Origin of the sequence: Ruegeria sp. HKCCD6604, from assembly GCF_013110635.1 — a bacterium.
In the GTDB taxonomy this organism is placed as follows: domain Bacteria; phylum Pseudomonadota; class Alphaproteobacteria; order Rhodobacterales; family Rhodobacteraceae; genus Ruegeria.
Genome location: NZ_WVQW01000015.1, coordinates 1 through 57671, shown reverse-complemented (window position 1 = coordinate 57671; position 57671 = coordinate 1). Strand labels below are relative to the sequence as shown.

Sequence of the window (57671 nt, the reverse complement as noted above, 5' to 3'; positions counted from 1 at the left end):
GGTTCGATGCGGCGATCTGCTTTGCAGAACAACGCAAGAATCCAGATATGGTCATTAGGCGCATTATGCAGAGTCGAAGGGTACTATGTGCCTCACCTGAATACCTTGAGCGTTGTGGAACACCGTCGAATTTTGCCGAATTGGCTGAGCACAATTGCTTGAGAGTTGCTGGGAGAAGCCAACGGAACGCTTGGAACAGCATCGAACCGAACGCAGGCGAAAAATTTGAAGCAACGGGTAACTTTGAGGGGAACAGTACCGATGTCGTCTTTCGAGCCGCCCTGGCTGGTATCGGGATCGCACGTTTGCCCTGCTATATGGCAAACAGGAAATTTCGCTCCGGCAAACTTGTCCACGTCATGCCGGAGTATGCACCACCCAGCACAGATATTGTCGTAATGTTCGCCGAAAGGCGGAATCTGGCACCAAAAACCCGCGCGTTTGTGGATTATCTCGCGCGGCGGTTTCGGGCTTTCGAAGAAAACCAAATGAACAGCTAGCTAAGAATAAAAACGATCGCAGTAGTCCAAGTTAATCCGATCCCATTCGCTGTGAGTGATTAAAAGTCTAGCTGAAATTTGAAGAGAACTGACGGGGTTCCTAGATCAAAAGTATGGCATTGGTCGGTAAATGCAGCATTGGTCATTTCGGTCTCCGAGCAGCCTTTCTCCGAACACGTTATCAACGGCTGATATCAGCAGCATAAAAGTGATTTTGCGTTTAACCCGCAGACGATCTGAACACTTAACGATGGATCGCTTCAACTAAAATCGCTTCGGCAATATCCTCCCATCGTTTCGACTCTATGAAAACATCCAATAGTAGGGATAGCGGACCAAGACCTTGTCGCAGAACCTCTAACTGCGAAGTTCAAGTTACTGTAGCTTCTAAGGTCTTGGCCAAGATGGGCCGAGGATTTCAACGAAAAGATATCAACGCATGACTGGCTTGGTAGCTTGTACCAATTACTTCAGATAGGTGTTGAACCAATCAATTGTGCGGTCCCAGGCTAGGTTTGCCATTTCCTCATCATAGCGTGGCGTACTGTCGTTATGAAAACCGTGGTTGGCGTTTTCGTATATATATGCCTCGTATACTTTGTCGTTGGCCTGCAGAGCAGCCTCAAAATCCGGCCAGCCTTCGTTGATGCGCTCATCAAGCTCTCCCATTTGTATCAGTAGCGGCGCCTGAATTTTGGCAACATCCTCAGCTGCTGGCTGGCGACCATAGAACGGCACGCCTGCGGCCAGTTCTGGGTAGGCCACGGCAATTGCACTAACTACACCGCCGCCATAGCAGAAACCCACTGCGCCGACCTTTCCGGTGCTGTCATCTCGGTTCAACAGGTATTCAAACCCATTGAAGAAATCGTTCATCAACTCGACACGGTCCACTGTCTTTTGCAACTCGCGCCCATCGGCGTCGTTGCCCGGGTAGCCGCCAACCGATGTCAGACCGTCGGGGGCCAACGCCATAAATCCGGCTTTTGCCAACCTGCGCGCCACATCCTCGATGTAAGGATTCAAACCGCGGTTTTCGTGGATCACCAGCACCCCGGGCAGGGGCTCTTCAACGCCAGCAGGTCGGACAAGGTATCCGCGAACATCACCGGTTCCATTCGGTGAAGCATAGGTGATGTAGTCCGCGTGGATATCGGGATCGTTGAACGACACTTGCTGAGCCATCGCGTAGTTCGGGCTGAGCATGTTCAGCAGCGCGACCGCTGTCACGCCGCCGACCGCGAACTTGCCTGCGCGGTCCAGGAATTGGCGCTTGGTGATCTTGCCGTGCGCGTAGAAGTCATACAGGTCCAGAAGTTCCTGGTCGAAGTCTTTTGCCGTCATGCGAGTCATTGTGGATCTCCTAATGAGTTTGGCAGTCTGAAGGGTGGGTAGTATCCGATCTGAAGGTCTTGATTTGATTGAGCGTCTGGCTGGGCTTCCTAAGATAACGCCGGTGACCGTTCCTTGTTCGCGTACCGTTCGCGCAGCGCGTTCTTTTGAACTTTTCCCATAGTGTTTCGCGGCAACTCCTGGACGAGTTCGTAGTGGCGAGGATGTTTGAATCGCGACAGCTTGTTTCTGATGATCGACTCGATCTGTTCCACCTGAAGCTGTGATCCGGGCTCAGCAACCAGAGTGGCTATGATCGCTTCGCCGAAGTCTCTATCGGGGATTCCGAAAACGGCTGATTCCAAAACGCCATCGATGTCGTTCAGGACGTCTTCAATTTCCTTGGGGTAGACATTGTACCCGCCGGTGATGATCAGATCCTTCGACCGACCCACAATCGACAGGTAGCCATCTTCGCTGTACCGGCCCAGATCTCCGGTGATGAAAAACTCATTCTCTCGAAGCTCCTCGGCGGTTTTTTCGGGCATCTGCCAATATCCTTTAAAAACATTGGGTCCGCGCACTTCGATCATTCCCACCTCGCCCTGGGGCAATGGTTCTCCGGTTTCGGGGTTAGTCACAATCACCTCGGTGCCGGGCAGAGCCATTCCAACGGTTCCCGCGCGGCGTTCGCCATCATAGGGGTTCGAGGTGTTCATGTTCGTTTCGGTCATGCCATAGCGCTCGAGGATGCGGTGGCCTGTGCGCACTTCAAACGCCTGATGGGTTTCTGCCAGCAATGGGGCTGAACCGGAAATGAACAGGCGCATGCCCCGAGTGATCTGTTTGGTGAAACCGTCAACTTCCAGCAATCTGGTGTAGAAAGTTGGGACACCCATTAAAAGGGTCGACTTGGGCATTTCCTCCACGATCGCGCTTACGTCGAACTTTTCCATCAGCCGAACTTTGGCACCGGCGAGCAGCGACGTATTCATCGCTACGAAAAGTCCGTGCGTGTGAAAGATCGGCAGCGCGTGAATCAAGCGGTCGTCGCTTGTGATGCCCCACAAATCCACGAGAGTTTGGGCATTAGACAAAAGGTTCTGATGGCTCAGCATTGCGCCCTTAGAACGACCAGTGGTTCCCGACGTGTAAAGCAGGGCTGCAAGGTCGTCCGGGGCGCGATCCACGGTTTCAAACTCGTGGGGTTGTGCGTCAGCCTCGCGGCTCAGACTCGAAGTGTCGCCGCCGAGGGTTAGCAGCTTTGCGCCAAAGCGGGTCGCCAGTTTTCCGATCTCAGTTTCGTCGGTGCTGTCGCTGACGATCATGGCAGGTTGGGCATCGGCGATGAAATAGTCCAACTCTGCCAACGTGTAGGCGGTATTAAGCGGCAGGTAGACTGCGCCCGCCTGAACCGCAGCAGCGTATAGCGCCAGTGTATCAGCTAGCTTTCGGGCCTGCACAACGATGCGGTCTCCTGGGGAAACTCCGCTGGTCCGCAAAACATGCGCGATCTGTGCGGCGCGTTTCAGAAACGCGTCATATGACACTACCTGTCCGTCATCGAGTTGCAGGAACGGAGCATTGTTTCCCGCGTGGTGGGAAAACAAGCTGTCGTAGAGAGTGTTGGTCACGCTGTATTTTCCTCTGGTCTGGCCGCAAGTGCTGCGGTTGAAGCCGCGCGCACGGAACGCGAGGCTTCGATTGTGGCATGTGCCGCAAATTCTTCGTGGTGGCGCTCTGTCTTTTTCAAATCGTAGAGGTAGTTGACCATTGCGCCGCCAGATTGGGATCGTCCGTTCTGCGACAGGTCGGCCTCGGCATGCAGCTCGTGAAGCTCGGCGCCATTGCCCAAGTGAAAGCGGGCCACGGGATCCAGCGGCATCCCATCTTCGCGCGTGGCGAATAACAGGTATCGGGCGGCCATCGCCCGCACGTCCTGCGCAGAGGCTGTTCCCGCAAGTACGGCTTTGGCGGCATGGCCATGCTCGGGGTGCCCTGTTTCGCCAGCCACCCACCGGTTCATACCCGGTATTGGGGACAAGGTCACAAATGTATCGAGGCCCGGAAGCTCTCGCGAGAGTTCCGTCACAACCTGTTTGATCAACAGGTTTCCAAAGCTGATGCCCGTTAGACCCTTCTGGCAGTTTGAAATGGAGTAGAACGCTGCGACTTTTGCCTGTTCGGGTTCGATCGGTTCTCGGACTTGGGACAAAAGCACATCAATCGCGTTCGGAATTTCAGCCGTCAAAGCAACTTCGACAAAAATCAGCGGCTCATCCGGCATTGAGGGATGAAAAAACGCAAAACAGCGACGGTCGGGCGGGTAAAGCCTGCGCCGCAAATCGTCTAGATCGTTAATCTGATGGACCGCCTCATACGCCACGATCTTGTCCAGAACGCGGGCTGGTGTATCCCAACTGATTTGTTTGAGGACAAGAAAACCCCGGTTGAACCAGCTTCGCAGCAAATGCACGAAATCTATGTCTGTGCGCCTGAGTTCGGGGTTGGATTTGAGAAAACGCAACAGGTTAACGCGCATTGCCACAAGCTCTTGCGTCGCGCCGGAGGGTTGATTCAGCCGGCGCAGCAATTCTTGCCGTCGGGGTTCGGCGGCCTCGCTAAGCCTTTTAAAAAGATCGACGCTTCTATCTTTGGCATAGCGGCGCGCCGTTTCAGAAAGCTGATCCGCGTCCAACTCAAGCTGGTCATTCAAATAGGCGAAGAAGTCCAGTTTTTCCGTGTCGTCCAACGTCTGGTATCGATCCAATATCGTGGATGCGAGCACGAAACCCGATACTTCACCTTCTGCAGACAAGAGTGCTTCACACAGCTCTGATATGGATCGCTTGTCGTCTTTGCCTCGCTTCTTGCCGGGGCGGTCGAACAACTGATCAAGCAGATCGCCCAGAAACCAGTTCCGCTGCATTTCAGGGCTCCATCTGGCTGCTGAGGTATTCGCCCGTCCGACGATAGTGATCGATCAGGTGCCGGGTTGCGCTGTCTGCGTCGTGATTTAATGCGGCGTCCAGGATTTGCTGATGTTCGGCGGCGATGTCTCGCTTTTTGTAGCTCGACCCGCCGGCCGCCAGATAGCGGTAGCGAATGTTCAGGTCGTAAAGCTGCGAGCAATACCGCAGCAGCAACGGCAGTTTCGAATTGTCCAACAAGGCCATATGAAACGCCTTGTGAGCGTCCTCAAAGTCTCGTGCCCCGTTCTGGCTGGCCTTTTTCATATGATGGTGACGCAAGACAAGCCGATCTTCCCAGGCCGCATCCGCATTGGTGATGGAAGCGCGCAACGCGGTTTCTTCAAGGTTGCATCGAAGCAGAAGGATTTCCTCAAAGTTACACTTGCTGACAGGCGCTGCCCGAAATCCGCGCTGATCAATCCGCTCGACCAACATGTCCGAAGTCAAAAGGCTAAGCGCTTCGCGAACCGGACTGGCGCCAGTGTCCAAAAGCCCGCGAAGCTGTTCGATCTTAAGTTTTTGGCCCGGAGGTAATACTCCGGTCAGGATCATTTCGCGCAGCCTTCGATACGCTCCATGAGTGGCTGATGTCTCTTTGCCCTCAGTATCAAGCATGGCGCCCATATCCGACTGTTCCTATTTCGCGGCAAATACTCTTGAGTGCTCTTAACTGAGGGCACTCGTTCCAGTCGATAGACCAACTGAAAGGTTCAGCGAGCCTTCGTTGATCAACCAGCGCCGAAGTACAAAGCTACGTGCCCCACTTTTGTGCATGGGATCGTCTTCGGCCAGCTTCCGGGCGGACTCAAGGCTGTCGGCGCGATAGATGATCAGCCCCATCCCCTGCATATGCTCGCCGGTTTCATCTGACATGGGACCTGCAAAAGCCAGCTGCCCCGAACGTTCAAGTTGCGCCTGATACGCCAAGTGATCTGGCAGAGACGCCTTTACATCTTCGGGCGCTTTGGCTGGCGTGCTCAGCGCGACGTAAAGCTCCAAAGCAAGCGCACCGCGGCTTTTTGCTCCTGATTTGTAGTCTGCCCAAGCAACCATTTGCCGCCTCCAAAAATATCGATATTATTTGACATATGGCAAAATAGTCGGCAAAAATCAAGCGAACTGACATGGATGGTGAAAATGAAATACCTGGTGGGAGAGACTTCGGAAGGCACAGCGGTTTTTGCTGTAAACGGCGAAAACGCAGTGAATCTAACGGCTTTGGACCCTGCTGTCGGTTCGGATTTGATGGGTTTGATAGCCAAGCCTGAACTGGCCGACTCACTTGCCAGCAAAATTGACACGGCAGACAGTGTGCCCGTGTCTTCCATCACTCCGGTATTGCCCGTTACCGCTCCAGGAACGATCATTTGCATGGGGTTGAACTACACGGACCACATCAAGGAAGGCGGGTATGATATTCCAGAGTATCCGACGCTGTTCATGCGCGGGAAGAACTCGATCATGGCGGCGGGGCAACCCATGGTGCGGCCTGCCTGTTCCGAGAAGCTCGACTACGAAGCCGAACTTATGCTGATCGTTGGAAAGCGCGGACGCCATATCTCGGAGCGGGACGCACTGGATTATGTCTTTGGCTACACTGTATTCAACGATGGTTCGCTGCGGGACTATCAGCGCAAAACCGTTCAGTGGACGCCCGGCAAAAACTTTGATGACACGGGCGCGATCGGTCCTTTCACCGTGACTCCGGATGAGTTGCCCGAAGGGGCATCAGGTCTGAAGATCGAAAGCCGTGTGGGTGATGAAATCCTTCAAAGCTCGAATACCGCCAACATGATTTGGGGGGTTCGTCAGGTCATCGCGACGATTTCGGAATATACTACTTTGGAGCCAGGGGATCTGATTGCGCTAGGTACGCCTCCTGGTGTCGGGCACGCCAAAAAGCCCAATCCCCGTTGGTTGAAGCCAGGCGAAACCGTTGAGGTCGAGATTGAAGGCATCGGAATCTGCGCCAGCCCAATCATTGACGAAAAGGATGCCAAGTCCAAGGTGGCTGCAGCATGAGCGCACCAACCGGAGCAGAGCTGGAGGCACTTCGCGCCAAGGCGCAGCAAGATCACCGCGATCTGCGCGAGCGCATTCCACGCTTGTCGGATGACGCGATCGCCTTGATCCTGCGCGAATCCAGATCGCACTACGCGTGGACCAACAAGCCTGTTTCTGACGACCTTCTTGAAGAGATCTACGACATCACGATCAACGGCGCGACCAGCATGAATACGTTGCCCGCGCGCTTCGTTTTCGTGAAAAGTCCCGAAGGGAAAGAGCGGCTTGCAAAGTCTTTAAAGCCGAAGAATGTGCCAAAGATGATGGATGCTCCGGTCACGGCGATCATTGCCTATGACATGGACTTCTGGAAGGAACTGCCCTTTCTTTTCCCGCACGAAGACCGTCGGCCATTGTTCGAAAACAAGCCTGACTACGTGGCAGACACGGCCTTTCGAAATGGCACGCTTCAGGGCGCTTACTTCATGATTGCGGCCCGGGCTGTCGGGTTGGACGTCGGCGCCATGTCAGGTTTTTCGAACAAGATCGTCGATGAGGAGTTCTTCGCGGGCACGACGCTCAAGTCCAATTTTCTTTGCAATCTGGGCTACGCGGATGAAACAGGTTTGTTTCACAAACTTCCGCGATTTCAGTTTGAAAAGGTTTGTTCTTATGCATGAGGAGGCGCTGCCGTGGGTATGAAAGTGAAACCCGTCGTGACTTACCGCACGACAGCTCGGTGCCCGACACACGCGCGCACTGAGCTACCAATACGCGATCTGGATGTGGTTATCGACGAACCTGTCGAGCGGGGCGGGACAAATCTTGGTCCGTCTCCGACTGAAATCGCGATGGCAGCGCTGATCGCCTGTACCAACGTCATCGGGCACAAAAATGCGCACCGTTTGGGAATTGATCTAGGCAAAGTGACAATCGACGCGAAATGCAGGTTGGACCGGCGCGGTGTCCTGATGGAGGAGGAGATTGAAGTTCCGTTTCCGGAAATTGAACTCACCGAGAATTGTGAAACCCCCGCCAGTCAGGAGGAGCTGACACGCGTGGGTGAGGAGACAGCCAAATATTGCGCCATCGCAAAACTGTTTGAAGCGGCAGGCACCGACCTGACCGTCAACTGGGTCAAAGCAAACAAATAAAAAAGACCCGACTTTCTGGGAGGAGAGAAATGAAAAACTGGACCAAACGCAGTCTAATGGGCGCCGCTTTAGCTAGCGTTATGGCGCTGCCCGTTGTCGCAGAAGAAACCATTTCAGCTGTTGTGATTGATGGTTACCCGGACCGGGCATTGTGGGTGAAGGAATTCACAAACTTCTTTATTCCCGAAGTGGACAAGCGGTTGGCCGAGTCCGGCAACTACAAGATGAACTGGCAAGAAAACTATGGCGGTTCGATCGTAAAGCCCAAGGGCGTTCTGGAAGGCGTACAGCTGGGTTTGGGGGATATTGGCATCGTCACAACCATCTTCCATTCATCCAAGCTGCCTAGTCAGGGGATCTCGGGCTCGACACCATTCGTCGCGTCGGATGCCCGTGCAGTGGCCAAGGCGGTTGACGAGATCGCGCGAGAATACCCGGCTATGCAGAATGAGTTTGCTGCGCAAAATCAGGTTTATCTGGCGACGGGCGTTGTGCTCGACACGTATCAGATGTTCTGCTCAGAGCCGGTCGAGAAAGTTGCAGATCTTGAAGGACGCAAGATCGCGGGTGCCGGCCTGAACTTGCGCTACCTCGAGGGTATCAAGGACGCGGCGGGCGTACGCGGAGGCCTCACTGATTTCTACAACATGGTTCAAACCGGCCTTGTCGATTGCGTGATGATTTGGCCGGAAGCTTCCAAGACGTTCAAGATCGTAGAAGTGGCCCCTTACATGTTGAAGGCAGACCTTGGCGCGGTGAATACAAAAACAGTCACAGTCAACGCCGATTACTGGGCAAATCTGCCTGACGAGGTCAAAGACGTACTCCAGGCCGTGGCTATCGACTACCGTGACCACGTGGCAGGTATTGCAATGGATCGAGCCGCTGCGTCACGAGATGCATTTGTAGAAGCTGGCGGATCGATCATTGAAATCTCGGACGAAGACCGCGCTGCGTGGGCAAATGCGATGCCCAATGTTGCGCAGGAATGGGCTGCAACGCTGAATGAGAACGGCGAGCAGGGCACAGATATGCTGGCCGCTTATCTCGGCAAGCTTCAGGATGCCGGTTTCACTGGTGTGCGGGACTGGACGGCCGAATAATCGTTCAGCGACCCGAGAAAGGGGCCAGACATGCTGAAGACCGCAGTTGCCGTCCTGTCGCGGGTCGCCAATTCGCTTGCAATAACCGCCAACGCCTTGGGCACGCTCGTCGTCCTAGCGTTGGTGGTCATTCTGAATGTCGACGTCGTTGCGCGCGGGCTGTTTTCGGCTCCGCTTCGAGGCACTTACGAAATGGTGCAGTTCTCGGTCGTGATGATTGTTTTTCTGCAATTGCCCGACGTGGTCAGGGTGGACCGGCTGACACGTTCGGACGGGTTCCTGAACCTGATACACCACCGCCGCCCCGGCCTGACGGCCAACCTCAGACGCATTATAAACGCCGCCTCGGCGATCTTCATGGCCTTGATCGCTTATGTGACCTTCCCTGAATTTCTTCATATGTGGGAGACGCAGGACTATTTCGGAGTTCCGGGTCTTTTCACACTGCCATGGTGGCCGGTTAAACTGGTCATCGCGTGCGGTACTGCGCTTGCCTGCGTGATTTTCCTGCTCAAGGTCGTCACGGCGCAGGACCGCCCGCAACTTATTCGCACACCTGAACATGACGAGGACGCAGAATGACGCCGATAGAGATTGGCCTGATCTCGGTCGTAGCCATCGTCTTTCTGATTTACGCGGGCGTCTACATTCCGATTGCTTTGGGCGTGGTCTCCTTCGTGTCGATCTGGCTGATGCGGGACAACTTCACGCTTGCGCTCAACCTGCTGAAGGTTGCGGTCGGCGACAGCGCGATGGAATACAGTTTCGCGACAATCCCGCTGTTTACCTTTATGGGCCTCATCGTTTCAAAAGCGGGACTAGGCAGGGACATTTACGAGGTCATGACCATGCGATTTCGCAAGGTCAAAGGCGGTATCGGAATGGCGACCGTCGGAGCAAATGCCGTGTTTGCGGCCGTTACCGGGTCGTCCATTGCGTCCGCATCAGTGTTCACCAAGGTCTCGGTCCCGCAGATGATGGCACAGGCATATAATCCACGTTTTGCGGTTGGGGTTGTGGCCGGGTCGTCGGTTTTGGGGATGATTATTCCACCCTCGGCGATGCTGATCATCTATTCCTTTGTCGCCGAACAGTCCGTAGGGGACATGTTTCTGGCGGGAGTAATACCCGGTATCATGCTGGCAATAGCTTATGTGGGCGCGATCTGGGTCATGGGGCGTTTCACACCTGCATTTGTGGGCGGCCGGGTCGTCGAAGACACCGAATGGATGTCCGGGCGCGAGATCGCATCCAAGACCCTGCCCACATTGTTCATTATCACGGTAGTGCTCGGTGGCATTTACACAGGATGGCTAACCGCTGTCGAGGCGGGTGCAGCTGGGGCACTGGTTGCGCTCGTGATCGCAGTCGTACGCAAGTCCATGACACCAAGAGCGTTCTGGGACGCGTTGCTGGAAACCGGTCACATTACAGCGGCGATCTTGTTCCTGATTACGGCGGCTTCGATCTATAGTCGCATGCTGGGGCTGGCCGGGCTGCCCAATCAGTTGCAGGATTTGCTCGCGGGAAATTCCGCGTCCTTTTGGTCGATCATGCTGCTCTACGTTCTCTTGATGCTTTTTCTGGGAACTTTGCTCGATACGGCGTCCATCATTCTGATCGTCGTCCCGCTGTTCCTGCCCATGGCCGAAGCCTTGGACATGTCGTTGATCTGGTTTGGCATTATCACTGTGGTCGGCGCCGAAATTGGGCTTTTGACCCCGCCTTTGGGGATATCTTGCTTCGTCATCAAATCGACGATCAACGATGACCGAATATCGCTCAAGGATGTGTTTATGGGCGCACTTCCCTTTGCGTTCGTTATGCTGATCGTTCTGTTTATTCTGATCGAGTTCCCGATCCTCAGCCTTGCCCTGATTTAAGGAGGCGCAGATGCGCTCTGTTACCAAAGACAATATCACCGACGTGTTCATGGGATACCTGTCCAAAGACACCGATCCGCGGATGAGAGAAATCATAGGGTCTCTGGTCAAACACCTCCATGACTTCGCGCGGGAAACCAACTTGACACATGACGAATGGCGCGCCGGGATTGCGTTTCTGGAGGGATGCGCTGCCGTGGAATCAGAGGACAGGCATGAGTTCGTGCTCGCCTCGGATGTGCTGGGCCTGTCGTCATTGGTGGACATGTTGCATTCAAGTTCTGATGCAACAAGTTCGTCCGTACTTGGCCCTTTCCATGTCTCTGGCGCGCCCCCTCTGCCATTCGGCGGGGATATGAAGCGCCACTACGGTGGACCTGTGCTGCTTGCTGAAGGCGTGATCCGGGACACCGATGGTAATCCGATTTCCGGTGCAGAGCTGGATATCTGGCAAACCGCGCCGAATGGAATGTATGCAAGCCAAGACGAAGAACAGGACACCTATTCTTTTCACGGCCTGATGACTACTGGTGACGACGGTAAGTATGCATTCACGACCGTCAAGCCAGTTGAATACACGGTACCGTCAGATGGGCCTGTCGGGGATATCCTGCGCGCCTGCGGCCGCCATCCCTGGCGACCTTCGCACCTGCACTATATCGTCAAAGCTCCTGGCTACCGTTCTTTGGTCACTGAGATTTTCCCCGACGACGATCCTTATTTGGATCAGGATACAGTGTTTGGTGTTCGGGATGATCTGGTGATGACCTATGTTGAAAGGCCAGTTTCAGAATTTCCTGATGGCATGGAGCTTTCTGGTAAGATCACTGAACCATTCTTGCACGTGAAGTTCGATGTGAAGCTTGCCAAAGTCTGAACGATATTGAGGAGGCTTGAGGTGCTGAAACAAATCTTCATATTAGGTGCCGCGCTGATTTGCAGTAGTGCTATCGCAGAAGAGCGCCCGATCTTTGACGCGCATATTCATTACAGCCACGATGCCGTCAAACTGGTTCCTCCCGAACAGGTGGCTAATATCCTTCGGGATGCGGGCGTGCGTAAAGCCCTGGTTTCCAGCTCGAATGACAATGGCACTCAGCTTTTGTTAGCCGCGGCACCGGACATCGTCGTTCCAGCACTGCGCCCGTACCGTCGTCGCGGTGAAATCAACACATGGATGCACGATGAAACTGTAATTGACTATTTGGAAGAAAACCTGGCCAAGAACGACTACGAAGCCATCGGCGAGTTTCACGCTTACGGTGACGACATCACAACGCCGGTCATCCAGCGCATGATTGCACTGGCGAAAGAGCGGAACCTCATTCTACACCACCACGGCGATCGAGAGGCAGTGGACCTGATCTTCGAAACCTGGCCTGAAGCTCGGGTATTGTGGGCGCACTCTGGCTTTGATGATCCAGCGAGCGTTGTTGACGCGCTGGACACGTATCCCAGGCTTTGGGCCGACCTGGCGTTTCGTTCAGACATGGCTTCACGAGGCAGAATTGACCCCGATTGGAAGGAGGCTTTCGAAGCCCATCCGGATCGTTTCATGGTTGGTACGGATACATTTGCCCCGGAACGTTGGTATTACGTAGGACCTCATGCCGATTTTTCGCGTGAATGGTTGGATCTGCTGCCGGATCGGATCGCAGACAACATCGCGTATGCCAACGCAGAACGTTTGCTGACATCAAAATGATCCGTTGCGCCGTCTGTTTTATGATTTGGTCCAGCACGGCTTTTGCTTGTGATGTAATTGGGCAACGTATGATTTCGGAAGTTCAAAACGCACCCGAGGTTTATCTTTCCGTCGATGAAATTCCGTTGGCTCAACCGTTTTCCGTACTGGTTTCTATTTGTAGTGAAACTGCCGTGGGCCAAATGCGTGTGGATGCAATCATGCCCGCTCATCGACACGGTATGAACTATACCCCCAAAGTTAGCGCATTGGGCGGCGGAGCGTTCCGTGTTGATGATATGCTGTTTCACATGCCGGGTTTGTGGGAGCTGCAGGTTGGTGTCGACATCAATGGCCAATCAATTTTCTATACGTCAGAAATTACGCTGAAATGAAGCTGTGGTTTACAGCTGCGCTAATAGCCCTGACAGGTGCAGTGCGTGCAGAGGTCTTGTTGTCTGCAGACGAAATTGAACAAGCGCTTTCCTTTGGGCCTTGGCCACCATCCTTCCATTCGGACCCAAGCAATAGAGTTTCGAACAATGCCAGAGCGATCGCGCTTGGAGAGGCCTTATTCAACGATCCGGTGTTGTCCGTCGACGGTGCATTTTCTTGCGCAAGTTGTCATGATCCGGAACAGGCATTTACAACTCCAGAGGAGCGGACGCTCGGCCGTGTATTGTTAGATCGAAACACTCCATCACTGCGGAACCTGGCCGGACTCCGCTGGTATGGGTGGGGTGGCAAAAGCGATAACCTTTGGGCGGCCAGTTTGCATCCAATCATCGAAGCTGAAGAGATGGCGCATACCAACGCAAGCCTAAAGACAGCCATCTCGGAGAGTGCCTACACTGATGACTTTGAAGCAATTTTTGGTGTCATCCAAGATCAAGGCCCAGAGCTTGTTCTGGTGAATACTGCAAAAGCTCTTTCGGCTTACTTGGAGACTTTGGTGACCGACCGGACGCAGTTTGACGATTTTCGCGATGCCTTAGAGCGTCGAGATTTTCCAGCGGCTGCGTACTACCCCGAAGCAGCCCAGCGAGGTCTTCAGCTGTTTTTAGGGCGCGGGAATTGCGTGTTTTGCCACAACGGCCCGAGGTTTTCCAACAATGAGTTTCATGACGCCGGCGTTCCGTATTTTCTGAGCGAAACCGAAGTCGACGAAGGGCGGTTCGGAGGACTGAACTTTTTGCTGTCAAGCCCTTACACACTGGGCGGAAACTGGAACGACGATTCGGAAAAGCAAGGTGCTTGGGTGGTGCGAAAAGTACGCAGGAGCCATTCTGACTTTGGAACCTTTCGGACGCCCAGTCTGCGGGGTGTGGCTGATACTGCCCCTTACATGCATGACGGTAGTTTGATCGACTTGGATGCTGTGATAAGACACTACAGCGAATTAGATAAGGAAAGGCTTCACGCCGATGGTGAGTCGATACTTTCCGAACTGAATTTGACGGAACGGGAGATCGCGGATCTTGTGGCGTTTTTAGAGTCTCTGTCCAGCGTCACGCAGCCTTGAGATGCTCCAACGCAGCCTGCGTGCCGCCTGCGTTATGAGGCACGCCGCTCTTGTCGAGCCCCATTTCTACGCCTGAGAGTGTGGCCATCAACATAAGGTCGTTGAAATCGCCCAAGTGACCTATGCGGAAAACCTTGTCGGCCACTTTGGACAGGCCGTTTCCAAGTGAAATGTCGTAGTGCTTCAGCGCAGTCGCACGGAAGGCGTCGGCGGAATGCCCTTCCGGCACTTTGACAGCGGTCAGGACTCCCGATTCCTGACCTTGGCGAGCACACAGAACCTCGAGACCCCATGCCTGCACGGCAGCCCGTGTCGCGGTTCCGTGGCGCGAATGCCGAGCAAATACGTTGTCCAGCCCTTCTTCATGCAGCATGTCGATGGCCTCAATTAATCCGTAAAGAAGATTGGTTCCGGGGGTGTAAGGGAAAAACCCTTTCTGGTTTGGCCCGACCATATCCTGCCAATCCCAATAGCTGCGTGGTGTTGTCACGGTTTTTGAATTCTCCAACGCACGATCACTTACAGCATTGAAGCTCAAACCGGGTGGTAGCATCAGTCCCTTTTGCGAACCTGAGACGCAAACATCTACGCCCCAGTCATCAAACCTGAAATCGATCGATGCAAGGCCGGAGATTGAGTCGACCATTAGAAGTGCAGGGTGTTTCGCTGCGTCCATAGCCCTGCGCACGTCCTCGATAGGCGAGACAGACCCTGTAGAAGTTTCATTGTGGACGACGCATACCGCCTTGATCTCGTGCTGACTGTCTGCGCGCAAGCGGTCTTCGATCTGATTGGGGTCCGCACCGCCACGCCAGTCCCCTTCAATCAACTCTGGTAGCAACCCAATTTTTCCAGCCAAGTTACTCCACATGAATGCGAAATGTCCTGTTTCGTACATAAGAACTTTTCCGCCCGACGACACTGTGTTCACAAGCGCAGCTTCCCACGCGCCTGTACCGGATGAAGGATAGATAAAGACGTTTTGTTCTGTCTTGAAAATCGTTTTCATCCCAGCGAGGGCCTTGTGGCCTATTTCTGCAAAATCTGGCCCCCGGTGGTCGATGGTCTGCATGCTTATGGCCTTCAGGATGCGTTCCGGCACAGCACTTGGCCCTGGGATTTGCAAAAAATGTCTGCCCGCCTGGCGCATCTGAACTGATCCTTCCGTTGGTGTCATGAAAGTGGCGTGATTACCTATTGGAAAAATGTAATTATGAATTCATTATTCAGTCAACGGAGAAGTGAAGCCTCTAGTTGGCTAGCTGGGAAGGGAGGGCGACTCGATGCTTGAACATGAATCGTTGCACCGCCGACTGCTGTCTGATGTACAGGGTGAGGTGATGGCTGATGCGGCATCGCGTGCACGGTATTCGACCGACGCTTCGATCTATCAGATGGTACCGAAGGCCGTGGTGGTTCCCCGATCCACAGAAGATATTCAGGCTGTGATGACTGTTGCGCGCGACGAAGGAAGCTCTGTTCTTCCGCGCGGCGGCGGTACATCGCAATGTGGGCAAACGGTCAATCAAAGCGTTGTTCTGGACAACACCAGGCACTTTAATCGCATTCTGGACGTGGACGTTGAGAACTGCATCGCCCGCGTTCAACCGGGTGTCGTTCTGGATCAACTGAATCAAGCATTGAAGCCGCATGGTCTGTGGTTTCCTGTTGATCCTTCAACCGCGTCTCGATGCACTTTGGGAGGGATGGCGGCCAACAATTCGTCGGGTGGAAAGTCTCTGCGCTACGGGATCATGCGCGACAACGTCCGAGCAATAAGTGCAATCCTCAGTAACGGCATGGAAGCACGGTTCAGCGCCGATACGGCGGCATCTGGCGAGTATGCGGATCTTGTTGAAGACATGCGTGCTCTGGGGCGTCGCGAGGCTTCGGAAATTGATGCCCGGTTTCCCAAAGTTCAGCGCCGTGTAGGCGGATACAACATCGACGCGCTCGTAGGTAACGATGTCAACATGTCCCATTTGCTGGTGGGATCAGAAGGCACGCTGGCCTATTTCACGGAATTGGAGCTGAAACTGGCGCAATTGCCGGGCGAAAAAGTTACCGGCGTATGTCATTTCCCGACATTCCGTGCGGCAATGGAGGCTACGCAGCACCTCGTAACGCTCAGACCGCAGGCGGTAGAGTTGATCGACGACACCATGATCGAATTGGGGCGTGAAATCCCGCTGTTCCGCAGTACGATTGAGGCGTTTGTAGAAGGCAGCCCTGAAGCGTTGTTGTTAGTGGAATTTGCTGAGGGTAGCGCTGACGCCAATGCTGCAAAGCTGGTCGAGCTATCGCAACTGATGGGAGATCTCGGGTTTGATTTCAGCGGGACTGAAAACCGTTGGGGCGGGATTGTATCAGTTACTGATACCAAACTGCAAAACTCGATCGCCGAATACCGAAAATCCGGGTTGAACGTTATGATGTCGATGAAGGAGGCCGGCAAGCCGATCTCTTTTGTGGAAGATTGCGCCGTCCCGTTGCCTGATCTCGCCGATTATACCGCTGGCCTGACGGAAATTTTTACCCGGCACGGCACAAAAGGGACATGGTACGCGCATGCCTCAGTCGGCTGTCTCCATGTTCGTCCTGTCCTGAACATGCGGCAGGATAAAGACGTCCGGACAATGAGGGCGATTGCCGAAGAGACCTTTGATCTAGTCAAGAGATACAAAGGGTCTCATTCAGGCGAACACGGTGATGGGATCGTGCGATCAGAGTTTCATAAAAAGATGTTCGGCCCGCGTATCGTTTCTGCGTTTGAACAGGTTAAGGCCCGGTTTGACCCCTACGGGCTAATGAACCCCGGCAAGATCGTACATGCGCCGGCCATGGATGATCGCCGCCTATTCCGCTACAGCCCGGACTACTCAGTTCGGCAATTCGAAACGGCGCTGGACTGGTCTGCTTGGCCGGGTGCCGGAGGAGGATTTCAGGGCGCCGTCGAGATGTGCAATAACAACGGGGCATGTCGCAAGCTCAAGGGCGGGGTTATGTGTCCCTCCTTCCGTGCGACCCGTAACGAACGTGATGCCACACGTGGGCGGGCAAACACGTTGCGTTTTGCGATTAGCGGACAGTTGCCGGGCGGTTTAACTTCGGACGCAATGCAGGACACGATGGAATACTGCGTGTCTTGCAAGGCTTGTGCGCGTGAATGCCCGACTGGCGTCGATATGGCCCGCATGAAGATCGAAGTGCTTTCAGCGAAGCGTAAAAAAGACGGGCTGACATTGGCAGACAAATTAATAGCTTATCTGCCCAGATATGCACCTAAAGCAGCTAAAGTTGCGTGGCTTTTGAATGCCCGGAATAAAATTGGCCCTTTGCGCAAACTACTGGAAAAACCGGCTGGAATTTCGGCGCGACGTGACCTGCCGGTGTGGTCCTCTGACCCGTTCCGGGATGTCGAGGCCCAAGACACAGATCCGCAGGTGCTTCTATTTGCCGATGTGTTCAACCGATATTTCGAGCCAGACAATCTGCGCGCCGCTGTCCGGGTTCTGCGTGCGCTAGGGCTTCGGGTTGCCATAGCAAGAGATGACCAAACAGGAAGGCCGCTGGATTGCGGGCGTACTCTGTTGGCTGTGGGTTGCTTGGAAGAAGCGCGTCAAGAGGCACAGCGCGTGATTGACGCGACGCGAGAAGCGGTTGCACAGGGCATACCGGTAGTCGGTCTCGAACCTTCTTCTATCCTCACTTTCCGGGACGAATATTTGGCTCTTTGTCCGGGGCAGGATGCGGAGTTGCTGTCCAATGCCACTCATACCTTTGAGGAATTTCTGGCCAAACAGCCGGAACTGCCTCTCAAAGCGATAGATCGCCCCATCTATGTGCATGGTCATTGCCACCAGAAAGCGCACGATGCCGTCACACCGATGGTTAACTTACTTAAGCGTATTCCCGCATCACAGGTTCATATGCTTGAAAGCAGTTGCTGTGGTATGGCAGGGGCATTTGGATACGCGCCCGGCACTATTGATGTCTCGATCAAGATGGCGGAACTCGACCTGTTTCCAGCTTTGGAGGCGGCGCCTGCGGATGCAATTGTTGTGGCCGATGGAACATCATGCCGCCACCAAATCGCCGAAGGTACGCAGCGCCAAGCAATGCACGTCGCGCGCCTGCTGGATATGGTCCTTGAATATTAGGATGTGGATATGAACCTGACGGATAGCATTAATCGCCCGACCCTTCATGAAGAGTTGGTCGAACGCTTGCGCAATCTTGTCGTCGAAGACGTTTTGAAACCGGGTGAGAAAGTGCCCGAGAAACAGCTTTGCGACTCATTGGGTGTTTCCCGGACACCATTGCGAGAGGCCCTAAAGGTTCTTGCATCCGAAGGCTTTGTGGTGCTTCAAGCCAACCGGGGTGCCCGTGTCGCGAGTGTTACGAGGGAAGAATTGGAAAAAACGTTTCCAGTGCTCGCAGCGCTTGAGCAACTGGCGGGGGAACTAGCGTGTCAGCAAATGGACGTTGCGGAAATTCAACGGATTGAAAGTAGCCACGAGGATATGCTGAGCGCGTACGAGGCGCGTGATCGGCAGGCGTACTTTAAAGCCAATCAAGACATCCATCAGGCACTTATAAAGGGCGCGCGAAACGACATACTGGGAAACCACCACAAGCTTTTGGCCGCGCGGGTCCGCCGTGCACGTTTTATGGCCAACTTGTCGGACGAGCGTTGGGCTCAGGCAATTGACGAACATGAAACCATGATGGAGTTGCTCAAGGCCCGAGATGCAGATGGGCTTGGTAAGGCTATGAAACTTCACATGATGAACAAACTTTCGGCGCTTGTGAAAGCGCTGAAGCCAGAAGTGACGCCTCGCTAAACCCTGGTCAAAAGTGCATACCGGCTTCCCAAAGATATGCCGCTAGTCAGTGTTAACATCAGGAAACGGGGGAGTCAGTCCACAGTCCAGGGCAAGATTGTTGAGGTCTCGGCAAAGAGCGGGGTTGAGGCTTACACCGTCTTTGCGACGGGCCTCAGCTGCGGCCGTTTTTCCGTCTCCGGGCAGGCGTACCGGGTCATGACCGGGCAGGGGGTCGGATGCGCGCATTTCAGAGAAGACGCGGGCTGCATTCGAAGCAAAGTCTTTTTCCATTCCAAAGGCCGCCGGATCAAGCGCCATTACGAATTGGCCTGTGTTTGTGGATGAGGTTGTGTCTGATGTGAAGTTGACCACGTCAGAGCCGAAGGCAGCGCCGTTCAAGACTCCGGCCATCAACCCTATGGCCACGGAAAGGCCGAAACCCTTCGGACCTCCGATCGGCAAAAGAAACCCTTCTGATTTGCGGGCAGGGTCCGTTAACGGATTGCCATCACGCCCAACCATCCAACCTTCGGGCATAGGTTCGCCTTGCTGCAACAGGGTCTTGATCTTGCCCATCGCGGCAACTGTCGTCGCCATATCAAACACAAACGGGTCGGGACCATCGACGGGGGCGGAAAAAGCAATGGGATTGGTACCAAGAAGCAAGTCGCTACCGCCATAGGGCGGGACGTGGTTCGCGCTGCCCACTGCCGCGGCCATACCAAGCAGCCCTGCCTCGGCTTGTGGACGTACATAAAGTGCCAGTGGTCCAGCATGATTGCCGCGCCGTACACCAACCCATCCGATGCCGGCCTCTTTTGCCTTTTCAATTGCAAGATCCCGAGCCGCCGTCATAGCCAGATGGCCGAGGCCGTCATCTCCGTCGATCAAAGCGGTTGCAGCGGTCTCATGTACTACTGTGACTTTGGGCGTAGGATTGGAGCCACCTCCCGCCAGCCGGGCTAGGTACTGTCGAAGGCGAAAAACACCGTGCGTGCCATAGCCATAAATGTCGGCCTCAACCATCGTCGAGGCCACCTTGTCCGCATCTGATTTTGGCACACCTCGAGTTTCGAGTGCGGCCGCCACAAATTCACGCAGGGTGTGGCAGTCAATTTTCAAAGGCTCAGAAGTCATCTCTTCCCACCTGTTCCTTGTGCCAGAACACCAATTTACGCTGTGTCCAAACCACCGACGCAAATACGACCAGACCGACAAGGCTGAGATACAGGATTAACGAGAAGACGCGCGGCGTGTTGAGCTGCGAGGCGGCAACCCGAATAAGTTCGCCAAATCCCTTGCCACCGCCTAGGAATTCTCCTGTGATCGCACCGGCCATAACGCCGACTGCTCCGATCTTGAGGCCGGTAAAAATCTGCGGCAGGCCAGTCGGCAGTTTCATCTTGAACAATGTCTGCATCCGACTTGCGCCCATCGTCTTGAAAAGCATACGCGCGTTTTCATCGGCGGCGTGAAGCCCAGCCGCAGTACCGACCACGATTGGAAATGTCGCGATAAAGGCAGCAAGCGCCACCTTCGATTCAATACCAAAGCCCAACCACGCTACAAAGAGTGGGGCAAATGCCACTTTTGGCATGGTATCTATCGCCACCAGGTAAGGCATCACTGCCTTTTCACCAAATGCCGTTTCCCCCACCAATACGCCCAGCGAAAATCCGATCGCGATTGCCAGTGCAAAACCATAGATAACTTCTTTGATTGTGATCCACAGCGCCCCAAGCATGTAGCCGCCAGTCAATAGATTTTGTCCCACGAAGATCATATCTTTCAGGGTTTCCAACGGTGTAGGCAGAATGATTGGGGAAACCAGCTTAAGGCTCGTAACAATTTGCCAAGTGCCGACGAAAACCACGAAGACAAAGGTCATCGCCAGCCAGCGTGGGACCGAGTCGATAAAGTGAACTTTTTGTTCCCATACAGTGTCTTCTGCGGTGTCGGCGTCTTTTAGGGCAGGTGAGTAGTTATGAACGTCGCTCACATTTCTTCTCCCTTATCCAGGAGGCCGCGAATGTAGTCTACAATAGCGCCAAACTTGGGTGTGGTCATCATATCCAACGTGCGTGGGCGTGGCAGATCGACCTTCACAATTTCGGCAATCCTGCCCGGGCGTGGTTTCAACACGACGATTTCGTCGGACAAAATAACGGCTTCCTGAATAGAGTGCGTAACAAGAAAAGCAGTCGCATCCTGTTCATTGCAAATCCGCTGCAGTTCCATATTCATCATGTCGCGTGACAGCTCGTCCAGCGCGCTGAATGGTTCGTCTAACAAAAGTACAGCTGGTTCTGTGATCAGCATACGGCAGATTGAGGCGCGCTGAGCCATGCCGCCCGACAATTCGTTCGGGTATACGTCTTCGAAACCCTTCAAGCCCACGATGTCCAATAGTTCGTGAGCCTTGCCCATTGCTTGCTTGGCGGCTGCCTTTCCGTCGCGGATCTCGATTGGCAACACGATGTTTTCCACCGCTGTTTTCCAGGGAAATAGTGTCGCCTGTTGAAACATCATACCAATATCTCGACGGGGACCGGTGACTGGCAGGCCCTGTAGGATCACACGCCCTTTGGTGGGAGGGATCAGACCCGCCATGATCTTGAGCAGAGTGGATTTCCCGCACCCGCTGGACCCAATTACAGAAGTGAAGCTTCCTTTCCGTAACGTCAGATTAATGTCCTCAAGCGCAACAACAAGATTGCGTGCATAGGTCTTGCTTAAATGGGTCAATTCGTAGACCGGCGTGCCCAAGGGCGCGCCGGAAAACTCTTTTGCGGCTGCAGCGTTCATTTGCTGGCGGCCTCGTTGCCGATGGCGGCAAATTCATTGGTCCAGGCAGCGCTCAAGTCATCAAGCGGTCCCGGAATTTCGCCACCTGCAACAAGTGCGTCTTGCCATTCCTGCCAAACTTCGGCGGGGTACCATCCCAAACCGTTGCTTGGATCCGCTGCTATGGTTTTCGAACGTACGGCATCGAACAGCGCTGACTGGAACTCCTTGTCCTCGCCTTCCTGCGGATTGCCGTCCGCCAGGTGCTTCAACACAGCTTCGCGGTTGGCATCATCCAGCGCAAAGGCATGACCACGAGCGAAAGCGCGGCTCCAGGCCTCGACCAGTTCGCGGTCGTTGGCGATTGTGTCGGCCATTGTGGCGATGCCGTTACCGAAGAAACGCCCGAATTCTGCAGGCGTAATGTCACGCACTGCCATTCCGCGTTGGTTCAGAATTGCCGTGTCAGCGGTTGACGCGGAATACGCGTCGATTTCGCCATTCAGAAAAGCCGCGGTCGCAGGGCCACCGTCGCCGACAGTCAGGAAGGTATAATCTTCACCTTCTTTCATTCCTGCGCCGGTCATCACATTGCGCGCAAAGCCCACTTCTGCGCCATCAGCTGTACCTGTCCCGATAACTTTGCCCCGCAACTCTTCAACGTTTTGGATGTCAGAGTCTTCGGGCACTGCGATGCCAAAGTTGCTGCGCGCCGCAACATTGTAAATATGCACGGCATCCACATCACGCGAGCGTGCTGCAATCAAGGGGCCGGGTCCTGGGCGACCGAAGTGCGCCTGTCCGGCGGATAATGCCTGAAGCACGGCTCCCGAACCGTTGATCGCCTCGACGGTCACGTCCAAACCTTCGTCCGCGAAGTAACCTTCTCCAATGGCGACAAAAACAGGAAATGAGTTGATCGCCGATGGGCTCGGCTGCACAAAAGTGATCTTACGCAAGTCCTGCGCAAAACCTTTTGTTCCCAATGCTCCCGCTACCGGAACTGCCGAAAGCAAGGACGCTGTGAAAGTCCTTCTGTTCATCATTTTAGTCTTCCTCCCTTGCATGGTTGGCATCCAGCAGCTTCAGAGATGCAGGAGCCACTTACACGGCGCGCACGGTATTCCTGAGCGTGCCGATTTCTGAAATTTCACAAACCACCGTGTCCCCGCCTTTTAGGAACTGAGGTGGGTCCATTGCGTATCCGACGCCAGACGGCGTGCCGGTCGCCAGTACGTCGCCCGGTTCCAGGGTCAGGCCTTCTGATAGGGATGCGATCAGCGTTGGAATGTCGAAAATCATGTCCGACGTAGTGCCGTTTTGGCGCTGTTCTCCGTTGACTGTTATTCCAATGGACAATGAATGCGGATCGCTGACCGCGTCAGCAGTCACTATCCAGGGACCCAATGGGCAAGAACCATCTAAACCTTTGCCTTTGAAATACTGCCCACCATGTCGGCGTTGAATGTCGCGTGCGGTGATGTCATTTAGGATAGTATAGCCGTATACATGGTCGTATGCGTCAGCCTTGGCTATATTTCGCCCCGGTTTCCCAATCACAACTGCCAGTTCAACTTCATAGTCAATGGCTTGTGAGACCGAGGGGAATATCAGAATGTCTGCCTCTGGCGCCACAATCGATGTCGGCGGTTTTGTGAAGAAAACCGGATGCTCTGTTACACCAATTTTTTGGTTTTGTGCACGTTCGCCCTCGGCGATGTGTTCAGCGTAATTGCGCCCCACACAGAAAACGTTCTTACGCGGGGAAGGAATTGGCGCGAGAAACGGCGCGTCATCCGGGACCAATGCGTCCTTTAGATTACCTACTTCGGCCGATAAAACGAGGCTATTCAAAACGCCAAGCGTATCTTCTCCGCCTGCGATCAGCTGCTGCATTGAACCCGCGTCCAGCGCTTTGCCAAGCACTTGCGCTGCGCGCAAAACGTCCAACTTGCTGCCATCGTTTAGTATTGCCACGCAAACGGCGTGGCCTTCTACGGAAACAGTTGCTAACCGCACTCGGCACTCCTCCCTCGTGCTGATGTCAAGCTGTGGTCACGGATACCGTCCAGCGACTCGTTTTTTGCTTTTGTCTTGCCCTTGAGTTTTTTCCGACTTGGCGTTTCAATCAATCAACCAATCACCAAATTGGGTGGAGATATGAACGCACCAACCGAACTCGCGCAAAGTGTACGCGACCTGATTAACAATGCCGGCTACAGGCATAACGACAGGCTCCCACCTGAACGTGAGCTGTGTTCAAAACTCGGGACAACTCGCAATCAGTTGCGAAGAGCGTTGGCAGAGCTTGAGGCCCAGGGGTTGATCTGGCGTCATGTGGGGCGGGGAACATTTGTTGGTTCCAGGCCGGTTCTCAACCTCACCGATGTAACTTATTTGGGCAACCAAATTAAACCTGAGCAGGTTGTATCCGTTAGATTTACGATCGAGCCGCAGCTTAGCCGCCTCGCAGCGCTCCATTCCACACGTTCCGATCGTGAGCAAATGAGGCTTTGCGCGGACAAATGTCGTACCGCAGAGGATTGGCGCACGTACGAAGCTTGGGACAATAATTTGCATTACGCTATAGCTCGCTCCACTCGTAACCAGCTCTTTTTATACTTCTTTGAGACTTTGAATTCAGTTCGAAGATCGATTGTTTGGGGGCAGCCACGCGAAACTTTAAAGCCCACAGAAAACTATTCCAGCTTTAGCGAACATGATGTGATCGTGTCTGCCATAGCAAAGGGCGACTGTGAGCTTGCGGCCAGTGCCATGGTGGATCACCTGAAATCGGTTTATTCGCGGGTGCTGCCTACGAGCATCCAGTCCGACAGCTGAAGTGGCGCTGGCGCCCAACCAATTCGGGAAATGGTCGGGGCAGATTGTGGCCGTTGGTCTTGCAAAACAGCCTGAATTTTGGCGATGACTTGGTAAGCCGCCGCGTCCGTTTGAATGTGGCGTGGCATCGATCGGAAGGTATCTGACCGTTTGGAAATCCGATCTTTGGCAGTTAAACGTCCAGGAGGAAAGCGATGTCAGATCATGTAATTCCAGCGCCGCAGGTGCATGTCATACCCGTAGCGAGCGGCGGCACGTTCCCGGTCCGGCGTGTCTACTGCATTGGGCGAAACTACGCGGCGCATGCAATTGAAATGGGCCATGACCCGAACCGGGAACCTCCATTTTTCTTTCAAAAGAACCCGAACAATTTGGACCCTTCAGGGGAATTCCCGTACCCTCCACACAGTTCCGACGTGCACCACGAAGCAGAAATGCTTGTTGCGCTCAAGTCCGGCGGCACGAATATCTCGGTGGACGATGCATTGGATCATGTCTTTGGGTACGGCCTTTCGCTTGATATGACCCGTCGCGATCTGCAAGGACAGATGAAAAAGATGGGCCGCCCGTGGGAAATTGGGAAAGCGTTTGAGCGCTCGGCGCCATGCGGACCAATTCACAAGGCATCAAAGGTCGGGCATCTCGACAGAGGTCCGATTACTCTGACGGTGAATGGTGAAGTTCGGCAAGAAGGCGACTTGAACCAAATGATTTGGAAAGTCCCCGAGATGATCTCGTACCTGAGCGACTACTTCGAGCTTGCGGCCGGTGACGTTATCCTTTCAGGGACACCTTCTGGTGTTGGTCCCGTCAACCGAGGGGATGTTATGGTCTTGGCCGTCGACAAGCTGGGCAGCCTGAATGTACGCGTAACTTAGGACCTGCTGCGACAACCTTACTTTGCGAAAGAAACCGACGCTTTTGTAAACGGATAACAGATGCCCCATTTAGTCGCTGAATTGATCGCACACCACGCAGACGCTGCAGATGCCATTGGTGCCCCTGGCCGGTCTTGGTTGAGCTATCTTGGTTTGCGCCAGCATTGCGCGAAGGTCAAAGAGGATTTGCATCAGATCGGAGTAGGGCGCGGTGACAGGGTGGCAATTGTGTTGCCCAACGGACCAGAGATGGCGACGGCATTCATATCCGTTGCCCAAGTGGCGACGACGGCGCCCTTAAACCCTGCATACACTCACGAAGAATACGTATTTTACCTCAAAGACTTGAAGGCCAAGGCTCTACTTGCAAGCGAAAACGAAAATGGTCCTGCCGTAAAGGCGGCGAGGGACCTTGGCATCGCTATCCTGAGGGCGTGTTGCGACAGTTCACATCCAGCTGGGCAGTTTTCCATTTTATCCTGTGACCCGATTGGCGAGGCTGATACATCCGCACCGGGCGAAGATGACGTTGCCCTGATCCTCCACACGTCAGGAACAACGTCGCGTCCCAAGATCGTTCCGCTGACGCAGGCTAATATCTACGCGTCCGCGAGAAATGTGGCTTCATCTTTGAAACTGACAATCGATGATCGTTGTCTGAGCATCATGCCGCTGTTCCATATCCATGGGCTGATCGCAGCAGTCGCAGCTTCTTTAGGCGCCGGATCGCAAATTAGCTGCGCCCCTGGGTTCAACGCTCTTAGCTTTTTTTCACAGGTCGCTGAGGTTGATCCGACTTGGTACACGGCGGTTCCGACGATGCACCAGGCTATTCTGACCCGAGCTGCACGAAACCAATCAATCATTGATCAATCGCGGTTGCGCTTTCTTCGATCTTCTTCTGCTTCCTTGCCCGCACCAGTCATGGAAGAGTTGGTGGCAACATTTGATGCACCCGTTATCGAAGCCTACGGCATGACAGAGGCCGCGCACCAAATGTGTTGCAACCCGCTTCCTCCGAAAAAGCAAAAGTCCGGATCTGTTGGATTAGCTGCAGGCCCCGAAGTCAGAATTGCGGACGAAACGGAAAATGTATTGATCGCTTCGCGTGATGTTGGAGAAATCGTTATCAGCGGTCCGAACGTGACACCGGGATACGAGAGCAACCCGCAGGCAAATGCAGACAATTTCTTTGAAGCGGATGGAAAGCTCTGGTTTCGCACCGGTGATCAGGGGTCGTTCGACGAAGAGAATTATCTGCGTCTGACCGGACGCCTCAAAGAGCTGATCAATCGCGGTGGAGAAAAAATCAGCCCACTTGAGGTCGATGCCGTGCTTCTGAGCCACCCGGACGTTGCTCAGGCAGTTTGTTTTGCCGTTCCGCACGAAAAACTTGGCGAAGACATTGCGGCCGCGGTGGTGCTCTCAGAAGGAGCCGCGATTGCAGGTCAGGAAGTTCGGGATTTCGTTGGCGCTCGGCTCGCAAAGTTCAAGGTGCCGACTTCAGTGGTTATTCTCGAAGAGATTCCAAAAGGCGCGACTGGTAAGATACAAAGGATCGGGCTGGCCGCTAAATTGGGACTGGCAAAGGCTTAGACACATGAAAGTTTGCATCTTTGGAGCCGGAGCTATCGGAGGTTACGTGGCCGCGAAGCTCGCGCAGACCGACGTCGACGTCAGTGTCGTTGCACGTGGCCCACATCTGGCTGCAATGCAAGAAAAAGGGCTGACTCTCCTTGAGGATGGGCGGGACCCGATCAACGTGCCAGTACGCGCCTCAGACAATGCCGCCGATCTTGGCCCACAAGATTATGTCTTTATCACACTAAAAGCGCACTCTGTTCCAGCAGTTGTGGACACAATGCAGCCGCTGATTGGAGCCGAAACAACACTAGTAAGTGGGGTGAACGGGGTGCCTTGGTGGTACTTCCACAAACTGGATGGTCCCTACGAAGGGACGAGGTTGCGGTCTTTGGACCCGGGTAACGTGCAATGGAACGGTTTCGGGCCAGATCGGGTTCTTGGATGTGTCGTCTACCCAGCCGCAGAAGTCGTTACTCCGGGAACTATCAAGCATGTCGAAGGCAATCGTTTTTCGTTGGGCGAGCCTGATGGTTCCAAAACAGACCGCGCTGCCAAGTTTTCGGTGGCACTATCCGCCGCTGGGTTGCGTGCGCCCGTGAGACCAAGAATTCGGGACGAAATTTGGCTGAAACTATGGGGTAATCTGTCTTTCAACCCTATTTCCGCTCTTACCCACTCAACACTTGATGTATTATGTACCAATCCGGGCACACGCTCTGTGGCGCGCGGAATGATGCTAGAGGCTCAGGAAATCGCTGAGAAACTTGGGGTCAGGTTTCCGGTAGATGTTGAAAAACGTATTGACGGCGGGGCAGCAGTTGGCGCCCACAAGACCTCTATGTGGCAGGACTTGGAGTTGAGCCGACCAATGGAAATTGACGCACTGGTCACTTCGGTGCAGGAATTGGGGCAACTGACCGGGATCGCAACGCCCACAATCGACACTGTTGCATCACTGATAAAACTGAGGGCAAAGGTCGCGGGTCTCTACTAAGTTTCTGCCAGCGATCATCTGAAGAGATCAGTTTTGGGCGGGCGGGGAGCTGAATAGCGATCCGGCGCTACAAAACGCGTCTCTTTCAAGCGTCTTGTCAGAAGAGCTTTGCTTGAGCGGGGCAGGAAGCTTTCGTAGCTTTTTCTCATGGAACGATGATCCCCCAGTATTTCAAAACCAGTCCCGAGATCATCCGTCTGGCGGTGATGCTGTACATCCGTTTCCCGCTCTCGCTTCGGAATGTTGAAGACTTGTTGCACGAGCGAGGCATCGACGTGAGTCACGAAACTGTCCGATATTGGTGGAATAGGTTTGGCCCAATGTTTGCTGCTGAGATCAGGCAGAAGCGTGTTCAGAAACTGCGCGCATTCTCGAAATGGAAGTGGCACGTGGATGAGTTTTTCGTGAAGGTGAATGGCAAGCGGCATTATCTTTGGCGGGCTGTTGATCACGAGGGCGAAGTGCTGGAAGCAGGCGTCACCAAACGACGAAACAAAGCTGCCGCATTGAGATTCCTCAAGAAATTGATGAAGCGACACGGAAAAGCGGAAAACACTATCACGGATCGATTCGCATCCTATAAGGCTGCGCTCAGACAATTGGGTGCACTCGAAAAACAAAGAACGGGCAGGTGGCTCAACAACCGCGTTGAGAATTCGCACCTGCCGTTTCGACGGCGCGAAAGTCCGATGCAGCGTTTCAGGCGAATGCGAAGTTTGCAAAAGTTCGCCGCCGTCCATTCCTCGGTCTACAACCACTTCAACCAGGAAAGATCGCTGGCCAGCAGAGATACCTTCAAGCTGACACGCACCGCCGCTCTTGCCGAGTGGCGCGGTCTTTGTACCGAATAAAGGGCAGCTTTACTGGCCTAGCTGAGACTGGTTCGAATTTGTCTGACAGCACCACCAAAACCACGCTTGACCTGATAGGTGGGAACAAAGTTTGCGACAGAACCTCTGAATCAGGTGTGTCGCAAAATTTGGAGTAGCTAAAACTCTGCAATAGTGCCGTCAACTTTAACGGTTTTCCGAAACGTTAGAACTTATGGCTTCCCTTACGTAAGTCAATTGTGTACGTGCTATGTTGCTTGAAATTGCTAGCGCTAACATCTCGAGCTCTACCACCGACTACGTTGGAGACAATCGTGAAGAAACAGAAAATTGAAGAATCCAAAATCCGTGAAGCAGCATACCTTTTTTGGCTGGACGAAGGTCAGCCTGAAGGGCGCGAACAGGAGCATTGGTTAAAAGCCGAAGATGCGCTGAATGCAGTTCTGCCTAAGGCAAGGACAACTCGTCAGGTTTCCGCCAAACCACGTGGTGCAAAAATAAAAAATGCATCAAAGAATGCGGCGGCAAAAAGGTCCTCGACCGCGACTACCCAGAAGAAGTCTCGTGCGCAGTAATCTTACATAATACGTAGGTCGAACCGGCCTACGTATTCAGCCCTAAAGGAGGTGCTGTTAGGGGTTTCCTAATTTATCTCTCTTCAATTGCCCAAAGAAGTTGACAAGCTAGTAGACCGATGAGGAGCACTCTTGTTTGAAGCTTTTCAAGTTCGGCAATCTACCTGAGCACGCACGCTCGGAACCCGTGACGGCGGCAAGACCCGGTGTTTTGATGAAAATCAATCTACGGCCGTCACGACTATTGCTGCTTCAAGATGAGCTGCTGACTAATTCGATCGTGGTGTTTTCTATTACCATCCAGTGCTCCGTTTCCAAATTCTGTGGTAATTTGAGATTTCCGGGTGTGCATCTGCCGAAAGCCAAGGAAGAATTACAAAGCGTATGCATCAAACGGTCACTTGCTACCCTGTACGAGAAAATTTCCTAAAGTAGACTTGAAGAACGTGATAATCTCCGTGACCATCGACTGCGGAGTAACGCCACTATGTCAATCGGATCATCGGGTGCAGCCCATTTCGACCCTAGAACAATAGAGATTGATACCTCTAGAGTTCTGGCGCGCCGATCAAAGCATTACGCCGTCATTGATGTGGGTTCCAATTCAATTCGGCTTGTCGTCTATGATGATCTTTGTCGAGCGCCATTCCCCCGGTTTAATGAGAAATCACTGGCGGCACTTGGTGAAGGCCTGGATGAAGACGGTAATTTCACACAAGAAGCAATTGACCGTGCCTTGCATGCAATAACGCGCTTCAAGGCAATCACTGAAGCGATGGGTGTGACCAGAGTCGACATACTTGCAACGGAAGCGATGCGAAAGGCCAAGAATGGGTCGGAATTGGTCGCAAAAATTCGGGATTTGACAGGTGTTGAACCAAAACTACTGTCAGGTGATGAAGAAGCAACCTACGCGGCCTTCGGCGTGATATCCGGTTTTTTTCAACCGCGCGGAATGATTGGGGATATTGGTGGTGGAAGTCTCGAAATCGCGGAAATTCTTGGCGACCGCGTGGGAGAGCGCAAAGTAAGCATGCCCTTAGGCGCATTGCCGGTCCGAGCAATGATGGGACAGAGCTACAAGGAAGCAAGAAAACGCGTCGACGCCATTCTGAAAGACGGTTTGCCGCCTGTGCTGACGGACTCGACATTTTATGCAGTCGGTGGCGGTTGGCGGGCTCTGGCGCGAATTCATATGGCGATGAACGACTGGCCGATCAGCGTCGTACACGCCTATGAACTTCCTGCAGAAGAGGTCTCGGACTTAGCCAAATCGATCTCACGAATGTCACCTGAAGAAATAGCGAAACTTCCGGATGTGCCAAGCCGGCGCGTCGAGACTTTGTCGGCTTCGGCACTGGTGATGTGGCGGGCACTTCGAAGGTTGAAATCCGACAAAGTTATCTTTTCTGCGCTCGGCCTTCGGGAAGGGTGGTTGTACGCACAATTGGATGAGGAAGAGCAGTATCGTGATCCATTGATCGAAGGGGCATTGGCCACTGGCCTTCCCGACGCCCGTGTTCCCGACTTCTCCGAAGCGTTGGCACGGTGGACGGATAACCTCTTCCCTGCCGAGATTCCAAATAACCGTCGCGTTCGGCTGGCGGTATGCGCGCTAACCGATATCGCTTGGCGCGATCACCAGAAAGTACGCGCCGCCGAGAGCTTTTTGCGCATCCTGCAATTTCCGTTTATCGGAATAACCCACCCGGAACGGGCATTTCTAGCCACTGCCGTCATGGCGCGCTACGGGGGCAAACCAGCGAAACTGGACACCAGGGCGACGGATACATTGACATCCAATGCCGTGAGGAAAGCAGAATTTCTTGGAGGCGCTTTGCTTTTGGGTCATCGGTTTTCAGCAAGCGTGCCGAAGATCCTCGAACACGCCAAGATCATTGTGGACCCGGATGTCCTTCGCCTGGTCATCGAAGAGTCCTCGGAAGTGCCCGACAGTGATGCCGTAAAGGCCCGTATGGCGAAGCTGGCGAAGGTTTTCGGTCTGGATGCATCAATCGAAACGCAGGAGGGCGGTCAGGCGGACTCCAGCCCTTGAGTCAGATCACGCGTCATCTACGTAGGCGATTAGAGCGGCTTCGCAGCCATTCGCCCAAATCATTGTCAGCCATTTCGAGAATGCATCAGAAAATGGTCCGGCTTCACTCAATTCGCCGTAAATCCGGCCTTGATTGAGCCACACAGCCGGGTTTGATGCCGCGGCAAAGGCGTTTTGTGACAGTTGATCCCAAATCGGATCATTTGCCTCGATGACGCTGCCATCTTCGCGCGTTCCTGCGCACATGCGTGCCCACAGAGCTTCGACAAGCGCGAGGCCTTCAACGGACCGCCCGGCTTGCAATTGGTCCCGAAGGATCGGCAAAACGAACCCAGTATGGCGCGCCGAGCCATCGAAGGCAACGCGGCGGGTGGTGTCGACGATCCGCGGGTTGGAGAACCGGCTTTCGATGAGGCTGATATATTCAGCCGGGCTTTTGCCCGGTACAGCGGCTACCGTGGGCGCGATTTCCGTTCTCTGCACTTTGCCGAAGAATGACGAAATAACAGAGTGCTGCATACATTCGGAAATCGTCCTGAGCCCGAGCACTTCGCCAACATTGGCAAGGACCTGGTGCCCAGCATTGAGGATTCGGATCTTCATGGTTTCGAATGCGTGAACGTCATCGGAGAAGGTTGCGCCGACCGCGTCCCAGTCTGGGCGTCCGGCACAGAAGTTGTCTTCGATTACCCATTGGCGGAATGCTTCGTGGGTAACCACCGCGTCATCGTCGATACCGAAGTCCTTGGCAAGCGCCAACTCGTTTGGGCCAGTGGCAGGAGCGATACAATCCACCATCGAGTTGGGGAAGGTCGCATTTGCGTCGATCCAATCGGCTAGATCAGGGTCGGACAGACGCGCCAGAGACACCACGGTCTGACGCAGGATGTCACCGTTGCCTTGCAGATTGTCACAGCTCAGTCCCGTAAATGCTCCACGCCTTGCGTCGCGTCGCAGCCTCAATGCGGCCACCATGGCACCAAATGCCGTGCGCGGTGAGTCGGGGTGGGCTGCGTCGTGCTGAATATCGGGGTGGTTGGAGTCGAACTCCTTGGTGACAGGATCGATGTAGTATCCGCTTTCTGTCACAGTCATGGCGACGATACGAATGGCAGGTTCCGCCATTGTGATGATCAGTGCCCCATTGCCGTCCTCGATTGGCAGATAATCGATCATGGAACCAATGACCTCGGCCGAAACTTTTTTCGGGTCGAGTTCGATCAGAGTTGTAAGGCAATCCTGAGCAAGAAGTTTTTCGCGCATGGCGGCATCATAGGGGCGCACGCCGGCGCCTATGATGGCCCAATCATGCGCTTTGCCCTCCTGCATCAGGCGGTGCAGATACCATGCCTGATGTGCACGGTGGAAATTGCCGACGCCGATATGCACGATGCCCGGTTGCAGGGTTGTGCGATCATATCGTGGACGTTCAACAGCCAGTTGATCGAGTGTCGCATTCGAAAGGGAGATCAGCTCATCCATTGTCCACCATCCACGTTGTAGGTTTGGGCGACGATGTAATCCGCCGCGTCACTGGCGAGAAACACAGCCATGCCGGTCAAATCGTCCGGTGTGCCCATGCGCCCGTAGGGCACTGCGGCACCGACTTCCTGTTTCTTTTGCCCCGGGGCCTTGTTTTCGTACTTGGCAAAGAAAGCGTCTACGCCGTCCCAATGCTCACCATCGACGACACCCGGAGAAATGGCGTTCACGTTTATGCCGTGCCGGATCAGGTTCAGCCCGGCGGATTGAGTCAGGCTGATCACTGCCGCCTTGGACGCGCAATAAACAGCGACTAGCGGTTCACCACGCCGCCCGGCCTGACTGGCCATGTTGATGATTTTGCCGCCTCGTCCACGCTTGATCATGTGGCCGGCCACAGCCTGCATCGTGAACAGCGTTCCTGCCACATTGATGTCAAAGACGCGCTGGTAATCATCGCGCTCGATTTCGACAATAGGAGCGGCGGTAAAAAGCGCGGCGTTGTTAACCAGAATGTCGATGTGACCGAACTCTTCCACCGTAAGCGCTACTGCTCTACCTATGCTGGCCTGGTTGGTCACATCCAAGGCAACTCCGATAGCACTTTCGCCCAACGCGGCAGCGCATTCGCGGGCGCCATCGATATTGATATCTGCGATGGCAACCCGCGCGCCCTCGTTAACATAGGCCTCCGCAAAGGCCCGCCCGATCCCTCGGGCAGCACCAGTAATCAAGGCTGTTTTTCCAGCCAGTTGCATCAGACAATCCTCAGACCCTGAGCGTCGAACTTGTGCAGCTTGTCCATTTGCGGAGTCAGAAAGATCGTGTCGCCGTGCTTGGCCTGTATATCCCCGGTAATTCGCACGGTGACCATGTCGGCAAGACCCGTGTCATGAACGTGAATGAAGGTGTCCGAACCAAGGTGTTCGGCCACACCGACAACACCTTTCCAAGTCCCTTCCGTCATGCTGACATCCGTGTGCTCGGGGCGGATGCCAATGGTGGTTGCCCCGTGTTTATTGGCCTCGGCCCCACCGATCAGGTTCATCTTCGGAGATCCGATAAACCCTGCGACAAATTCGTTGCGCGGGTTGTGATAGAGCTCCAGTGGAGAACCCACCTGTTCAATTACACCGGCACGCAGGACAACGATCTTGTCCGCCATGGTCATGGCCTCGACCTGATCGTGCGTAACATAGATCATCGTGGTCTTGAGCCGTTCGTGCAGTTCACTGATTTCCAGCCGCATACCAACGCGCAGGGCCGCGTCGAGATTGGACAACGGCTCGTCGAAAAGGAACGCTGCCGGTTCCCGCACAATGGCGCGGCCGATGGCGACACGCTGACGCTGACCGCCAGACAACTGGCCCGGACGCCGGTCCAGATAGTCTGTGAGGTTCAGCGCCTTGGCGGCACCTTCGATGCGGCGTTTTTGCTCGTCTTCATCGATCCCAGCCATTTTCATCGGGAACGCGATGTTCTTACGTACAGACATGTGCGGATACAGGGCATAGGATTGGAAGACCATTGCCAGACCGCGCTTAGCCGGAGGTACATCGGTTGCATCCGATCCGTCGATTTCGATGTGACCAGACGTGATGTCCTCGAGCCCGGCAATCAGGCGCAGCAGCGTAGACTTACCGCAGCCCGAAGGCCCGACAAATACCGTGAACTCGCCATCTTCAATCGTGAGGTCCAGAGGCGGAATGACTTGAACATCTCCGAAACTTTTAGTCACTTGGTTGAGTTTAATTTGTCCCATTGGTCAAGTTCCTTATTTGACGGCGCCGAAGGTCAAGCCGCTGACAAGTTGTTTCTGGCTGAACCAGCCAAGAATGAGGATTGGCGCAATGGCCATAGTGGAAGCTGCGCTGAGCTTAGCGAAAAACAGGCCTTCGGGGCTGGAATAGCTGGCAATGAAGGCCGTCAGCGGTGCTGCATTGGCTGCCGTCAGGTTCAGTGTCCAGAACGCTTCGTTCCAGGCCAGAATGAAGTTTAGCAGCAAGGTCGAAGCAATGCCGGGAACCGCCATAGGAGTGAGGACGTAGAGGATTTCCTCTTTCAACGTCGCCCCGTCCATTCGTGCAGCTTCCAGGATCTCACCGGGGATTTCCCTAAAGTAGGTATACAGCATCCAAACGATGATCGGCAGATTCATCAGCATGAGGATGATCACCAGCGCGCCCCGGCTGTCGAGGATGCCAAGCTTGATGCAAATCAGATAGATGGGGTACAGGACGCCTACCGCTGGAAGCATCTTGGTTGACAGCATCCACAGCAGAATGTCCTTAGTGCGCTTGGAAGGTACGAACGCCATCGACCAGGCCGCAGGCACCGCGACGATGATGCCCAGAATTGTCGAGCCACCGGCGATTATGATCGAGTTCCAAAGGAACCGGGCGTAGTTCGACCGTTCCATCACAACTGAATAGTTCTCGAGCGTCCAATCAAAGGCCAGAAACACCGGAGGGTCGGCAATCGCCGTAGCCTCAGTCTTGAAGCTGGTCAAGACGGTCCAGAGGATTGGGAAAAAGATCAGCAGACCAATGCCCCAAGCGGCGGCGGTGTTGATGATTTTACGTTGTTGAGTAACTGCGCGGGCCATTTTTTCCTCCTCACGCGTCCAGGTTCTTGCCGACGATGCGCATCAAGAAGATCGCAACGATATTGGCGAGAATGATTGCATAGACACCACCGGCGGACCCGAGGCCTACGTTCTGACTTTCAAGTACACGCTGGAAGATCAGGTAGGTCAGTGTACGGGTGCCAAATGCACCTCCGGTTGTGACAAAGATTTCCGCGAAGATCGCCAGAAGGAAGATTGTCTGGATCAGGATCACGATCGTGATAGCCCGGCTGAGATGCGGAAGGGTGATGTAACCAAAACGCTTCAATGGTGGCGCACCATCCATTTCGGCGGCTTCCAACTGCTCACCGTCCAGCGACTGGATTGCGGTCAGCAGGATCAGCGTGGCGAAGGGTAGCCATTGCCAGGATACGATCATGACAATCGAAGGCAGGGAAGCCTCGGACAGCCATGAGATCGGCTCGGCTCCGAAAAAGCGCCACAGATGGGCGAACAATCCATTCACCGGGTCCATGAACATGTTTTTCCAGACCAGAGCTGACACGGTCGGCATGACAAAGAAAGGTGCGATCACGAGGATGCGGACGACACCTTGCCCCCACATCGGCTGGTTCAGCAGGATAGCCAGCAAAACACCGAGGACGACCGTTATCAGAAGAACGCCGCCGACAATGGCCAGCGTGGCGCCTACTGCAGGCCAAAACGCGCTAGAAGTTACGAATCGGACGTAGTTTTCGAAACCAACCCATCCAAGGTCTCCACCACGTAGCGGAAGGTATTTCTTGAATGAGAACATCAGGGTCATGATCAGCGGCACGAGCATCCATCCGAGGAGCAAGATGACCGCTGGTGCCATCATGAAGCGAGCCGCTGATCGAGAATGTTGGGTTGCCATGGGGCATACCTCCTCTGTTGATCGCCATAAGGCCATCTTAAACGGAGCTGCGGTTAAAAGAGAAAAATGGGGCCCGAGGGTACAGGGGAGAAAGTGCACCCCCGGGCGGGGAACGCTTAGCGGTAGCCTGCGGCTTCCATAGCGTCGTTGGTCAGAGCCTGGGCCTTGGCAAGCGCTTCTTCCACGGTCTGCTGACCGGCATAGACTGCCGAGAACTCCTGGCTGACTTCGGTTGCGATGCCAGCGAATTCAGGAATTGCAACGAACTGGACACCTACATATGGAACCGGCTTCACAGTTGGGTTTGTCGGATCCGCTGCAAGAATCGAGTCCAGCGTCATCTGAGCAAAGGGGACTTCCTTGTAGTTCGGGTTTTCGTACAGCGAAGTACGCGCACCCGGGGGTACATTGGCCCAACCTTCATTCTCAGCGACGAGCTCAATGTAGTCTTTCGAGGTGGCCCACTCGATGAACTCTTTCGCGGCTTCTTCTTTTTGTGTACCGGCGGGAACAGCCAGAGCCCATGCCCACAGCCAGTTGGCTTTCTTGTCAACGCCTTCGCTATTTGGGGCGAGGGCGAAACCGACCTTGTCAGCGACCGTCGAGTCGTTGGGGTTGGTCACGAAGGATGCGGCAACGGTTGCGTCAATCCACATGCCGCATTTGCCCTGCTGGAACAAGTTCAGGTTTTCGTTGAAGCCGTTGGTCGCGTAGCCCGTCGGACCGGATTCTTCCATCATTCCAACAAAGAAGTTAAGCGCCTCGGCCCATTCCGGCTGATCAAATTGAGCATTCCAGTCTTCATCAAACCAGCGGGCTCCGAAAGAGTTGCCGGTCACGGTGATAAAGGCCCCGCCTTCGCCCCAACCGGCCTTGCCACGCAGACAGATGCCGTTGATGTCATTATCGCGGTCGGTCATGGCCGCCGCTGCTTCGCGGATGAACTGCCAGGTTGGCGCTTCGGGCATTTCCAGTCCGGCCTTTTCCATCAGGTCCGTGCGGTACATGATCATCGAGCTTTCGCCATAAAACGGCGCGGCATACAGCGTGCCATCGTGGCTCAGACCGGCGCGCATGGCGGGAAGGATGTCGTCCGCATCATATTCTGCCGACAGGTCGTCGAGCGGAACCAGCCAGCCGTTCGCGCCCCAGATCGGTGTTTCGTACATGCCGATTGTCATGATGTCGAAGGATCCGCCCTTGGCGGCGATATCAGTGGTGACACGCTGACGCAGTACGTTTTCTTCCAGAGTTACCCATTCAACCGTGTGGCCGGTCTTGTCGGTAAAGTCCTGGGTCAACCCCTGCATACGGATCATATCTCCGTTGTTCACGGTCGCGATGACAAGGTTTTCTGCCAAGGCGCCGCCCGCGGTGACGAGCGTCATGGCTGTCGCTGCGCAAAGTGTTTGCTTGAATGACATCCCAAATTTCCTCCTCGTTGGATGATGGATAGCACTCTAGCCAATATAATGACGCGAAGTCAATTAAAAATTAACGCGCGTAAAGAAACTATAAAGCGGGCGCGTTTTTAATAGCTTAGGCGGAGTCTCGCATAATCAAACGACCTTCAAAGAGTGTTTCCTGCCGATCGCGCAGGTTTTCTTCCGTCTCGAGTACTCCAAACAATGTATGTACTGCTCGATTCGCAATTGCTTCGTAGTCCTGCGCGATTGTCGTCAAAGGAGGGCAAGTGAATTTTGAAAATGGATGGTCGTCATGACCGGCTATCCTGATGTGGCAACCAGCGGTCTGACCGACGCGCATCCCAAGACCATAGGCGGCAGATAACATGCCTATGGCTAGGCGATCATTGCTGCACAATACAGTGTTGGTGGGAAACACGTTCTCAGCCAGCAACCGACCTCCTTCGTCTCGACCGATTTCTTCAAAATTCCACCCTTTTCCATTGGCTTGAAAGATATGCGGCTTTTGCCCGTGCCGTTCCATACTTTCGATATACGCCGTACGGCGCTTTTTGGCATTTGGATTGGTTGGAAATTTCATTTCAAAGAAACATGGTGGCTCGCCGCTTCGACACAGGTATTCAACCATCAAATCGATGCTTTGGGTGTTGTTGGTGCCAACGAACGCTTGACCGACGCCACTGATGTTCGCGTCAAAAAGCACCAGCGGAAAATCTGCTTCAAACGTTTTGACCAGATCTTTTTCTGAGAGGCGCCCGAATGGCGCAAGTAGAACGCCGGCAGCTTTCAAAGACCGGAGTGACGTGAGGTTGTCGCGTTCCATCTCTGGGTTGCCATGCGAGCTAAGCAGGATAGGGCTATATCCCGCCTCGATACAGGCAAGTTCAACCCGACGCGCGATCTCCGAGAAAAACGGGTCAGCCAGATTTGGCACGACAACGCCAATGTTCTTGGTTCTGCGCCGGTTCTGGTTCATTGCGAACACATTCGGGTGATAATCGTGTTCCTCTAACGCGGTCTCGATTTTCTTCCGTGTGGTCGCGCGGACGCTATCCGGATCGTTGAAGTATTTCGATACAGTCGGGCGGGAAATTCCGCTGACTGCGGCAAATTCTTCCATATTGCGAATTCTGCGTTGTGCCATATTTCCCCACACCAATTTAAAATATTGCGCGCGTCAATTATTGTCAAATTTAGGGATGCAAACTTGGGATTGTCAAGCGCCCGAACTTCATTTGCTCGTCAGTCTGGGTTTGAATCGGATACGGGGCGTGTTTGATCGTAGATGCTGAGATCGCGTTGGAAAAATTTTCGTTCAGACGGCCAGCTTTTTCAGCAACCTGCAGGTCGATGCATCTTTTCCATTTGGTGCCGCACCTTTAACCATTGGTAAGAGCATATTGGCAAGTTCTTTGCCAAGCTCGACGCCCCATTGATCAAAAGAGTTGATATTCCAGATCGCACCTTCGACAAACACGCGATGTTCGTACAGAGCAATGATCTGCCCCAAGACGAAAGGGGTCAGTTTGGGGAATGCAAGTGTGATCGAAGGCCGGCTTCCTGGAAAAACCCTTTGAGTCGCCTGGGTATGAAGTTCGGAGCCGTCGTAGCCCAAGTTTCGGGCAATCGCTAACGCCTGATCATAGGTGCGACCCAGCATAAGTGCCTCGGATTGTGCAAGACAATTCGCTTTGAGAAGGTCATGATGTTCTTGCAAAGCGGGTTCATGCCCTTTGGCCGCGATCAGGAATTCAGCAGGAGCAACTTCGGTTCCTTGATGCAAGAGTTGGAAAAACGCGTGCTGCCCGTTGGTTCCCGGTTCGCCCCAGACGACCGGGCCAGATGCATGGCTCAGTTCTTTGCCGTCTAACGTTACCCGTTTGCCGTTACTTTCCATATCCAATTGCTGAAGATATGCAGGCAAGCGGCCTAAGCGTTCATCATAGGGCAGAATGGCTCTGGACGAATACTGGCATATGTTTCGGTGCCAAATTCCTACCAACCCCAGAAGGACTGGAAGGTTGCGCGCGAATGGTGCGGTTTGAAAATGTGTGTCCATTGCAAGACCGCCCGCAAGAAACTCGCGGAAGTTCTTGGGGCCAATCGCCATCATTATCGGTAGGCCAACTGGCCCCCAGAGCGAATACCTACCGCCTACCCAGTCTGCGAAACCAAAAACTCGCGTGGGATGGATTCCCATTTCCGCTGTGCGTTCGAGACTGGTGGAAACGGCGGCCAAGTGGTCTGCGACAGCTTCACCAACACCGGCTTTCAACCATCTGAGGGCAGATTTGGCATTGGTCATGGTTTCAATGGTGGTGAAGGTTTTCGATGCAATGATCACCAGCGTACGTCGTGGATCCAGACCACAAAGGGTGTCTGTCAAATCTGCGCCATCGACGTTGGAAATGAAATGGCATCGTGGTCCAATATGATACGGGGCCAGCGCTCGTGTCGCCATCGCGGGGCCAAGATCGGAGCCGCCAATTCCAATGTTGACTACATCTGTGAACCGTTCGCCGCCTGACGCCAAAATTGTGCCGGATTGGACGGCTCGGCAAAAGCTTTCCATCCTGGACAGCGTAACTTCGATACCATGTCGCACGTCTTTTCCATCAACGGTTAACGGTACAGTGTTGCTTGCACGCAAAGCGGTATGCAGGACCGCCCGATCTTCAGTCTTGTTAATCTTTTGTCCTGCAAACATGGCCTCGCGCTTGGCGGCAACTTCAGTGTCTTCGGCCAATCTGATCAGCAACGCCAAGGCTTCGTGATCGATATTGGTTTTGGAAAAATCTAGCAGAAACTGATCCGTTTCCGCTGAGAAATGATCCATTCGGGTCGTGTCGTCAAACAGCGAATTTATGCTTCGATCCTTCGCAGACGAAAAATTCTCTTTAAGTTTGCTCCAGCAGTTAGTCATGTGTCTTCTTCCGCTTCTATGTCCTTAGTCTTATGCCGGCCTCTTGTGTTTCGATGCGCAGATAGCGCTAACATCGCGCCTCAAAAAAACGCCGACAAAGATCACAACTCGTTTGCCCAGGGTGGGTTGGCGCCAGCTCGGGAAACCGTAACGGCGGCGACTTTTGCTCCATGCTCCAGTGCCTGCTCGACAGTTTCTAACGGTACGCCTCTAAGGTTAGTTTTCTGGAGAGCACCCAATTCCGACAGTTTTGCCAGAAAGCCTGCATTGAACGTATCACCCGCGCCGACAGTGTCGCAGATTTCAACACGGCGCGCGGGTACAGTGACCTCAGTCCCGTCAGCCAGAAACCCTGTTGCCCCTTCGCCGCCGCGCGTGAGGATGACAACACTCGGGCCCATCTCTATAACCAGCTCGACCTTTTTGTTCAGCGACAGCGGCGATGGGACAATCCAGTTCAGATCCTCGTCCGAGACTTTTAAGATGTCTGCGGCACTCATCATCCGGTTCAATCGCCCCCGGTAGGACTGTATGTCCTGAATAAACTGTGGACGGATATTCGGGTCGAGCATAACAGCGCGATTCTTGCCTTCTCGTTCGAGCAATGCTGCATAAGCGTTCGCACCGGGTTCACAGGCCAAACTGATCCCTCCAAAATAGAGTGCCGAAACTTCGGGGGGCAGGTCCGGCAGATCCTGAGGCGTTAGCATACGTCCAGCAGTGTTTTCGTCATAGAAATCGTAGGTTGCATGCCCATCCTGCAAGCGTACAAATGCCAGTGTGGTCGGGCGCTCCGAAGTAATCACATGAGAAGTGTCGACATGGCTGGCTTTTAGTGCTTCGGAAAGCTGCTGCCCGAACATATCGCTGGACAACCCGGTCAACATCCCCGTTTGCACCCCGAGCCGCCCCAAGGCTATCGCCGTGTTGAAAACCGCGCCACCCGAATGTGGCACAAAACCATCCGAGCCAGCATTGCTTGGAGTTGGAATCATGTCGATAAGAGCTTCACCACAGCACAGGATCATGAGGTCGAACCTTTCAGAAATGCTTTGCGTTCCACAAGGAAGCGCTCGGACAAAGGCAGACTCGCCGCGCCGAGTGAGCGCGCGTCCGGCCCAATCGAACCTTCCAGAACATTCGGGATATGGATGCCTGCAGCGGAGTGCCGGGACACATACGATCGCACGCGATTGACCAGTTCAGAGCGCACCGAGTCAGGCATCCACCCATCAATCAGAACGTGGTTCACGTCGATCACGCTAACGGATGACAGGATCGCATGGCCGATCCCCTGTGCTGCATCAGCAAACCATGTCGCTAACGTGTTTTCCGGCAATCTCCAGTCTACCGGAGAATTCCAGGGCATTGCTGCCGCATGTCCTTCGGCAATTACAGCGTTCTCCAATGTCGCCAATGAGGCGATCTCGACGAGTTGACGCAAACGCCCATCTGATGCCGGCACATAAAGTGACCCCAAAGCTGCGGCGTTCCCCGTTGATCCTGTATAAAGCGTGTTGTCGAGAACCAGCCCGCCGCCAATAAAGAAGCCGATGAAGAAGTACAGGAAATCTCGGGGTTTACCGGCATCACCGAACACCAGTTCCGCGCCGCATGCAGCTGACGCGTCGTTGCGCAAATACACGGGAAATTCAAATAATTCGCCAATTTCTACAGCGATGTTCCGATTGCGCCAACCATCCATCTTCGAAGGCTCAACACCCAATGTTCCCGCCCAGTCCCAAAGCTGAAACGGCAGCGCAATACCTAGGCCACCTACACGTTTCTGGTGATCCGCCGGCATCCGACTTAACAGCCGCTCAATCTCGTTTCTTGCGAATGTCACCGCGCCATCGGGTGTCGGATAGGCGTGGTTTACGCACACCCTCTCCCTCACTTTGCCCAGGAAATCGGTCAGAACCAGTTCAAGGCTGCGGCGGCCAATTTTCAAGCCGAGAAAAAACGCCCCATCTTTTGCAAGACTAAGAGGTACGGAAGGTTGCCCGATCTTGCCGCGAACCGGCGCGTGGCGTTCCAGCAGCCCATCTGCCTCAAGTGACCGGGTGATGACTGATACGGCCTGCGCGGAAAGCCCAGTCTTGCGGGCAATCTCCGCCTTGGCCATCGCGCCAGCTTGGCGAACCAGCGACAGAACCAGGCGCTCGTTGTAGACGCGCATGCCGCTTTGATTGGACCCTCGCGCTGCGACGTCTGTTTCGACGAATTCATTCATAACTCTTGGGTCGTATTCCATCAGGTTCCCATAAACAGTGCCGGGCAGAGCGTTTTTTTGCCAAACTGGCTGACTCCGTGGGCTGTGTCAATAATTAAATCACTGTGAATTAGTTATTGACTGAACGAATTGGTTTCGGCATGCAATTATCACCACATCGACTCACTCATGGCGGCGATTCGGCGTCAGCAAAGGAGCACTCTGGAATGACTATCTCCACGCATCGACTTGCTCGGGAAACGATGGCTTTTGTCCTCGCAGGAGGGCGGGGCAGTCGCCTGAAGGAACTGACCGACATTCGCGCCAAGCCCGCAGTCTATTTTGGCGGGAAGACACGCATTATCGATTTTGCTTTATCCAACGCCGTGAATTCCGGCATTCGCCGCATCGGGGTCGCGACGCAGTACAAGGCACATAGTCTGATCCGGCACTTGCAGCGCGGTTGGAGCTTTTTCCGCGCCGAGCGAAATGAGTCACTTGACATTCTTCCGGCATCCCAGCGTGTCAACGAACGCCACTGGTATCTGGGAACTGCCGACGCCGTTACGCAAAACATCGATATTATCGAGGGTTATGCGCCCAAATACATACTTATTCTTGCAGGTGACCATATTTACAAACAGGATTACTCGCTGTTGCTGAAACAGCATGTCGAAACCGGAGCAGATGTCACCGTAGGGTGCATTGAAGTGCCCCGTCACGAGGCCAGCGCATTTGGCGTTATGGCCGTGGATGACAGCGATCGAATTCTGGAGTTTGTCGAAAAGCCCGAAGATCCACCGCACATGCCGAGTGACAAATCCCAGTCATTGGCCAGCATGGGTATCTATGTCTTCAAAACTGACTACCTTATCGAGTTGCTGCGCGAAGATGCTCTTTCCGAAGCGTCCGAGCATGATTTCGGGAAGGACATCATTCCAGCGCTGGTGGCAAAGGGAAACGCGTATGCGCATCCTTTCAGCCGGTCCTGCGTGACCAGTTCTTTAGAGCAAAAGCCATATTGGCGTGATGTCGGAACAGTTGATGCATTTTGGCAGGCCAATATTGACCTGACCGACTTTCAACCTGAACTCGACCTCTATGATCAGTCCTGGCCGATCTGGACGTATTCCGAATTGACGCCACCGGCAAAATTCATACATGACGAAAAAGATCGCCGCGGCCTTGCCGTATCTTCGATGGTGGCTGGCGGATGCATCATCTCCGGGGCGCAGTTGAACCAATGTCTGTTGCACACCGGTGTGCGCGCAAACTCCTATTCTGAACTCAACGGTGTGGTGGCTTTACCCAACGTCGATATCGGGCGCGGAGCGCGGCTCAAGAATGTCGTGATTGACCGCTCGGTTCGCATCCCTGAGGGGCTTGTTGTCGGAGAAGACCCCGAAAAAGATGCGGCGCGCTTCCGTCGAACGGAAAATGGCGTATGCCTGATCACTCAACCCATGATCGACAAACTGGACCTATGACCCTCAAGCAACTCTCAATCGCTTCTGAATGCGCACCCTTTGTCAAAACCGGAGGACTGGCCGACGTGGTGGGCGCGCTCGCCCGGGTTATGGGCGATTTCGATGTTGAATGCCGCGTTCTGCTGCCGCTGTACCGCCAAATCGCGCATCTGGCGAAGGGAGCCAGGGAAGTTATGAATTTGGGTGCGGCTTTTGGTGGGCCCGTGCGGGTGCTCGCCAAGAAAGCCAGCGGCGTCAGTTTGCTATTGGTGGATGCACCGCACCTGTATGACCGACCTGGCCAAATATACCTGAACGAAGCGGGCTTGGACTGGAAAGACAACCATTTGCGGTTTGGCCTGCTCAGTTGGCTGGGTGCAGAAATCGGGCGCGCTGGCATCGACGGTTGGCGGCCTGATGTGCTTCACGCACATGACTGGCAGGCTGGCCTTACGCCAGTCTATGCACGAGCAAGTGGCGCTGCGACACCACCCTGTATCCTAACCATCCACAATATCGCCTTTCAGGGAAATTTCCCTGCAACGATGATGGGGACGCTGAACCTTGATCCGGCACAGTTTACGCAAAGCGGTTTTGAGTACTACGGACAGATCAGCTTTCTCAAAGGGGGGCTGATGGCGGCAGATCAAATAACGACTGTCAGCCCGACATATGCACGCGAGTTGCTTACGCCTGAGTTTGGCATGGGGCTTGAAGGTGTGCTGAATGCGCGTAACGCCGACTTGTCGGGCATACTTAACGGGATCGATACTCAGGTCTGGGATCCCTCCAATGACCCTGCGATCGCGCAAACCTATTCCAGCCGCACTTTGGCCAAAAAAAATAAAAACAAACAGGCTCTGCTACGACGTTTTGGACTAGGGGCCGATAGGACGGGGCCACTATTCTCGGTTATCAGCCGACTGTCCGGGCAGAAAGGTCTTGATCTGGCGTTGGAAGCCTTGCCCTTTGTTCTGGATAAAGGAGCTTCCTTTGTTCTGCTTGGCTCAGGCGAAACGGCGCTGGAATACGGGTTTCGGGAATTGGCCCAGCGATATCCGGATCGCGTTGGTGTTGAAATCGGCTTTGACGAAGACCTCGCGCATTTGATCCAAGCCGGGGCAGATGCCACATTGGTGCCCTCACGTTTTGAACCATGTGGGCTGACCCAACTGTGCGCGATGCGCTATGGCACGCTGCCAGTTGTGTCGCGCACGGGTGGTCTGGCAGACACGGTTATTGACGCGAATGCAGCAGCGCTTGTCGCCGACTGTGCAACAGGTTTTCAGTTCGGGCCCGTCAGTGCGGAAAATCTAAAAGAGGCTTTGTTCCGTGCGATGGAATTGTACGAAGATAAAAAGGCTTGGCAGAAAACACAGCGCAACGCAATGAAACACCCGGTCGGGTGGAACCGTTCGGCACAGCGCATGGCTGATGCCTACAAGTCGCTACAGGAGAATTAAACCGGCATGCAGGACAACAGGCCCATCATGAGCATAAACGCCGGAGATCACGCCACACTGGGCGCGGTTTACAACGGGCAGGGGGTCAATTTTGCCGTGTTCTCGGAAAACGCGACGAAGATCGAATTGTGTCTGTTCAGCGCCGATGGGCAGCGCGAGGTGACACGGCTGGTATTGCCCGAGCAGACGGGCCCGATTTGGCATGGCTTTGTGCCCGGCCTGAAGCCCGGCACGCTGTATGGCTATCGAGCATACGGGCCGTATGAACCCGATCGCGGCCACAGGTTCAACCCTAGGAAATTGCTGGCTGACCCATACGCCCGTGCGTTCCGTGGATACTGGTCGTCAGGCAAGGAGATGCTTGGGTATGAGCCCACGGGCCATTACACCAACACGCAACCCAGTCAGATCGACAGTGCGCCATTTGTGCCAAAGTCGGTGGTGCCGGACATTGAGCGCCTCTGGTCAGGGGCGCCGGGCCCGCGCAGAGAATGGAACGAAACGGTAATCTATGAGGCCCATGTCAAGGGCCTGACCCAGTTGCACCCCGACGTGCCCGCAGAACTTCGCGGAACCTATGAAGCCCTCGGTAGCGATGCCGTGATCTCGCACCTGAAAGGTCTTGGGGTGACCGCGTTGGAGTTGCTGCCGGTCCATACCTTTCTAAATGACGGCTTTCTGGTGGATCGCGGACTGACTAACTATTGGGGATATAACACTCTGGGTTTTTTTGCGCTGGAGCCGCGTTACTTTGGCCCAAACGGGGCGGATGGGTTTCGTCAGGCCGTCGATCGGCTGCATGCCGAGGGGATCGAGGTGATCCTCGACGTTGTCTATAATCACACCGCCGAGGGCGATCACCGCGGGCCGACCTTGTCTTTCAGGGGGCTGGACAACAAGGCCTACTATAATTTGCAGGCCAGTCATGCGCGCTACTATGTCAACGATACAGGGTGCGGGAACACTCTGGCGATCAACCACCCCTTCGTATTGCGCCTTGTATTGGATTCGCTGCGATACTGGGTCACTGTTATGGGAGTCGACGGGTTCCGGTTTGATCTAGCCACGGTTTTGGGTCGCGAGCACCACGGGTTTGACCTGCATGGCGGCTTCTTTGATGCCATTCGACAGGATCCGGTGCTAAGCCGGTGCAAATTGATTGCCGAACCCTGGGACATCGGCCCCGGCGGCTATCAGCTTGGAAGTTATCCCGCTGACTGGGGCGAGTGGAATGACAAGTTTCGCGATTCTACCCGCAGGTTCTGGCGCGGGGATGCACATTCTGCGCAAGAGCTAGCGGGCAACTTCCTTGGTACGGCATCCGTATTCGATCGACCGGGGCGCCGGACCACCAGTTCCATCAACTTCGTTGCAGCGCATGACGGGTTCACCCTGGCCGACGTAACCCGCTATCGCGAGAAGCACAACGAAGCCAATGGCGAAAGCAACAAGGATGGCCACGGAAACAATCTGTCGGACAATTGCGGAGTAGAAGGGGACACGGACAATCCAGAAATTCTTGAACGCCGCGCCCTGCGCATTCGTAATCTGCTGGCCACTTTGTTCCTGTCGCAGGGCACGCCCATGCTGCTGGCCGGGGACGAAATCGGCCGAACGCAACGCGGGAACAACAACACTTATTGTCAGGACAATGAAATCAGCTGGATCAACTGGGCTTCGGCTGACAACGACTTACTGGCATTTGCGCAAAACCTTATCGCGCTTCGGAGCAATACACCCGTTTTGCGCCAAAGCCGATTCCTGCACGGGCGAGTCCGGAACGATGGCAATCCTGATGTCACCTGGTCCGGGCTTGACGGAGGCACGCTAAACTGGCGAGACCCGTCGCTGGACGGGTTCTGCCTTCAGTTGCGTGGCGAGGCGGAAGGCTCGTTTTCTCCCGAGGGAACCGCTCTGATTGTGGTCAACGGAGGAGACCAGCGCAAAAAACTACTCTTACCTGATCCGGGGCCGGGCCTGGTATGGCAGCGTGTACTGGACACAGCCGAGCCCGATGCAGAGCCTGTCGATGTGGTTGACAGAATTCGTCAATGCGCCTCTGCCCATTCCGTGTCACTGTTTGTTGGCAAGGCGACCGCATCATGACGGATTGGGTAGCAGAACTCTGCCGCTTTGTTGGCGTGACGTCCGAATACCGGGGGTTTGACGGGCAACTGATCCAGGTTGCGCCCGACACCCAGGTAGCCGTTCTGCGCGCCATGGGACTGGACGTGGCGTCTGATGCAGACGCAAGGGTGGTGCTGCACCAAATGCGGACAGTAGAAGAACAGCGCCAGCTGCCGCAAGAGCTGATCGTCACGGCAGGTCAGCCAGCTAGGTTTCCGGTTTCGCGCACGGTTTCGTGGAGCCTTGAAACCGAATCTGGCGAGAAGGTTGTGGAAAGCGGAGAGGCGGTACAATCCATCTCTATTCCTGCTTTGCCAATCGGCATTCATCGGCTCTGCCTGAACGGAGAATTTACCTCCTGGGTCCTGGCTCGTCCGTCGCGTGCGCTGAACCTTTCAGACTTGATCGCCGAGCCGCGCATTTGGGGCGTTCTTGCTGCTTTGTACGGGCTTACAGACAAGACCGCAGCATCTCTGGGTAGCTATCATTCTCTTGGGGAATATGCTGCGGCTATGGCAGTGCATGGGGCCGATTTTGTCGGGATCAATCCCATACATGCGATGGGTCAAGTCCGTCCTGATGACGTAGTTAGCCCTTATTCGCCAAGTCATCGTGAATTTTTGAATACATGGTACTGCACAGAAACGGGATCGGCTTCGTGTGACCTGATCAACTACCGGGCTGCATTGCAAGAAAATGCAGCAGCCCTGGATGATGGGTTTGAGGAATTTCTACGTCTACCGGATGGAGCGCCTGAAAAGCGTTCGTTGGCCGGTTTTAGAGCCTCGGGAGGAGCGCGCCTGCGTGATTTCGCGGTGTTTGAAGCGCTTGCCCTTCGCTTTGGTTCAGACTGGCGCAAATGGCCCACGCCATACCAAGATCGGGCCTCAGGCGCAGTGGCCGCATTTGCGCAAGATCACGAGCAGGAAATCGCACTGGTTGAGTGGGGGCAGTGGCAATCTGATGTTCAGCTCACCAACGCGCAGACCCGCGCCATCAAGGCCGGTATGCGGCTCGGCTTGTATCTGGATCTTGCAGTAGGACCACGCCTTGGTGGCGCGGAAACATGGAGCAAGGACTCTGCCCTGGTGACCGGCGCTACGTTGGGCGCGCCGCCCGATCCGTTAGGTCCGTCGGGGCAAAGCTGGGGGCTCGCCCCGCAGTGCCCAATAAGAATCCGAAAACAAGGCTATGCCGGATTTGCGCGACTGCTGCGGACAGTAATGCGTCACGCCGGAATGATCCGGATTGATCACGTGCTGGGTCTGATGCGCAGCTACTGGATACCGGAAGGAAGTGAAGAAGGCACCTATGTCAGATATCCCTTTGACGCTCTTCTCGCTGTGGTCGCCATAGAAAGCGTGAGAACCAAATCGATTGTCATTGGCGAGGATCTTGGCCTCGTTCCCTCCGGCTTGCGCGAAAAGACTGAAGCGGCCGGGATATACGGGCTCGACGTGCTGCAATACATGCGCTCCGAGGGCGGTGGATTTGTTGACACCTCGAAGACGCGGAAAAAAGCTGTCTGTACATTCGCCACACATGACACACCCACCATTGCCGGGTTTTTCGCGGCAGAGGATGCCCGAGTACGCGCCGAGATTGGCAGCATAGACCGCACTTGCTTTGCGAACGTTCGCGCGGACCGTCAGGCCGCAGCTCAAACATTGGGAGCATCACGGCCTGTTCAGGAAATCCACCGCCGACTTGCGCGTTCAAGCTCCGAAATCGTGGCCGTCCAACTCGATGACATTGCGGAACGAAAAGACCAGCAGAACCTGCCAGGCACCGTTGACGAATTCCCAAACTGGCGGCTGAAAGCGCCGTTTTCGGTGAGTGACATAAAGACGTCCGACGCATTTGTGTGTCTTGGCACAGAGATGTCAGCGCAGAGTCGGTCAAACCAAAATGGAATGGAGAAGGACAATGACCTTCAAGACTGTTCGCACGTCGCCCATTGAGGGGCAGAAACCGGGAACTTCGGGTCTGCGAAAGAAAACCTCAGTATTCCGCACACCGGGATATCTCGAGAACTTTGTGCAATCCGTGTTCGACGGCACCGGCGGTGCCGCGGGCAAAACTTTTGTTGTTGGCGGGGATGGGCGGTTTTACAACTCCGAGGCCATTGGAGTAATCATCCGTATGGCGGCAGCCAACGGTGCTGTTCGATTGATTGTTGGACAGAACGGCATCCTGTCAACGCCCGCAGTATCCAACCTGATCCGGAAATTCAAAACCGATGGGGGTATCATCCTGTCGGCAAGCCACAATCCAGGTGGTGAGGACGGTGATTTCGGTGTGAAATTCAATGCCCCCAATGGTGGCCCGGCACCCGAGAAGATCACAGATGAGATCTTCGCCCGAACCCAGCAGATCACCGAATACAAAATCGCTGAAGAAGACGCATGCGATTTTGACGAACCCGGCCGCTTCAGATTGGGCAAAACGCAAATCGATGTGGTTGATCCGGTGGCGGATTACGAAGCGCTGATGCAGGAACTGTTCGATTTCGATGCCATCCGCACCCTGTTTGCGAACGGCTTCCGCATCTGCTTCGATGCAATGCATGCGGTCACCGGTCCCTATGCCAAGCGCATACTGGAAGGCGCATTAGGCGCGCCAGCTGGTTCGGTGATCAACGCGGTTCCATCGCCGAATTTCGGCGGTGGGCACCCTGACCCCAACCCGGTATGGGCCAGTGAGCTTGTCGGCGTCATGAACGGCCCTGATGCCCCTGATTTTGGCGCCGCCTCCGATGGAGACGGCGACCGCAACATGATCATGGGGAAACGCACGTTTGTGACGCCTTCTGACAGTCTGGCGCTGTTGACGGCCTACGCCCACCTGACCCCGGCATATTCCGGGAAACTTAGCGGCGTCGCGCGTTCGATGCCGACAAGCCAGGCGGTTGACCGAGTTGCCGAACGGTTGGGGATTCCCTGTTTTGAAACGCCGACCGGCTGGAAATTTTTCGGCAATCTGCTGGACGCGGGTAAGGCGACACTTTGCGGCGAGGAGAGCGCAGGCACTGGATCCAATCACATCCGCGAAAAGGATGGTCTGTGGGCAGTTCTGCTGTGGCTGAACATTCTGGCGCGGGATGGTCGGGATATCGTGCAGCTTCAGCAGGATCATTGGCGCAGCTTTGGCCGGAACTACTACTCGCGTCACGACTACGAAGAGATCCCGACCGACATCGCAAATACGTTGATGACGGCATTGCGCGAAAGGTCAGACACGCTTCCCGGCTCAATGGTCGAGGACATGAAAGTCGTTGAGGCAGATGATTTCTCGTACCGCGACCCGATTGATCAAAGCCTGACCGTAGGGCAGGGCGTCCGCGTCCGCTTTGACGGCGGTTCCCGCGTTGTGTTTCGTCTGTCCGGCACGGGGACCCAAGGGGCTACGTTGCGTGTCTACCTCGAGCGGTTCGTCGGTTGCAGCGGCGATCACAACATGAATGTGCGAGAAGCGCTGTCCCCAGTCATTCAGGCTGCAGAAGCGCTAGCGCAGATCAGAAGGCACACCGGGCGCACAAAGGCGGATGTCATCACCTGATGCGACCGTCCGAGACAAATCAGAACAAGAGCAGGATGGAACAGACCATGAAAGATATCTATGAACCCGGGTCGCTGACACAGGCAATCGACTTTCATCTTGCCCATAGCGTTGGCAAGACCCCGGACACGGCCTCCACCACGGACTGGCGCCTCGCGCTGTCCCGCGCGGTGCGCGACAAACTGATCGCACCGTGGTTCGAAGCGACGAACCGTACATATGCCAAGGACCGGAAGCGGGTTTATTACCTGTCGATGGAGTTCCTTTTGGGACGTATCCTGGAGGACGCGGTCAACAACCTCGAGCTTGCAGATGATGCACGCGAAGCCTTGGCGAAACACGGCGTCAGCTTTGCCGATGTGGTAAACGACGAACCGGATGCAGCGTTGGGTAACGGCGGTCTGGGACGGTTGGCCGCTTGTTTTCTGGACAGCATGAGCTGTCTCGGCATTCCCGCATATGGCTATGGCATCCGTTATGCGCATGGTTTGTTCCGGCAGTCCTTCGATCAGGGCAAACAGGTAGAAATGGCAGAGGACTGGCTGCGCCACCAGCACAATTGGGAATTCGAACGCTCGGAATGCCTCTATGATATCGGCTTTGGCGGTGAGGTCATTGAGACGGGCGCACAAGCCAAATGGAGCCCATCCGACATCGTGATGGCACAGGCTTATGACACGCCGGTTGCCGGTTGGCAGGCGCGCTGGACAAATACGCTGCGGCTTTGGTCCGCTAAGCCCAAGAAGATTTTTGACCTCGATCCGTTCAACCGCGGCGAATACATGCAGGCCGCCGCACCCGAGGTGCTGGCGGAAACGATTTCGCGCGTCCTTTACCCCGATGACAGCACCGAAACAGGCAAGGCATTGCGCCTCAAGCAGGAGTTTTTCTTTACCTCCGCCTCGCTTCAGGATCTCTTGCGCCGCTTCCTGACGCACAATGGCGATCTGCGCGCGCTGCCAACCAAAGTTGCGATCCAGATGAATGATACCCATCCGGCAATCGCGGGCCCCGAGTTGATCCGTCTGCTGACAGATGTGCACGGGTTGAGCTTTGACGATGCGTTCGACACTGCGCAGAACACATTGCACTACACCAACCACACACTGCTGCCTGAGGCATTGGAAGCGTGGGATGTCGGGCTGATGGGCAACATCCTGCCGCGTCACATGCAACTGATCGAACGGATCGATGACCGGTTGAGCCGGGACGTTGCAAAATCAAATACCAGCGCCGCCCCACGCATTGTCGAAAACGACGTGGTGAACATGGGAACGCTTGCCTTTACGTGTTCGCGCAGGGTCAATGGGGTCTCGGCCCTGCATACGGACCTGATGAAGCAAACCGTCTTCAGTGATCTGCATAAGGTATATCCCGAGCGAATTCTCAATCAGACCAACGGTGTAACGCCGCGTCGGTGGCTGCATGGATGCAATCCGGGTCTGCGGGATTTGCTAAACGAAACCATCGGAACGGAGTGGGTTTCAGATCTTGAGCAGCTGGAAAACATCGCGCCATTGGCGGATGATCCCGCCTTCCGCAAGCGCTTTATGGCGATCAAGCAAGACAACAAACGCAGGCTTGCGGATTGGGTCGCCGAAAACATGAACCTGCAGATTTCGCCCGATGCGATGTTCGACATTCAGATCAAGCGGATTCACGAATACAAACGCCAGCTGATGAATGCATTTGAAACCGCAGCCCTTGCCAACGCAATCCGCCGCGAACCGGATGCGGATTGGACACCTCGAGTCAAATTCTTTGGCGGTAAGGCGGCACCAGCGTATATCGATGCCAAGAACATCATTCGGCTGATCAACGACATCGCACAGTCAATCAATACTGATCCTGTATTCGGAGATCGGCTCAAGGTGGTCTATCCGCCGAATTATAATGTGTCCTTGGCTGAGATGCTGATCCCGGCGGCGGACCTGTCCGAACAAGTATCAACTGCTGGCAAAGAAGCCTCCGGCACCGGAAACATGAAGTTCGCGCTGAACGGTGCGGTTACGATCGGCACGCTCGATGGTGCCAATGTGGAAATCTGCGACCACGTGGGGGCCACCAACATCTATATCTTCGGGATGACCGCTGCCGAAGTACAGGCCGCGCGCGAGGGATATGTCACGCAGGACTATATCGACCGAAGCCCGATCCTGAACGAAGTCATCGAGCAAGTACGCACCGGGTTTTATTCGCCCGGTGATCCGACGCGTCACTGGCCGGTGCTCGAAAAGCTGTTGCGGGACGACTATTTCATGGTCGCCGCCGATTTCGATGCCTACTGGGACGCGCAGCGCAGGGTCGACGGCGGCTTTGCCAACAAAGACGCGTGGGCGCGCATGGCCGTTCTCAATACCGCATTGTCCGGTTGGTTCTCGTCCGACCGTACAATCCAGGGCTATGCGAAAGACATCTGGGGCATCGACTCGCTTGCAGGAGAGACAGAATGACCACAATCAGCTATTCCCCCGCCTTTGACTCTGCCACTGCCGAAGCGTTGCTTGCAGGTTCGATGAGCGATCCGTTTTCGGTTCTTGGCCCTCACAAAAACGGGCGGCGTTGGAGTGTTACCGTGCTGATCCCGGGCGCACTGAGTGTCGAGGTTCTGGACGGCAAGACCGGTAAAGTCGAAGCCGAGCTGCATCGCCTTGACGGGCGCGGGCTGTTCTCGGGCTTTGTCCGCAAACCCGTGGCGACTGGCGCCTATCGCCTGCGTGCCCGCAATGACAGCAATGTCTGGGAGCAGGATGACGCCTACAGGTTCGGGCCGGTACTCGGCGAGATGGATGAGTACCTGATCGCCGAAGGTGCACATCTGCGCCTGTGGGAAAAACTCGGGGCCCATCCGCTTGAGCATGATGGCGTAAAGGGCGTGAACTTCGCGGTCTGGGCCCCGGCCGCGAGCCGTGTTTCCGTTGTGGGCGAGTTCAATCAATGGGACGGACGGCGAAACGTAATGCGTGCACGGGGCACGACCGGGATTTGGGAGATCTTTATTCCCGGCCTGGGCGAAGGGTCGCTCTACAAATACGAAATCCGTAATGCGCAAGGTAACATTCTGCCGCTCAAGGCCGACCCGGTTGGCTTTGGGGCAGAACATCCCCCCGCCACGGCGTCGGTTGTGCGCGATTTAGACGGGTATGATTGGAGTGATGACGCCTGGATGGCAACGCGCGCGGACCGCAACCGCTTTGACCGGCCGATTTCGATCTACGAGGTCCATCTGGGGTCGTGGCGGCGCAAGGTCGAGGACGGCAACCGCCCGCTCAGCTATCTCGAATTCGCCAAGGAGTTGGTGGATTACGTGCGCGAGATGGGGTTCACACATATCGAACTGATGCCTGTCTCTGAGCACCCGTTCGACGGCTCGTGGGGGTACCAGCCCATAGGTCTGTTCGCTCCGACAATCCGCTATGGCACTCCGGATGAATTCCGGGAATTCGTGAATGCCTGCCATATCGCGGGCCTTGGGGTGCTGCTCGATTGGGTGCCGGGGCACTTTCCGACCGACGCGCATGGATTGGGTCAATTCGACGGGTCCGCGCTTTACGAGCATGCCGACCCGAAAGAGGGTTTTCATCAGGACTGGAACACACTGATCTACAATTACGGGCGGCGTGAGGTGCAGAACTATCTCTGCGCCAACGCGCTCTACTGGCTCCGGGAGTTTCACATCGATGGGCTGCGCGTAGACGCGGTCGCGTCCATGCTATACCGCGACTATTCCCGCAAAGAGGGCGAGTGGGTGCCAAATGAACATGGTGGCCGCGAAAATCTTGAGGCGATCGCCTTTCTCAAACGCACCAACGAACTCGTGTACGACGCTGATGCTGGCATCATCATGGCCGCCGAAGAAAGCACGTCCTTTCCGGGAGTCAGCCAACCCACCGACCAGGGTGGGCTTGGGTTTGGGTTCAAGTGGAACATGGGGTGGATGAACGACACGCTGCAATACATGGCGCGCGATCCCATTCACCGGTCGCACCATCATCATGAAATGACATTTGGCCTCACATACGCGTTCTCGGAGAATTTTATCCTGCCCATCAGTCATGACGAAGTTGTGCATGGCAAGGGCTCGATGATCTCCAAGATGCCGGGCGACGGCTTCGATAAGTTTGCTGGGCTGCGGGCCTATTATGGTTTCATGTGGGGCCATCCGGGCAAGAAACTCCTGTTCATGGGTCAGGAATTCGCTCAGGGCGCGGAATGGTCTCACGATCGATCCCTCGACTGGCACTTGCTGGATCATGAATGGCACCGCGGCGTTCAGGCGTGGGTCAAGGCGCTAAACAAGTTCTACGCCGAGACACCATCGCTATTCGAAACTGATTGTATGGCCTCCGGCTTCTACTGGCTTGAAGTCGATCAGTCTGATTTGTCCGTCTACGCATGGCTCCGCCAGGGCGATGAAGGCAAGGATCCCGTGATCGTTGTCTGCAACATGACCCCGACACCTCGCGACGGATTCAGGCTGGGTGTGCCTAATTCAGGCCACTGGGAAGTTGTCCTGAACAGTGATGCTGCAGAGTTTGGAGGAACAGGCCACGGTTGGGGCTCCTATGAGAGTGAAACGGTTGCATGGAGCAATCAGGATCATTCAATTTCTATGCACCTACCGGGTAATACGACGCTGTTTCTCAGGCAAAAGGGATAACGGTGCTGTTTCTGGCCCAACTGGCCCAAAGGTGCGTATTCGGACAATATGAGGACCACAAAAAGAACGCACAATATAGCAGCCACTCGAAACGCTGTTCACGAACTGGGAAGAAGCGGGACATAGTCGCCTCTAGTCTGAACGATTTTCTATGGCGGGATCCGCGGAACTGAGATTGTTTTGAGTCCATCGGTGGCAGTATGCCCAGACAAGCAGGCGGCGGCAGCTTTCTCGCCAAATTTGAGACAACTCTCAATAGGCCAATCTTCATGGAGACCATGAATAACGCCGGAGCAGAAAGCATCTCCCGCACCCACAGGGCTGATGATTTCTTCAGCAGGTATCGGATCAGGCGCGAAGGCAATTTCAACCTCTGTTTCACAACATACGATTTGTGTTGGGCTATGTATTATTACCGCTCGATTGACCCCACCGGATTTCAGTAAGCGAGCTGCTTTCATCATTTCGTTGGGATCAGACTTTTGCGTGAGATTTATGCCTGTTGCCGCCTCAGCTTCGAGTTCATTCGCGAACAGAAAATCGATTTCGGGAAGCGTCTTTGACACAATATCCGAGTAGGTGTCGGACCTGAACGATGCGAGGTCAACGCAAGTCCTCACGCCTTTGGCGCGGGCAACTGACAACAGCCGTGCGGCTCTAGTTTTTCCCTCTGGCAGGATCTCATCCAGTCTGTCTAGTAACGTTAAATAACCAAGATATAATAGCTTAATACCGGCGTCCGATAGCTCATCAATATTAACCGACGCCGCATCAAATAAACTGTTAGCGCCTCGGTGGTGAAAAAAGGTGCGGCTGTCACCTTGTACGTTCATCACATGCGTCTGGGATGTTGTTGCACGTGTTGTTCGCAGTAGGCCGTCTAAAGGCAACCCCGCTTCTGCGCTTAGACGCAAAACTTCGTCGCCCAATGCGCCTGCGCCTATCAGACCAATTGGAATTACCGGATAAGACACGTCCATGGCTTTCAGTCCCAAGGCTACATTGGCGGGTCCGCCGCCAAGGTCGACATGCTGGGTTTTTATGAGCGCCAGCCCCGACTTTTCAGGCCAATGCGAAATTGAGTGAACTGTATCAAGTATCCAATTGCCAGCACATGCAATGCCTTGTCTTACTTTTTTGGGCTGAATCGGCTCGAGCACGATGTGTTCCTACATAGAAAATGATGCTGCCTTGAGAGTATCAGACCTCCTCAAGCCTCGCACTCTAAAGCCACACCACCGGTGGGCTTTCCAGTGACTCTTAAGCTTCAGATTTGCGCGGCATAAGGTAAATTTGAGAACGGCGGTGAGAAAGTCGACCACGGTAGCGGCGGGATGATCTTGGTGCGG

50 protein-coding genes (1 of these 50 running past the window's edge) are annotated in these 57671 nt (G+C 54.7%); 28 read left to right on the top strand and 22 right to left on the bottom strand.

The window, feature by feature from the left end; translation table 11 throughout:
- Window positions 1–500, top strand: partial view of a LysR family transcriptional regulator gene (locus GS614_RS21115; RefSeq protein WP_253285491.1) — the 3' portion only. The gene continues 442 nt to the left of window position 1, outside the view; 500 of the gene's 942 nt are visible here — the last part of the coding sequence; its start codon lies off the left edge, out of view; its stop codon occupies window positions 498–500.
- Between the two features lie 465 nt (window positions 501–965).
- Here the strand turns inward: GS614_RS21115 and yghX are convergent, their stop codons facing one another.
- The 5 genes from yghX to GS614_RS21090 all read right to left on the bottom strand — a co-directional run bounded on the left by yghX (window position 966) and on the right by GS614_RS21090 (window position 5857).
- Window positions 966–1853, bottom strand: coding sequence for a YghX family hydrolase (yghX, locus tag GS614_RS21110; protein ID WP_171117784.1), 888 nt, complete (start codon window positions 1851–1853; stop codon window positions 966–968).
- A gap of 89 nt (window positions 1854–1942) precedes the next feature.
- A complete protein-coding gene (locus GS614_RS21105; RefSeq protein WP_171727254.1) occupies window positions 1943–3466 on the bottom strand; it encodes an AMP-binding protein in 1524 nt (507 codons plus the stop codon).
- A complete protein-coding gene (locus tag GS614_RS21100; protein ID WP_171727253.1) occupies window positions 3463–4761 on the bottom strand; it encodes a malonyl-CoA decarboxylase domain-containing protein in 1299 nt (432 codons plus the stop codon). Before GS614_RS21100 ends, GS614_RS21105 begins: the two co-directional genes overlap by 4 nt.
- Before the next feature lies 1 nt (window position 4762).
- Complete coding sequence (locus GS614_RS21095) at window positions 4763–5419, bottom strand: GntR family transcriptional regulator (protein ID WP_253283549.1); 657 nt, start codon at window positions 5417–5419, stop codon at window positions 4763–4765.
- A 51-nt stretch (window positions 5420–5470) separates the two neighbouring features.
- The gene (locus tag GS614_RS21090; protein ID WP_171331162.1) at window positions 5471–5857 is read right to left on the bottom strand and encodes a YciI family protein; all 387 of its coding nucleotides are present in this window, start codon (window positions 5855–5857) and stop codon (window positions 5471–5473) included.
- 84 nt (window positions 5858–5941) lie between these two features.
- On the opposite strand from GS614_RS21090, the gene GS614_RS21085 reads away from it, so the two are divergent.
- The 10 genes from GS614_RS21085 to GS614_RS21040 are packed head-to-tail and all read left to right on the top strand — an operon-like array spanning window position 5942 to window position 14154.
- The gene (locus GS614_RS21085) at window positions 5942–6826 is read left to right on the top strand and encodes a fumarylacetoacetate hydrolase family protein (RefSeq protein ID WP_171331164.1); all 885 of its coding nucleotides are present in this window, start codon (window positions 5942–5944) and stop codon (window positions 6824–6826) included.
- Window positions 6823–7488 carry a malonic semialdehyde reductase gene (locus GS614_RS21080; RefSeq protein ID WP_171117796.1) on the top strand — a complete coding sequence of 222 codons (666 nt, stop codon included), beginning with the start codon at window positions 6823–6825 and terminating at the stop codon, window positions 7486–7488. Before GS614_RS21085 ends, GS614_RS21080 begins: the two co-directional genes overlap by 4 nt.
- 18 nt (window positions 7489–7506) lie before the next feature.
- Window positions 7507–7962 carry an OsmC family protein gene (locus GS614_RS21075; RefSeq protein WP_171727252.1) on the top strand — a complete coding sequence of 152 codons (456 nt, stop codon included), beginning with the start codon at window positions 7507–7509 and terminating at the stop codon, window positions 7960–7962.
- A 29-nt stretch (window positions 7963–7991) separates the two neighbouring features.
- The gene (locus GS614_RS21070) at window positions 7992–9065 is read left to right on the top strand and encodes a C4-dicarboxylate TRAP transporter substrate-binding protein (RefSeq protein WP_171117800.1); all 1074 of its coding nucleotides are present in this window, start codon (window positions 7992–7994) and stop codon (window positions 9063–9065) included.
- Between the two features lie 30 nt (window positions 9066–9095).
- Entirely contained in the window at window positions 9096–9647 is a 552-nt protein-coding gene (locus GS614_RS21065; RefSeq protein WP_171727251.1) for a TRAP transporter small permease subunit, read from the top strand.
- Window positions 9644–10948 carry a TRAP transporter large permease gene (locus GS614_RS21060; RefSeq protein WP_171117805.1) on the top strand — a complete coding sequence of 435 codons (1305 nt, stop codon included), beginning with the start codon at window positions 9644–9646 and terminating at the stop codon, window positions 10946–10948. The genes GS614_RS21065 and GS614_RS21060 overlap by 4 nt, the downstream gene beginning before the upstream one ends.
- A gap of 10 nt (window positions 10949–10958) precedes the next feature.
- Window positions 10959–11825, top strand: coding sequence for a dioxygenase (locus GS614_RS21055; RefSeq protein WP_171117807.1), 867 nt, complete (start codon window positions 10959–10961; stop codon window positions 11823–11825).
- Between the two features lie 21 nt (window positions 11826–11846).
- Window positions 11847–12653 (top strand): amidohydrolase family protein, encoded by an 807-nt coding sequence (locus tag GS614_RS21050; protein ID WP_171727250.1) that lies wholly within the window; start codon window positions 11847–11849, stop codon window positions 12651–12653.
- Window positions 12650–13027, top strand: coding sequence for a hypothetical protein (locus GS614_RS21045; protein WP_216601238.1), 378 nt, complete (start codon window positions 12650–12652; stop codon window positions 13025–13027). Before GS614_RS21050 ends, GS614_RS21045 begins: the two co-directional genes overlap by 4 nt.
- A gap of 59 nt (window positions 13028–13086) precedes the next feature.
- Window positions 13087–14154 carry a cytochrome-c peroxidase gene (locus tag GS614_RS21040; RefSeq protein ID WP_216601237.1) on the top strand — a complete coding sequence of 356 codons (1068 nt, stop codon included), beginning with the start codon at window positions 13087–13089 and terminating at the stop codon, window positions 14152–14154.
- On the opposite strand, the gene GS614_RS21035 is transcribed toward GS614_RS21040, so the two are convergent.
- Window positions 14141–15304, bottom strand: coding sequence for an alanine--glyoxylate aminotransferase family protein (locus tag GS614_RS21035; RefSeq protein ID WP_216601240.1), 1164 nt, complete (start codon window positions 15302–15304; stop codon window positions 14141–14143). The genes GS614_RS21040 and GS614_RS21035 overlap by 14 nt on opposite strands.
- 133 nt (window positions 15305–15437) lie before the next feature.
- Here GS614_RS21035 and GS614_RS21030 point away from each other — a divergent pair, with 133 nt between their 5' ends.
- Together GS614_RS21030 and GS614_RS21025 are read left to right on the top strand one after the other, a co-directional pair.
- Window positions 15438–18314: an FAD-binding and (Fe-S)-binding domain-containing protein gene (locus tag GS614_RS21030; RefSeq protein ID WP_171727248.1), complete on the top strand. Its 2877-nt coding sequence runs from the start codon at window positions 15438–15440 to the stop codon at window positions 18312–18314.
- A 9-nt stretch (window positions 18315–18323) separates the two neighbouring features.
- The gene (locus GS614_RS21025) at window positions 18324–18998 is read left to right on the top strand and encodes a GntR family transcriptional regulator (RefSeq protein WP_171666121.1); all 675 of its coding nucleotides are present in this window, start codon (window positions 18324–18326) and stop codon (window positions 18996–18998) included.
- A gap of 42 nt (window positions 18999–19040) precedes the next feature.
- Here the strand turns inward: GS614_RS21025 and GS614_RS21020 are convergent, their stop codons facing one another.
- From GS614_RS21020 to GS614_RS21000, 5 genes are read right to left on the bottom strand one after another with little or no spacing between them, the layout of a single operon-like run.
- A complete protein-coding gene (locus GS614_RS21020; RefSeq protein WP_171727247.1) occupies window positions 19041–20117 on the bottom strand; it encodes an Ldh family oxidoreductase in 1077 nt (358 codons plus the stop codon).
- Window positions 20107–20979, bottom strand: coding sequence for an ABC transporter permease (locus tag GS614_RS21015; RefSeq protein WP_170512646.1), 873 nt, complete (start codon window positions 20977–20979; stop codon window positions 20107–20109). Before GS614_RS21015 ends, GS614_RS21020 begins: the two co-directional genes overlap by 11 nt.
- Entirely contained in the window at window positions 20976–21785 is an 810-nt protein-coding gene (locus GS614_RS21010) for an ABC transporter ATP-binding protein (protein ID WP_171207047.1), read from the bottom strand. The genes GS614_RS21015 and GS614_RS21010 overlap by 4 nt, the downstream gene beginning before the upstream one ends.
- The gene (locus GS614_RS21005; protein WP_171117822.1) at window positions 21782–22810 is read right to left on the bottom strand and encodes an ABC transporter substrate-binding protein; all 1029 of its coding nucleotides are present in this window, start codon (window positions 22808–22810) and stop codon (window positions 21782–21784) included. Before GS614_RS21005 ends, GS614_RS21010 begins: the two co-directional genes overlap by 4 nt.
- 58 nt (window positions 22811–22868) lie before the next feature.
- The gene (locus tag GS614_RS21000; RefSeq protein WP_171117824.1) at window positions 22869–23783 is read right to left on the bottom strand and encodes a fumarylacetoacetate hydrolase family protein; all 915 of its coding nucleotides are present in this window, start codon (window positions 23781–23783) and stop codon (window positions 22869–22871) included.
- A gap of 141 nt (window positions 23784–23924) precedes the next feature.
- Between GS614_RS21000 and GS614_RS20995 the strand changes: the two genes are divergently transcribed.
- From GS614_RS20995 to GS614_RS20960, 8 genes are all read left to right on the top strand, one after another.
- Window positions 23925–24605: a FadR/GntR family transcriptional regulator gene (locus tag GS614_RS20995; protein ID WP_171117826.1), complete on the top strand. Its 681-nt coding sequence runs from the start codon at window positions 23925–23927 to the stop codon at window positions 24603–24605.
- A gap of 194 nt (window positions 24606–24799) precedes the next feature.
- On the top strand, window positions 24800–25483 hold the full coding sequence (locus tag GS614_RS20990; protein ID WP_171117828.1) for a fumarylacetoacetate hydrolase family protein: 684 nt from the start codon (window positions 24800–24802) through the stop codon (window positions 25481–25483).
- Between the two features lie 60 nt (window positions 25484–25543).
- Window positions 25544–27079 carry an acyl--CoA ligase gene (locus GS614_RS20985; RefSeq protein WP_171727246.1) on the top strand — a complete coding sequence of 512 codons (1536 nt, stop codon included), beginning with the start codon at window positions 25544–25546 and terminating at the stop codon, window positions 27077–27079.
- Window positions 27080–27083: 4 nt separating this feature from the next.
- A complete protein-coding gene (locus GS614_RS20980; RefSeq protein ID WP_171727245.1) occupies window positions 27084–28061 on the top strand; it encodes a 2-dehydropantoate 2-reductase in 978 nt (325 codons plus the stop codon).
- 155 nt (window positions 28062–28216) lie between these two features.
- Window positions 28217–28912, top strand: a complete 696-nt coding sequence (locus GS614_RS20975; protein ID WP_171727244.1) for an IS6 family transposase — start codon at window positions 28217–28219, stop codon at window positions 28910–28912.
- 293 nt (window positions 28913–29205) lie between these two features.
- Window positions 29206–29466 carry a DUF2934 domain-containing protein gene (locus GS614_RS20970; protein ID WP_171727243.1) on the top strand — a complete coding sequence of 87 codons (261 nt, stop codon included), beginning with the start codon at window positions 29206–29208 and terminating at the stop codon, window positions 29464–29466.
- A gap of 136 nt (window positions 29467–29602) precedes the next feature.
- Window positions 29603–29896, top strand: a complete 294-nt coding sequence (locus GS614_RS20965; RefSeq protein WP_171363785.1) for a hypothetical protein — start codon at window positions 29603–29605, stop codon at window positions 29894–29896.
- A gap of 57 nt (window positions 29897–29953) precedes the next feature.
- The gene (locus tag GS614_RS20960) at window positions 29954–31522 is read left to right on the top strand and encodes a Ppx/GppA phosphatase family protein (RefSeq protein ID WP_171117841.1); all 1569 of its coding nucleotides are present in this window, start codon (window positions 29954–29956) and stop codon (window positions 31520–31522) included.
- Between the two features lie 6 nt (window positions 31523–31528).
- Here the strand turns inward: GS614_RS20960 and GS614_RS20955 are convergent, their stop codons facing one another.
- From GS614_RS20955 to GS614_RS20910, 10 genes are all read right to left on the bottom strand, one after another.
- Window positions 31529–33004: a mannitol dehydrogenase family protein gene (locus tag GS614_RS20955; RefSeq protein ID WP_171117843.1), complete on the bottom strand. Its 1476-nt coding sequence runs from the start codon at window positions 33002–33004 to the stop codon at window positions 31529–31531.
- The gene (locus GS614_RS20950) at window positions 32992–33765 is read right to left on the bottom strand and encodes an L-iditol 2-dehydrogenase (protein ID WP_305851981.1); all 774 of its coding nucleotides are present in this window, start codon (window positions 33763–33765) and stop codon (window positions 32992–32994) included. The genes GS614_RS20955 and GS614_RS20950 overlap by 13 nt, the downstream gene beginning before the upstream one ends.
- Window positions 33762–34766, bottom strand: a complete 1005-nt coding sequence (locus GS614_RS20945; RefSeq protein ID WP_171172503.1) for an ABC transporter ATP-binding protein — start codon at window positions 34764–34766, stop codon at window positions 33762–33764. The genes GS614_RS20950 and GS614_RS20945 overlap by 4 nt, the downstream gene beginning before the upstream one ends.
- A gap of 12 nt (window positions 34767–34778) precedes the next feature.
- Window positions 34779–35609, bottom strand: coding sequence for a carbohydrate ABC transporter permease (locus GS614_RS20940; protein ID WP_171117849.1), 831 nt, complete (start codon window positions 35607–35609; stop codon window positions 34779–34781).
- A gap of 10 nt (window positions 35610–35619) precedes the next feature.
- Window positions 35620–36486, bottom strand: coding sequence for a carbohydrate ABC transporter permease (locus GS614_RS20935; RefSeq protein WP_171117851.1), 867 nt, complete (start codon window positions 36484–36486; stop codon window positions 35620–35622).
- A 116-nt stretch (window positions 36487–36602) separates the two neighbouring features.
- The gene (locus tag GS614_RS20930; protein ID WP_171117853.1) at window positions 36603–37910 is read right to left on the bottom strand and encodes a sugar ABC transporter substrate-binding protein; all 1308 of its coding nucleotides are present in this window, start codon (window positions 37908–37910) and stop codon (window positions 36603–36605) included.
- A 115-nt stretch (window positions 37911–38025) separates the two neighbouring features.
- Complete coding sequence (locus tag GS614_RS20925) at window positions 38026–39057, bottom strand: LacI family DNA-binding transcriptional regulator (protein WP_171172505.1); 1032 nt, start codon at window positions 39055–39057, stop codon at window positions 38026–38028.
- A gap of 171 nt (window positions 39058–39228) precedes the next feature.
- On the bottom strand, window positions 39229–40836 hold the full coding sequence (pgi, locus tag GS614_RS20920; RefSeq protein ID WP_171727241.1) for a glucose-6-phosphate isomerase: 1608 nt from the start codon (window positions 40834–40836) through the stop codon (window positions 39229–39231).
- A 101-nt stretch (window positions 40837–40937) separates the two neighbouring features.
- Complete coding sequence (locus GS614_RS20915) at window positions 40938–41864, bottom strand: carbohydrate kinase (RefSeq protein ID WP_171727240.1); 927 nt, start codon at window positions 41862–41864, stop codon at window positions 40938–40940.
- Entirely contained in the window at window positions 41861–43090 is a 1230-nt protein-coding gene (locus GS614_RS20910; protein ID WP_253285489.1) for an ROK family transcriptional regulator, read from the bottom strand. The genes GS614_RS20915 and GS614_RS20910 overlap by 4 nt, the downstream gene beginning before the upstream one ends.
- A gap of 185 nt (window positions 43091–43275) precedes the next feature.
- On the opposite strand from GS614_RS20910, the gene glgC reads away from it, so the two are divergent.
- The 7 genes from glgC to glgB all read left to right on the top strand — a co-directional run bounded on the left by glgC (window position 43276) and on the right by glgB (window position 56322).
- Window positions 43276–44535, top strand: coding sequence for a glucose-1-phosphate adenylyltransferase (gene glgC, locus GS614_RS20905; RefSeq protein WP_171614814.1), 1260 nt, complete (start codon window positions 43276–43278; stop codon window positions 44533–44535).
- Window positions 44532–45977, top strand: a complete 1446-nt coding sequence (gene glgA / locus GS614_RS20900) for a glycogen synthase GlgA (RefSeq protein ID WP_216601236.1) — start codon at window positions 44532–44534, stop codon at window positions 45975–45977. Before glgC ends, glgA begins: the two co-directional genes overlap by 4 nt.
- A 27-nt stretch (window positions 45978–46004) precedes the next feature.
- A complete protein-coding gene (gene glgX, locus GS614_RS20895) occupies window positions 46005–48083 on the top strand; it encodes a glycogen debranching protein GlgX (RefSeq protein ID WP_171727238.1) in 2079 nt (692 codons plus the stop codon).
- A 290-nt stretch (window positions 48084–48373) separates the two neighbouring features.
- Complete coding sequence (gene malQ / locus GS614_RS20890; protein WP_171727237.1) at window positions 48374–50065, top strand: 4-alpha-glucanotransferase; 1692 nt, start codon at window positions 48374–48376, stop codon at window positions 50063–50065.
- Window positions 50031–51662 (top strand): alpha-D-glucose phosphate-specific phosphoglucomutase, encoded by a 1632-nt coding sequence (locus tag GS614_RS20885; protein ID WP_171117868.1) that lies wholly within the window; start codon window positions 50031–50033, stop codon window positions 51660–51662. The genes malQ and GS614_RS20885 overlap by 35 nt, the downstream gene beginning before the upstream one ends.
- A gap of 47 nt (window positions 51663–51709) precedes the next feature.
- The gene (locus tag GS614_RS20880; RefSeq protein ID WP_171727236.1) at window positions 51710–54115 is read left to right on the top strand and encodes a glycogen/starch/alpha-glucan phosphorylase; all 2406 of its coding nucleotides are present in this window, start codon (window positions 51710–51712) and stop codon (window positions 54113–54115) included.
- Window positions 54112–56322: a 1,4-alpha-glucan branching protein GlgB gene (gene glgB, locus GS614_RS20875; protein ID WP_253284226.1), complete on the top strand. Its 2211-nt coding sequence runs from the start codon at window positions 54112–54114 to the stop codon at window positions 56320–56322. Before GS614_RS20880 ends, glgB begins: the two co-directional genes overlap by 4 nt.
- A gap of 149 nt (window positions 56323–56471) precedes the next feature.
- Here the strand turns inward: glgB and GS614_RS20870 are convergent, their stop codons facing one another.
- The gene (locus GS614_RS20870) at window positions 56472–57482 is read right to left on the bottom strand and encodes a carbohydrate kinase family protein (RefSeq protein ID WP_171727235.1); all 1011 of its coding nucleotides are present in this window, start codon (window positions 57480–57482) and stop codon (window positions 56472–56474) included.
- Window positions 57483–57671 lie beyond the last annotated feature (189 nt).

Excerpts from the sequence above, each read along its gene's own strand:
- yghX (WP_171117784.1), bottom strand. The coding sequence starts at position 1,853 with ATGACTCGCATGACGGCAAAAGACTTCGACCAGGAACTTCTGGACCTG.
- GS614_RS21100 (WP_171727253.1), bottom strand. The coding sequence starts at position 4,761 with ATGCAGCGGAACTGGTTTCTGGGCGATCTGCTTGATCAGTTGTTCGAC.
- GS614_RS21095 (WP_253283549.1), bottom strand. The coding sequence starts at position 5,419 with ATGCTTGATACTGAGGGCAAAGAGACATCAGCCACTCATGGAGCGTAT.
- GS614_RS21090 (WP_171331162.1), bottom strand. The coding sequence starts at position 5,857 with ATGGTTGCTTGGGCAGACTACAAATCAGGAGCAAAAAGCCGCGGTGCG.
- GS614_RS21085 (WP_171331164.1), top strand. The coding sequence starts at position 5,942 with ATGAAATACCTGGTGGGAGAGACTTCGGAAGGCACAGCGGTTTTTGCT.
- GS614_RS21080 (WP_171117796.1), top strand. The coding sequence starts at position 6,823 with ATGAGCGCACCAACCGGAGCAGAGCTGGAGGCACTTCGCGCCAAGGCG.
- GS614_RS21075 (WP_171727252.1), top strand. The coding sequence starts at position 7,507 with ATGAAAGTGAAACCCGTCGTGACTTACCGCACGACAGCTCGGTGCCCG.
- GS614_RS21070 (WP_171117800.1), top strand. The coding sequence starts at position 7,992 with ATGAAAAACTGGACCAAACGCAGTCTAATGGGCGCCGCTTTAGCTAGC.
- GS614_RS21065 (WP_171727251.1), top strand. The coding sequence starts at position 9,096 with ATGCTGAAGACCGCAGTTGCCGTCCTGTCGCGGGTCGCCAATTCGCTT.
- GS614_RS21060 (WP_171117805.1), top strand. The coding sequence starts at position 9,644 with ATGACGCCGATAGAGATTGGCCTGATCTCGGTCGTAGCCATCGTCTTT.
- GS614_RS21055 (WP_171117807.1), top strand. The coding sequence starts at position 10,959 with ATGCGCTCTGTTACCAAAGACAATATCACCGACGTGTTCATGGGATAC.
- GS614_RS21045 (WP_216601238.1), top strand. The coding sequence starts at position 12,650 with ATGATCCGTTGCGCCGTCTGTTTTATGATTTGGTCCAGCACGGCTTTT.
- GS614_RS21035 (WP_216601240.1), bottom strand. The coding sequence starts at position 15,304 with ATGCGCCAGGCGGGCAGACATTTTTTGCAAATCCCAGGGCCAAGTGCT.
- GS614_RS21030 (WP_171727248.1), top strand. The coding sequence starts at position 15,438 with ATGCTTGAACATGAATCGTTGCACCGCCGACTGCTGTCTGATGTACAG.
- GS614_RS21025 (WP_171666121.1), top strand. The coding sequence starts at position 18,324 with ATGAACCTGACGGATAGCATTAATCGCCCGACCCTTCATGAAGAGTTG.
- GS614_RS21020 (WP_171727247.1), bottom strand. The coding sequence starts at position 20,117 with ATGACTTCTGAGCCTTTGAAAATTGACTGCCACACCCTGCGTGAATTT.
- GS614_RS21010 (WP_171207047.1), bottom strand. The coding sequence starts at position 21,785 with ATGAACGCTGCAGCCGCAAAAGAGTTTTCCGGCGCGCCCTTGGGCACG.
- GS614_RS21005 (WP_171117822.1), bottom strand. The coding sequence starts at position 22,810 with ATGATGAACAGAAGGACTTTCACAGCGTCCTTGCTTTCGGCAGTTCCG.
- GS614_RS20995 (WP_171117826.1), top strand. The coding sequence starts at position 23,925 with ATGAACGCACCAACCGAACTCGCGCAAAGTGTACGCGACCTGATTAAC.
- GS614_RS20990 (WP_171117828.1), top strand. The coding sequence starts at position 24,800 with ATGTCAGATCATGTAATTCCAGCGCCGCAGGTGCATGTCATACCCGTA.
- GS614_RS20985 (WP_171727246.1), top strand. The coding sequence starts at position 25,544 with ATGCCCCATTTAGTCGCTGAATTGATCGCACACCACGCAGACGCTGCA.
- GS614_RS20980 (WP_171727245.1), top strand. The coding sequence starts at position 27,084 with ATGAAAGTTTGCATCTTTGGAGCCGGAGCTATCGGAGGTTACGTGGCC.
- GS614_RS20975 (WP_171727244.1), top strand. The coding sequence starts at position 28,217 with ATGATCCCCCAGTATTTCAAAACCAGTCCCGAGATCATCCGTCTGGCG.
- GS614_RS20960 (WP_171117841.1), top strand. The coding sequence starts at position 29,954 with ATGTCAATCGGATCATCGGGTGCAGCCCATTTCGACCCTAGAACAATA.
- GS614_RS20955 (WP_171117843.1), bottom strand. The coding sequence starts at position 33,004 with ATGGATGAGCTGATCTCCCTTTCGAATGCGACACTCGATCAACTGGCT.
- GS614_RS20945 (WP_171172503.1), bottom strand. The coding sequence starts at position 34,766 with ATGGGACAAATTAAACTCAACCAAGTGACTAAAAGTTTCGGAGATGTT.
- GS614_RS20940 (WP_171117849.1), bottom strand. The coding sequence starts at position 35,609 with ATGGCCCGCGCAGTTACTCAACAACGTAAAATCATCAACACCGCCGCC.
- GS614_RS20935 (WP_171117851.1), bottom strand. The coding sequence starts at position 36,486 with ATGGCAACCCAACATTCTCGATCAGCGGCTCGCTTCATGATGGCACCA.
- GS614_RS20930 (WP_171117853.1), bottom strand. The coding sequence starts at position 37,910 with ATGTCATTCAAGCAAACACTTTGCGCAGCGACAGCCATGACGCTCGTC.
- GS614_RS20925 (WP_171172505.1), bottom strand. The coding sequence starts at position 39,057 with ATGGCACAACGCAGAATTCGCAATATGGAAGAATTTGCCGCAGTCAGC.
- pgi (WP_171727241.1), bottom strand. The coding sequence starts at position 40,836 with ATGACTAACTGCTGGAGCAAACTTAAAGAGAATTTTTCGTCTGCGAAG.
- GS614_RS20915 (WP_171727240.1), bottom strand. The coding sequence starts at position 41,864 with ATGATCCTGTGCTGTGGTGAAGCTCTTATCGACATGATTCCAACTCCA.
- GS614_RS20910 (WP_253285489.1), bottom strand. The coding sequence starts at position 43,090 with ATGGAATACGACCCAAGAGTTATGAATGAATTCGTCGAAACAGACGTC.
- glgC (WP_171614814.1), top strand. The coding sequence starts at position 43,276 with ATGACTATCTCCACGCATCGACTTGCTCGGGAAACGATGGCTTTTGTC.
- glgA (WP_216601236.1), top strand. The coding sequence starts at position 44,532 with ATGACCCTCAAGCAACTCTCAATCGCTTCTGAATGCGCACCCTTTGTC.
- glgX (WP_171727238.1), top strand. The coding sequence starts at position 46,005 with ATGAGCATAAACGCCGGAGATCACGCCACACTGGGCGCGGTTTACAAC.
- GS614_RS20885 (WP_171117868.1), top strand. The coding sequence starts at position 50,031 with ATGACCTTCAAGACTGTTCGCACGTCGCCCATTGAGGGGCAGAAACCG.
- GS614_RS20880 (WP_171727236.1), top strand. The coding sequence starts at position 51,710 with ATGAAAGATATCTATGAACCCGGGTCGCTGACACAGGCAATCGACTTT.
- glgB (WP_253284226.1), top strand. The coding sequence starts at position 54,112 with ATGACCACAATCAGCTATTCCCCCGCCTTTGACTCTGCCACTGCCGAA.